The sequence below is a fragment of the Streptomyces sp. G-G2 genome (genome assembly GCF_030063135.1).
Lineage (GTDB): Bacteria > Actinomycetota > Actinomycetes > Streptomycetales > Streptomycetaceae > Streptomyces.
In genome coordinates this window covers 1-56,629 of record NZ_JASISO010000015.1, presented here as the reverse complement: position 1 = coordinate 56,629, position 56,629 = coordinate 1, and the positions used below count along the sequence as shown (strand labels likewise).

Here is a 56,629-nt window from a genome sequence, read left to right as displayed (position 1 = left end):
AGCCGTGGACGGCGGATCTGCCGTCCTGCGTGTACGAGCAGGGCGGGCTGCGGCTGCGGATCGGGGTGCTGGGGACCTACGACACGGACGAGCGGTCCTGGATGTGGGGCTGGGCCAACCCGGGGCTGCGCGGCACCGAGGTGGTGGCTCTCAGCGGGGCGGTCGCACGCTACGGCAGGATCCACGGGATCGCCGAGCTGAGCGAGGAAGTGGTCGACCTCTCCGGCTTCGCCGACCCCCACCGGGCGGCCGAGACCCTGGCCTTCGCCGGGATGGGTGTGGCTGAGGCCCCCGGATACCTCGGCCTCCCCGCGGGCCCGGGCACCCGGGTCTACTTCCTGCCGGACGACCCGCGGGTGCCCGGCGCCGCCTTCGATCCGATCGCCCTGCCGCGGACCCTGGTGACCGGCGCGAGCCTGATCGGACGGTCGGGCCGCCGCGTGGTCACGGGCTTCCTCGACCACCACGGCATGTCCTGGCGGGAGAGCGGCGACCGGATCACGGCGGACCTGCCGAGCGGGCGAGCGGCGGAGATCGACCTCGATCGGGCCGACCGCATCGCCGCCGTCCGCCTGACCGTTGGGTCCTGAGCACCGCAAGGAAGGGGGAGGAGCGAGGCATGAACTACGACGACGAACCGGTCTTCAAACGGAGCAAGTGGGGAACCAGCCACTACACCTACAACCTCAGCAACCCCATCGGGCTCGCCCTGACCGTGGTCACCGTGCTCGTCGTCGGGGTGGTGATGCTCCTCATGGCCAACCGGGCGGGCCCCTTCGCGCCGGACCCCGCCCCGACCGGCTCCACCTGGAACCCGCCCGTCTACGACGCCCCCGGCACGTCGCCCTCAAACTACCCCTCCAGCTACCCCTCCACCGGTCCGTAGGCGCGCCCGTGCGGGAAGAGGATCTCCGGGTAGCGCGGAGCAGGACCGTCGAGGAGGGGCGCGGCCCGGCCGTGGAGGTGCAGGCCGAAGAAGGCGAGCAGGACATCGCGCTGCACGGTGAGGGACCGCTGCCAGCCCAAGGGCCCGATGAAGTCGGCGAGTTGCTCCGGGGTCGCACCGAGCCGGGCGGCGGCCTGCGGGAGCAGCGGCTCGTAGTCGGTGAAGGAGAAGTGCCGGGAGCCGGTGAGCCGTAGGGAGCGGCGCCAGCCGCGCAGGTGCGGCCAGGCGGACTGCCAGGACGTGTCGTCCTCGGTGTCCGCCCCGAACAGCATGAACGGCTTGTCCAGGCCGCGGGTGACGACCTCGCCGAACAGGGTCCCGTCGAGGTCCGCCCCGGCCACGACCGGCAGCCCCGCGTACATCGCCGCCGCCGCGGTGGCCCCGCCCAGGGAGTGGCCGAACGCGGCCGTGCGCCGCAGGTCCAGGACGTGCGCCAGCCCGGCGGGCAGCCCGGGCGCGCCGCCCCGGCGGACCGCCTCGCCGAGCGTCGCGAGGGTGCACCGGACGTCGGCCACGCGTACGTCGACGGCCTTGCCGATGACGCGTTGCTCGTTGGCCGGCGTCAGCTCGGGCATGGCGTACGTCTTGACCCGGCCGTCGGGGAACTCCACCTGCCCGGCGTCATGCGTGTGGTCGAGGGTGACGACCACGTAGCCGTGCGAGGCCAGGTCCTCGACGAGGGTCAGGCTGGAGTTCCGGTGCTGGCCGTGGCCGTGCGAGTAGAGGATCACCGGCCTGCGCCCGTCGGCCGTCCGCGCGGGCGCGCCCTCCCGGGCGTGAGTGGCCGGGAGGAGGAAGCTTCCGGCGGGCAGCAGTCCCGAGCTCTGGAAGTGCCGGGCCGCCCCCGCTGTCATCCAGGGCGCCCGGGGCCCGGCCGCGGGCCGGTCGGCCGGATACCAGATCTGGACCATGAACTCCCGTACCGGTTCGGACGGTACCCACGGTTCGCGCCGCGACCGGTCGGCCAGCCGCAGGCTGACCGCGCCGAGCGGGTACCGGCCGGTCGGCACGGGCAGGACGAGCCGCTGGGGCGGGAGCGGCGGCGCCGGAGTGCGCGCGGCGGCGGTGGCGTAAGCGGACGTGGAGGTGTACGCGGACGTGGAGGCGGCGGCCGGGGCGGTGCCCGAGACGGTGAGGGCCACCGCGAGGGCGCCGCCCCCGGTCATCAGCCTCCGCCGCGAAAGCCCGCGGTCCTCCGGGCCGTCGGTGCCGTGGTCTCCGTACCGCTGTGTGGTCATGGAACCAGTCTCGAAGCCCAACCGGCCTCCGGTCAGTGCGGTATGTCACCGCGAACGCTGACAAATGTCACCGCCGACCGCCGACCGCCGACCGCCGACCGCCGACCGCCGGACGCCGAGGCGAGGAGTGCGGGGAGCGGGCCGGTGAACTCCGGGAGCAGCCGCAGCGCCGTCGCGCCCATGCCCCGGGATCGTCGCCGAGGTGTTCGCGGACCAGGGCCGACGCCGCGCGGAACGGCTGGCGCCAACGGGGCACGGCGGGGACGTGATTGCGGTCCGTCGCGGTGAGGAAGGTGGAAGAGGGCGACCGCGACCAGCTCAGGGAAGAAGGGCGTCCCGAGCGGGGGTTTCAGCACCGCCGGACGGCGGCGGGAGGCCGCGAGCACCTCGTTCACCAGGCCGCCCTCCGCGCGCCAGCCCGGATCATCCTGATCGGCGGCGGCCAGCACGGCGGCGCGCACCTCGTCCGCGCCGTCCCACGACCCCGCCTTGTACAGCACCCGCCCGATGTCCGGATCGCCGAGCCGCGCCAGCCGCACCTGGGCCGCGCGCAGGTGCGGCCCGTGGCCGTCGTTGCCCGCGAGTGCCTTGAGCGTGGTGTGGTCACCGCGGGCGATGACCGCGTCCGTCAGCCGGTTCGGCAGTCCGTGGCCGTGACGCGGCAGATCGGCCGTCTCCTCGGGCAACCGCTCCATCAGCACGCCGGTCAGCGGCGGTGCCGCCAGCCGGTACGCGGCCGCGAGCGCGATCCGCCCGGTCTCCCGCATGTGTCATCACCTTCAGCCGTCGCGTGCCCCCCGTGCCCCGTCGTTCATGATCGGCAGTGTGGCAGAGGGGTCCGACAGGCCCCGCCGCGCGGACCGGGTGTGCAGGGCCCGGTCCTGGTAGAGGCCGTGGTCGGCCAGGGTCCGTTCCTCGAACGTGGCGGTGATCAGACGGGCGAGCCGGTCCCGCCGGGCACGCGCCGTCGCCTCCTCGTCACGGACACTGGCCCGGTTGGCGTCGAGCCCCCGCTCGACCCGGCTCCAGGCGGCCAGCCAGTGCCGCTGAGCGGCCGGGCGCACCCCGTAGACGAAGAGCAGGGCCTTGAGCTGCTCCGGGGAACTGGGGATCCTGCGGCGGGTGATGAGCAGCTGGGCGGCCGTCTTGCTGACGCGCACGATGCCCTGGACCCGCGTGGTGCGGGCCTCGATGTCCCGGTACGTCGGCATGCCGGACTCCACGTGCAGCTTGTACAGGGCGGCGCCCAGCTCGGCCTCGTTCATGATGTGCCGCACCCCCGGGACACGCAGCGCCGTGCCCCGCTTGCCCGTCTCCCGCTCCACCCGCGCCTTCTCCCGCAGCGCCAGCAGCGGGGCGGGGTCGACCCCGCAGCCGCTCGCGTAGGCCTCCACCACCGATCGCGGCGGCGCCCCGATCCCGGAGGCGGCCCGTTGCAACGTCGAGCGGCTGTAGCCGGCCCGCGCGGCCAGCTCGACGTAGGTGAGCCCCGCCGCGGCGCGCGCGTCCCGCAGCCCGGCGGCGAGCAGCCCCGAGGGCAGCGTCGGCCGCGGCACCGGCTTCTGCGGCCGTCCCACCGGACGCCCCCCTCAGCCGGGGGAGTTGAGCAGGCGCCGGACCACCTCGCGCACCGCCCGCCCCGTGCTCAGCCGCGCCGACACGGCGCCGGTCGCCCCGGCCCCGGCGATCAGCAGCAGCGCCTCGGCCGTGGGCGTTCCAGTGGCGCAGAGCACCGCGGCCGAGAGGGTAGAGACGGAGACGATCACCGCGTTGCCGAGCGCCGCGTGGCCGCGCCCCTCGCAGACCAGTTCACACATGCCGTAGTCCTTCGTGTTCGTGTTCGTGTCGCGTCGGTGTTCTCGTGCGTGCGCGACGGGACGTGAAGTCCCGTCTGCGGCAGCCGGGTTGGTGTCGCGGCACCCGGCCGGCGTCCTGACCCGGGAGGAATCCTGGCACCGCGTCGCCCGGCCGGCGTACCGTCCGACGGGGTTGGTGCGTCCTTGTCCCGCCGCGTCGCGCCCCGGCGGGTCAGCGGCGCCCGGGCCGCCGCACCGCGCCACGGCCGGTCAGCTCGGGTGATGCTCGCCATGGGCCGCACCCCGGGCCAGAGATGTCACCGGCAGTCGTCACGTGGGGCGTGGTTGGCGCGACTTTGTCCCACCCGTACCTCCCGGCGGGATCCGCCACGGCTTGATACACCGGAGAGACCGCAGGCACGGGACCGCACCGTACGACGACACCGCACCGCACGGCGACACCGCACCGCACGGTGGCTCCACCACCACGCCGTTCTCCGGGGCCGGGCGACGCCGCCACCCACCGCGGGGCTCCGCGCGGGGACCGTACCCCTCCGTGTGACCATGGCCCCTTTGGCACACCCGTACCTCATGGGGGGACCATGCGTACCCGTACCACCCACGCCCCGACCACCCTCGCCATCGGCGCCGTACTCGCGGCGCTGTTCGTGCTGGCCGGGTGCACCGCGTCCGGTGGGAGCCCCCGCGAACGGGCGAGCGGCGCCGTGGCGTCCGCCCCGCCCGCACCCTCCACGCCCGCGCCGGGCGGCGCCCACGGGTACGACGGCCCCCGGCCCCAGGACCAGAACCTCCTGGCCTGGACCGGCGACCCCAACGACGCGGGTCACGTGACCGCACAGTCCGTCGCCGGGGTCGGCGGCCGGATCACCCTCGTACGCGTCGTACTGCGCGAACCCCTCACCTGGTCCCAGCTCTGGCTGGGCCTCGCGGGCGTGGACCCCAACGCCCAGCTCTCCCACTGCTACCTCGGGGTCTACGACGCCCACGGCACCCTGCGCGCCTCCACCGAGGACATCTCGCCCCAGCTGATGACCGACGCGACGGCCAAACCGCTGCCCCTGACCAAGCCGTTCACCGCCGCTCCCGGCACCTACTTCGTGGCCCTCCTCCTCAACGGCACCTGGGCCACCAACGTCCTCACCCTCAAGTCCACGGGCGCCGGGATCTCGGTGAACGCGGGCCTGACCCCGCCGAACCTCCGCTACAGCACACTCCTGACCGGCCAGAGCGCGCTGCCGCCCACCGTGAACCTCGCCGAGCAGTCGACCAGCACCATCAACACCGGCTGGGCCAGCCAGTGGTACGGAATCTCCTGACCGTGGCATGATCCCTGACATGACCCCATCCCGCGCACGGACGGGCGGCCACCGCCCCGCACCATGAGGTGGCTGGACGAGGCCGTCGTCACCGGTACCGCCACCACACCCGGCCACCCCGTCCGCATCGCGGTCCTGGACGCGGTGCGCGCCGACCGCGCGGGCCCCGCGGCTGCCCGGCTGCTCCGGCTGACCCGCTCCGCCGACCCCCACGTGCGCCACCGGGCCCTGGACCTCCTCCTGAGCCTCGCCCACGGCGCCGCCTGGCCCCGCGCGGCCGACGCCGCGCTCGCCCGCCTCACCGACCCGGACGAAGGCGTACGACGCCTGGCCGCAGGGCTCCTGGTCCAGGCCGGGCGCCGCGACCTCGCCCTCAGGGAGCTGACAGGGTCCACCGACCCCGTGGTCCGGACCGCCACCGCCGACGCCCTCGGCGGCGCCGTCGTCGCCGGGCTGGGCGACGATCCCCTCGGGGCCGTCCGCTTCCTCGCCCACCTCGAAGCGCTGCGCACCGCCCCTCCCGCGCAGTGGCCCGCCCTCGACGCCGCACTGCTCGCCGACGCCGAGCGGGCCGCGCTCCAACTGCCGGGACTCGGCGCGCGATGGGGGTGGGCGCTGTACACGCGAGAGCGGGAGCAGCACACGTACGACCTCGCCAAGGTCCTGCTCGCCGCGCCCGCCACCCGTGACCTCGGCGCCGCGCTCGCCCGCACGGCGTGCCACGCCTGGCGCTCGGCCCCGGTCGAGCTGGTGCCCGCGCTCCTCCGCCACGGTGCGGGGACCCTCGGCCCGGCCGTGGCCAAGGCCCTGCGGACCGCGTCGATCTCGGCGGAGGCCCTGCGCGTACACGGCGCCGCCTTCACGGCGCTGCCCGGCTTCACCCCGTACCCGATATCCGGGCGCCCTCCGGGCGGCCTACCGGGCCCCGCCTACGACGCCACGTCCGCCGCCGCGGTCCTGGACGCCCGGCCCGTGGGCGTCGACCGGCTCGCGCGGGCGCCCGAACTGTTCGGCCCCCTGCTCGACGAAGGCCCGCTGACCTTCCGGCAGGCGGCGCAGCTCTACAACCTCACCTTCAAGCGACCCTCCCGCATGCAGGCCGTGTGCGCCCCCCTGTGGCTGCGCCACGCGGGCCCGGCCGCCCTCCCGCGCCTGCTCGCCCTCATCACCCCGTACCTGACCGACTACGGGATCGGCGCGTACTACCTGGAGGGCCTGGCCCGGATGGGACCACGCGCGCTGCCCGCCCTCCCCGCGGTGACCGCGCTGATCGACCGGAGCACGCGCATCCCCGTCAACGACTCCACGCACGACGGCGAGATGGCGCTCGACGAAGCCCTGCTGAGAGCCGCCCTGCAGGCCCGGGACGCGATCGGCAACGAGCGGGACGGGCCACACGGTCAGCAAGGGGCAGCGAGCAACAGGCAGCGAGCAACAGGCGATAGGAGCGGGGAACAGGGATGAGACTGCGTGATGTGCGGCTCAGCGATGTCGACGCGTACGTACGGATGCGGTGCGACCCGGTCATGATGGCCGACCTCGGGGGCCCGCTGCTTCCCGAGGACATGCCGGAGAAGGTCCGCCGCGATGTGCGGAACGCGGCGTCGGGCACTCAGTGGATCAAGATGATCGTCCTCGACGAGGACGAGGGGGACGCGGCGGTGTCGGCGGGAACCGTCGCCCTCTGGTCCCACGAGGAGGACGGTGAGCGGATCACCGAGATCGGCTGGATGGTCCTGCCGGAGTTCCAGGGGCGCGGGCTGGGCAAAGGAGCGGTCCGCGCCGTGCTGGAACTCGCCCGGAGCGACGGCCGATGGGGGCCGGTGCACGCCTTCCCGGCGGCATCGAACGCCCCCTCGAACGGGATCTGCCGGTCGCTGGGCTTCCGGCTGCTCCACGAGCAGGACGTGACGTTCGCGGACCGGGTCCTGCACGCCAACCACTGGGTGCTCGAACCCCGTTCACTGCCGTCGTAGGGGGCCGCGGCGGCACGGGGCCCTGCCCTACGGGGCCTTGCCGTACGGGGCCTCGCCGTACGACGGCTTCCCGTACGGCGCCTTGCCAGAAGCGTCGTTGGCATACGGCCCGTTGTCGAACGGGCCGGGCGCGGGCGACCATCGAGCCCGGCCCGTTCACCAGGAGGCGGTGATGACCGCCTCGTGCGTCTTCCGGCTGGGGTTCCGCCTCCGGGCCGAGCACCCCGCCATCACCGCCCTGCACCGCGTGACAGGCGAATGGCTGCGGATCGCCCCCGGTCCGCGGAGCCCGGACGCGGTCCGGGCGGCCGTACTGGCCGACCTGGCACCCGGCGCCGTCCACACCACCGGGGACCTGCTCGCCCACGTGCGGCGGACGGACGTCGTGAGCGCCGTGGACCGGGACCTGCGGGCCGCCGGGATGGTCACCCGCAGCAGGTGCGAACTCCCGCTGAACGTGCACATCGCCGTCATGCGGATCACGGGCGTCCTGGGCGCCCTCGTTCTCGTCCCGACCCACTCGCCGCTCGCGGCCGGGGTCTTCGCCACCCTGCTGGCCCTCGGCGCCGCGGCCGCGCTCGCCACCCCGCCGCGCTTCGACCGGGCCTCCCGGCGCGTACGACGGCTCCTGTCCGCGGCGACCACCGAGGGCGCACGACGGCCCGCGCTGCCCCCGGGCCTGGTCCTGGACGACGCCTCCCACACGCGACTCGCCCTGCTGGCCCGCCACCGCGTGGCAGCGACCGGGATCAGCTTCCGGACCTTCTCGGGCACCGGCACCGGCACGGGCGCGGCTGCGGGCTCCGGCTCAGCCGCACCGACAGCGGCCCGCCCTCTACGAGGGCCCCGGCCCGGGCGGTCTCTGACAGCGGGCCCGGCTCGATGTGTCGCACCGGGGCCGCGGTGGGACCCTGGGAGGGTGCGCGGCCTCGTGGAACTCCGAACGGGCACCGGCCCCGGGCCGGCCGCCGCACGACGGGCCGTCCGGGTCACCCTCGCGGCCTGCACCGGCTTCTACCTGTTCCTGCACGGGTTCCACCAGCCCGCCGCCGCCACCTACGCGCTCTTCGCCGCCGTGGCCCTGGCCGGGCTGTCCCGGATCCCCGGCACCGGACGCCAGCGGGCCGCGGTCCTCGTCCGGGTCCTCCCCGCCGCCTGCCTGCTGGTGGTCGTGGGCAGCCTGCTCGCCGTACGGACCTTGACCGCCGTGCTCGGCATGCTGGTCATCGGCTTCTGCCTGGCCTTCGGTGCGGCGGCCGGACCCCGCCCAGCGGGAGCCGCCCCCGGGCTCCAGCTGCTCTACATCCTGCCCAGCTTCCCGCCGTACGCCCCGCACACCCTCGACCAGCGCCTGACCGGCACCGTCGCCGGGATCCTGCTGCTCGTCCTCGCCGAGACGTACGTGCTGCCCGACCCGCCCGTCGCGTCCTACCGCGACCGCGCCGCGGCCGCCGCCACCGAAGCGGCCCGCTGCGCCGCCGCCCGGGCGGAGCCGCCCCACCTCCTCACCGACGCCCGGGCGCGGAGCGCCTCGGCGGCCGTCCAGGCCCTGCGGTCCTCCCAGGTCCCGGAGGCGGAGCGGCCCGCCGGGCCCGGACTCCGGGAGCGCGCCCTGGCCCACACCGGGCTGGCGGCCCGCACCCTGCTGGCCCGGCTCCAGCACCTGCCCGCGCCCGCCCCCGGCCCGGGGGCCCGGCCGGCCGGGCTGGCGCTCGTACGGGCCGTAGGGGAATCGGCCGACGGGACCGCCGCCCTGCTGCGGGACGGGCAGCCGTCCGCGAGCGGCTCCGGCACCCTGCGAGGCCTGCGGAACTCCCTCGCCCGCGCTCCCGTCGTGGAGCCCGGGACGGGACTGCGGTACGCCGCGCTGGTCGAGGTCGCCGACGCCGCCCTGGTCCTGCGCGGCGCCGCCGAGATCGCCGTACGGGGACGCGCCGCGGCCCCTGGACGGCGATGCCCCCGACCGGTTCTGGTACGTCCACCAGAGCACGCCCCGGCTCTGGTGGCACCGGCTCGCCGGGCACACGGGACCCCGGTCCGTGCACTTCCAGAACGCCGTCCGGCTCGGCCTGGCCCTCGCCGCCGCCCGGGCCGTCGCCGGACTGCTCTCGCTCCCGCACGGATTCTGGGCGATGCTCGCGGTCCTCAGCCTGACCGGCACCACCGCCGTCCAGACCAGGGCGACCGTCCGCCTGGCGCTGACCGGCACCTGCCTCGGCGCGCTCGCCGCGGGCGTGGCCCTCGCGCTGGCGGGGGAGGCGAGCACCGTGTACGAGGTCGTGCTGCCGCCGCTGATGCTGATCGCCTTCACGGTCGGGCCGGTGCGTGGAGTGGGCTGGGCGCAGGCCCTGTTCACCCTGATCGTGTCGATGGTCTTCGCCCAACTGGCCTGGGTTACATGGCAGTTGGCAGAGGTTCGCCTGCTGGACGTGCTGATCGGCAGCCTGATCGGCATCGCCTGTGGACTGCTGGCCTGGCCGCGCGGGGCCCACGACGAACTGGGCCGCGCCGTCGCCGCGTTGCTGCGCGCCGCCGCTGACGAGGTCCGGGCGGCCACGTCCGCCGTGGGGACGGCCGTCCCCGGAGACGCTGACCGGCGGGTGCGGCACGCGCTGACCATGGCCGAGAGCGCGTACGCCCAGTACCAGGCCGAGCGGGAGCGCCCGGCCGCGCCGGCCCACGACTGGCAGGCCGCCCTGATGACCGGTCACCACGTGCTCTGGGGCAGCCGGCGCGTCCTCGGAGCCCGGGCCGGTCCCTGGCCCGGCGCGGCCGAGGAGGCGCTGGTCTGGGAGTACGGGGACCGGGTGGCCGACGGCCTGCGCCTCGCGGCGGACCGCGCCGCCGCCCCGTACGCCGCCGCGTCGGACGCCGGGCTCGGCGTCCCCGTCCTCGTCCCCGCCCCCGACCGGCCCGGACCCGCGCCCGCGCCGCCAGGGTTCTTCGCGGCGATGGCCTGGTTGGACTCCCTTGCGGCCGACCTGGCCCTGATGGCCCCGGCCGCGCGGCCCGACCCGGTCGGGCGACGGGCGTAGCGCCGACGTGTCAGCGCTCCTCCTGGCCGGAGCCGGAGCCGGGCCGCAGGGCGCGGACCCGCCCGCTCAGGCGGCGCAGCGGCCCGTAGCGTTCGCGCCGCGTCCGCCCGTGCCGGTCGAGTTCCTCCATGAGCCGCTGGGAGCGTTTGTCCACGCCGAGTTCGTCGAGCACCCGGTCCACCTCGGCGAGCAGCGCCCCGAGCAGGTGCCACTGCTCGGGATGCTCGCGTACGTACTCCACCAGCAACGCGGCCAGCCGGTCCCGGCTGAGCCGGGCGGTCGCCAGCTCCTCCGTCAGCACGCGCTCGGCCTCCTCGGCGTTGGCGCTGACCTGCGCGGTGATCAGCCGGGCGAAACTCACCACGGCGACGGCCGTGTGCGCGTACAGCTCCCGCAGGGCCTCGGTGATCGGGGGCGGCAGGAGCGTCCCGCGCGTCCCGGTCGAGGCGAGGTCGGCCAGGTCCGCCAGGGTGCGGCAGGTCACGCGCAGGACCACCGCGCAGATCTCCAGCGTGTCCAGCCCCGTGCGCAGCACCAGCCGGAAGAGGAGTCCCTCGCGCACCCTCGGGTTCAGCCGCAGGCTGTCCTCCGCCTGCCGCAGCGCGGCGTCGACCTCGGCGACGTCATTGTCGAGACGGCGCGCCTCGTGCAGCCGGGCAGTGGCTTCGGTCACCCGGGCCTGACCCGTCAGTTCACCGCCCAGGTGCGTCAGCAGGCCGTGCATGCGCCCGGCGAGGCCGGTGATCGCCTGGCTCGCGGGCTCGACCCACACCGGGGGCGCGAACAGGACGTTGCACAGCAGGCCGACCGCCGCGCCGATCAGTGTCTCCAGGACGCGGTCCCACGCGGTGTCCGTCACCTGGGTCACCCCGAGCACCAGCATCGCGCTGATCGCGACCTCGGGAACGAACTCGCCCGCCTTCACGATCCGGCCGACGACGAGCGAGGCCAGGATGACCAGGCCGAGGCTCCACCAGGTCAGCCCCACCACCACGCTGAAACCGATCGCGACCAGTACGCCCGCGACGACCGAGTTCACCCGGCGGATACCCGTGGTGAGCGTGGAGTAGAGCGTGACCTGTACGACCAGCAGTGCGGTCAGGGGCGCCGTCAGCGGAGCGGGCTCGCTGCTGAGTCTCAGCGCGACGACGTACGAGACGACGGCGGCGCCGGTGGACCGGACGGCCTGCACCACCACCGGTTCCCGGTGGCGAACGATGAAGTGACGTACTGGGGCAATTGCTAGGGGCATACCCGAACACCTGCCCCGTTGCGCCGGGAACCAACACGACACCCCGCCCGGACCGGGCCGGGGCCCCGGGCGGCGGACCGCCGCCGTCCGGGGGTTCGGAGGGGCGGTTACCAGGTGAAGACCGAGGACTGGTTGGTCGTGGCGATGCAGTACACCGTCGCGACGGTGGGCGAGGACGTCACGATCCTCAGGGACCAGTTGGTGGAACTGGGAGTACCGGTCAGCACCCACGAGTTCGTGGTGTTGCCGGCGGCCAGGGCGCCGCTGCTCAGCGGGACGGCGCCCAGGGTGATCGGGTTGCCGCCGGTCATGGCCGGGTTGACCTTGCCGGAGAAGTCGACCTCGGTGCCGTCGTTCTTCTTCGTCTTCAGGGTGGTGGTGATGCTGTTCGGGTCGGCGCTGGTCCCGGCGGGCATCGTGATGGCGGTGGAGGTGAGCTTGATCTTCTTCACCCCGCCCGAGTCGGTCGCGGTGACGGTGCCGAGCCCGGTGCCCCAGGTACCGCAGTTGTAGGTGGCGGTCGCCGTGGCCGGGGCCACGGCGAAGGCCGACGAGGACACGGCGAAGGTCGCCGTGAGCGCGCCGGAGGTGGCCAGGACGGCCAGCCCGAGGAGTCGTGAGCGTCTCATACCGGTGGTGCTCCTTCCGAGTGGTGATGCGCAGGACGTAGCCGCGTGCGGATCCGTGGCCGGGCGTGAGCGTGTCCCGCGAGCCACGAACCGGAAAATCGGGGGCCGTGGGCCCGCCGAGAAGTGCCGGGCGGTAAACACCCGTGCGCTGATGGGGTGTCCTCGTACCGGGGCGTGTGGCGCCCGGCACGGGACGTCGAGTTGTAGTGAAACCACGCTCGCGGAAACAGTCAACAGACGTGCACCGGAAACTCTCGCACCGGAAGAAAATCAAGCGACTCCCGACTGCCCCGGATATTGCCGCTATTGACTTCTTTACTGCCCGCCTTCTCAATGTTCTGAATCATTCCATAAATGGATCACCGGTCCGGTCCTCCGCGCCGCCGCGCACCTCGGTGCCGGTGGCACCGGAGCGGAGGCTTCCCCGCGGCCAGGACAAGGAGTCAGGTGTTTCGACAACGTAGACGCTTACCGCACCGCCCACTGGTGGGAGCGGGTGCGATGCTCCTGGTACTGGGCTGCGGCGCGGCGGCGCAGGCGCTCCCGGCGTCCGGGACTGGCCCGGCGGGCACGATCACGCCGACCGTGCACTGCGTCCTGCCGGCCGGTCAGGGCGAGGCGACCGGCGCCCAGCAGATGACCGTGGAACTCACCCCGGCCACCGTGGCGCCCGGCGGCAAGGTGCACGCCAAGGTCACCCTCGGCCCGAGCCCCGCGACCAGCGCCGTCTCCATCACCCAGGTGCCCACCACACCCAGCATCGACCTCGCGATGTCCGGCGGCGCCAGCGGTACCGCCACCGTCACCGGGCCGGAGATCCCGGTGGACATCATCGCGGGCGAACACATCGTGATCCCGCCCTACGAGGGGGACTTCCTGGTCCCCCTGACCGCGACGGGCCCCGTCGCGTTCACCCCCCTGCGCACCCTGACCCGTACCAAGGTCTTCGGCGGGGCGTACGAGACCCCGTGCGTGGTCACCGCCGGAGGCGCCTCCGTCGGCACGGTGGACGTCCAGGGCAGCGGCGGCCCGCCCGCCGTGCTCGGCGCGCCCTCCGACCCGGTTCGCCCGAACACCGCCGTCACGCTCACCGGCTCCGGCTGGACCGTCGGCGGTACGGCGCAGCCGTCCCTGTGCGACACCGGCGGCGCCGGCTGCGACACGGCCAAGTTCGCCGCCAGCGCCCTGGTCATCGACTCCTCCGGTGGCCTGTCGGGTACGGCGACCCTCGCCCCGGCGACCCAGGTACCCGACGGGGACTACCTGGTCAAGGTCAACGACGGCGCCAAGGAGGCCACGGCGCCGCTCACGGTCAGGGCGGTGGCGGCGGGGGAGCGCAAGCTCACCCTCTCCGCCTCCAGCGGGCCGGTCGGCACCGTCATCACCGTGTCCGGCGCGAACTACCGGCCGGACCAGTGGATCAACGTCGTCGGCCTGAACTCCGACGGAGTGACCCTCGACGACACCGCCGTCTACCCCAAGAGCGGCTCGGACGGGGCCTTCTCCACCGAGTTCACGGTCAGCGACCCCACGCTGGCCTCGGTCCAGGCGGACGAGGGCGGCGACCCGGCCACGGTCAGGACGCAGCCCTTCACCGTCACCACGGGCGGGGGCGGGGTCGGCGGCAGCCAGAAGATGAACCTGTCCGTCCTGCCCGGCCCGCTGACCATGTCCCAGGCCGGTGACTCCGTCGACTTCGGTTCGGTGAGCCTCGACGGCTCCCCGCACACGCTGAACGGCGCGCTCAACAAGGTCACCGTCCACGACGCCCGCGGGATCAACACGGGCTGGTCGCTCACCGGGACGATGAGCGACTTCACCACCGCCGCCGGGGCCTCCCTCCCGGCGGGCATGGTGAGCTGGGCGCCCGCCTGCGCGGCCCAGGCGGGCAGCTCCGCGACCCCGGTGGCGGGCTCGCCCGCACGCCTGGGCACCGCGCCCGCCGCGTTGTGCTCGGTGGCGACGGACGGGTCCCGTGCCTCCATCGGCGGGAACTTCGACGCCGACGCGGCCCTGACCCTGCAGCTCCCCGGAACGGCGCAGCCCGGAAGCTACACGGCGGTGCTCACCCTGTCGCTCTCGTAACGGAGCGATCACACCGATGTCCGGCCGGTTCCGCCTTCGGGTGGTGACCGGCCGGATGTTTATCAAGATTATTTTAGCTGACGGCACGTCAGATCGTTTTTCCCATGCTATTGACTTGTTTCCCTCCAGCCCTCTCAATGTCCCCTGCCATAAATCAAGAAAATACCATTCCGGATCTTCGGCAAGAATGGGAGTCAAGTGTTTTCGCGACGAGGACTGATGACACACCGATTGATGTCAGGGCCGGCCGTGCTCGCCCTCGCCCTCACCGGACTCGGGCTGGCCGGCGCCCCGGCCGCCCAGGCGGGCGCGGCGGGCGCGGCGGGGACGATCAATCCCACCGTGCACTGCACCTTGCCCGCGGGCCAGGGTGAGGCGACGGGCCCCCAGACCATGACCGTCGAGCTGAGCCCCTCCGTCGTGGACCCCGGCGGAAGCGTCCACGCCAAGGTCACCCTCGGCGGCTCACCCGCCACCAGCGGTATCTCGCTGTCGAACGTGCCGACCACCCCGGCCCTCGACCTCGCGATGTCGGGCGGGGCCACCGGAACGGTCACCGTGCGCGGCCCCGAGATCACCATGAACGTGCCCGCCAACACGCCCATACTGATCCCCCCGTACGAGGGGGACTTCCTCATCCCGGTCACCGCGAGCGGCCCGGTCTCCTTCACCCCGCTCCGCACCCTCACCCAGACCAAGGTGCTCGGATCCACCTACCAGACCCCCTGTGACGTCACGGCCAACGGCGCCAGCATCGGCACCGTCATCGCGCAGGGCACCGCGGGCGTCCCGGCGACCCTCACCGCCCCCACCGCGCCGGTCCGCCCCAGCACCCCGGTCGCGCTGAGCGGTGAGCTGTGGACCCCGGGCGGGACCCCGGTCCCCTCGCTGTGCGACAGCACCGGCGGCGGCTGCGACCCGACCAAGTTCGCCTCCAGCGCCCTGGCGGTCAACGCGGCCAAGCAGCTGACGGGTACGGCGACCCTCGCTCCCGCCGGAGCGGTCCCCGACGGTACCTACCTGGTGAAGGTCAACGACGGCACGAAGGAGGCCACGGCGCCCCTGACCGTCAAGGCCTTCGCGCCCACCGGACCCCGCGCGTTCGCCCTCTCCAACGCCCAGGGCCCCGTGGGCAGCGTCACCACGGTCTCCGGGACCAACTACCGTCAGGACCAGTGGATCAACATCGTCGGCCTCAACGCCGACGGGCTCACCCTGGACGACACCGCCGTCTACGTGAAGACCACCCCGGAAGGGACGTTCTCCGCCGAGTTCACCATTAGCGACCCGACCATCGCCGCGGTCCAGACCGACGAGGGCGGCGACCCCGCCACCACCCTCACCCGGCCCTTCACCGTCACCGAGGCCGCGGCCACCCTCTCCACCGGCACCGGCAAGGTGAAGCCCGGCGGCGCCCTCACCGTCTCCGGCACCGGCTGGCCCGCCGGAGCCACGGCCTCCGCCTCGCTCTGCGCGGCCGACGGCAGCGCCTGCGACCCCGGCCGGATCGCCTCGACCGCCCTGACGGTCACGGCCGCCGGCACCCTCACCGGAACCGTCACGCCCGCCTCCGCCACCCCGCAGGGCACCTACCTGCTCAAGGTCCAGGCGGGCGGGGTCTCCCAGACCGCCGCCGTCACCGTGGCCAAGTACTTCATCGTCCTCAGCACCTCCACCGGTCCGGCGGGCACCAAGGTGACCGTCGTCGGCCAGGGCTTCGCCCCGGTCGCCACCGTCGCCATCACCGGACTGAAGGCGAACGGCTCGGGCACCTCGGACACCACCAGGACCAAGGTGGTCGGCATCGACGGAGCCTTCTCCCAGACCTTTACGGTCCAGGACCCGGCCACCGCGGCCATCCAGGTCAAGGAGGTCCTGGTCAATCCCCGGATCGCGGTCGCCGCCTTCAGCGTCGGCGGTGCCACTCCGCCGCCCGCCGCCGCCTTCGCCCTCTCACCCGAGTCCGGCCGGGTCGGCACCGTCGTCCAGGTCTCCGGCCAGGGCTTCGCCCCGGTCGCCACCGTCTCGGTCACCGGCCGCCGCGCCGACGGCTCGCAGACCTCCGACTCGTACGTCACGCGCATCATCGGCCTCGACGGCACCTTCGCCCTGAACTTCACCGTGAAGGACCCCACCACCGTGGCCCTGAAGGCCTGCGAGGTCCTGGTCAACGGAAAGACCGTCCAGCACACCTACACCGTTCTCTGACCGTCCTGCGCCCCCGTCACCACGCGCGGGCCGTCGGCCACCCCACCCCGGGGCGGCCGACGGCCCGCGCCGCGTCGTAGCGTCCGGGCAACAGCCCACCGCACGCCCTGTCAGGTCGTCGCCGGGAGCGGACGTCCGCCGGGATCAGACGCGGTCGGCCGCGATCAGGAGGTACTGGAACGAGCCGTCCCGGTAGGAGTTGATGAACGCCTCCTCGATACCCGTGACCAGGGACGACGTGGCACGCAGCTCCCAGTAGGGCAGGGTGTCCGGGGTCAGGTCGATGACGGCCTGCGGGACCAGCCGGTTGTCGGCCATGGCGCGCATGTACTCCCGGCGGGAGTGGATGTTGCACTCGAAGTGTGCGTTGATCTGCGAGACCCACTTCGAGGGCTGGCCGTAACGGGGGTTCCAGCAGCCGGTGATGGTCACGTAGCGGCCACCGACGCGCAGGATGCGCGCGTGCTCCGCGAAGAGGTCGTGCAGGTCGACGTACATGCTGGACTCGTTGTTCCACGAGCCCGCCGCCTGCCCCGTCTCGAACGGCGTGTCCAGCATGTTGCAGACCCGGGCGCGGACGGAGTCCCCGATGCCGAGTTCATGGGCGCGCTGGTTCGCGAACTCGGCCTGCTTGGCGGACAGGGTGACGCCCTCGACCTTGCACCCGAACCGCTGGTGGGCCATGACCGACGAGCCGCCGCGGCCGCAGCCCGCGTCCACGAGCGTGTCGTCCCGGCCGATGGTTCCCAAGTGGTCGAGGAGGACCTCGGCCTGCGCCGACTCCAGGCGGTGCAGCTCGGAGATCAGCCTCTTCTCGTACGCGCTGTCGGCGGTGTTCCCGAGGGCTGTGTGGTCGACCTCACCGATCCCGTAGTGGTGGTGATAGAGACCGTCGACGTCGCCGAGACGCAAGTTCACCGGCCGGGCCTCGTGGTCCCAGTAACGCGCGATGTCACCTTGGTAGGGCGTCGCGGGGCCGGGGACGAACGCGGAGGCGGGGGCCATGGTGAGCTCGGTGTTGGTCACAGATGAGTCCGTTCTTACCAGAAATCGGGCAGGCTGTAGCGGTAGGTGTTGGTCATGTGCCAGTAGTGGTTGCCGTCGACCCACGCGGCCACGCCCCGCAGGAAGCGCAGCACGCTCGGCACGGGCAGGGTGGCGGCCAGTTCGGCGGCCGCGGCCTCGAAGGCGTGCATGAGGTCGTTGTGGACCTCGACCGCCTTCAGGTAGGCGTCCCGGACGGGGCGGTCCTCGCGATCGGCGATGACCACCGGCAGGTTCAAGTGCAGCCCGGGAGCCTTGAGTTCCTTGGTGTAGGAGTACAGGTCGTTGACGATGGTGGTGGCGTTCCCGGCGAGCGCGATGACCCGTTGCATGGCGGGCTGGGCGTGCAGGTCAGCGGGCAGTTCGTAGCCGCCCACGGTGTCCGTGATGGTGGGACAGGGGCGGAAGTTGTTGAACTGCCGCATCGCCAGGTACTCCCACACCTCCGGGACGTACTCGGTCTCGGTCCAGGCGGCCTCGGCGAGATAGCCAAGGTGCAGTCGGGCCATGTCGTGCCGGAACCGGTCGGTCTGGGACGGGCTGGCCTCCCGGACGAAGTACTCCATCGCCGAGCGATAGGCGCGCCGCGGTGCGTCGGACTGGAGCGAGCGCGCCCACTGGGGCTCGTACTCCGCTGTCGTGTGCAGCGGATCGAGAGCGGTGTGCGCCAGCATCAGGCGGCCGCCGAGACCGACGGGGGAGCCGCCGTGGTCCTCGCAGTAGTAGTCGTCGACGGCGTTCTCGGCCGCCATCAGCCGGGCGGCGACCATGAGGTGGTCGATGGTGGGAGCGTCCGGATGGCAGCCGACCATGTAGCGGCCCACGGAGAAGCCGTCGAACTGGTCCTCCAGGTCCGGGGGGTAGAGCTCGACCTCCTCCATCGCCCACAGCTTGATCCGGCGGCTGATCTCCGCCACCCGTACGGGGTCGGGCTCCGCCACCGGGTGGTAGTAGAGGCCCGGGACCGGATTGCCCGCCACCGCTGGTTCCGCGGGCCCGGTCGGCTCCGCGGCCGCGGGTGGCTCCGCGCGCCGGGCCGGGAAGAGCCCTGCCGTACCCAGGCCGCTGGGGCCGCGCAGGATCCGTCCCGGAGTCGGGTCCGGGGGCGGGTCGGCCAGGCTCGGTCGCGAGGGGGAGAGCCCGGGATCGGGCATCCGTAACTCCTAGGTGAGGTGGGTCGGGCGAAGGGTGGGCGGAGTTGGCCCTATCCGTGCCCGCGCGCGATCTGTACGTTCTCCAGCACCCCGAGCGCGTCGGGCACCAGGATCGCGGCGGAGTAGTTGGTGCTGACCAGATAGGAGGTGATCGACCGCTCGTCGACGCCCATGAGGCGCACGGACAGGCCCGGTTCGCACTCGTCCGCGAGACCGGTCTGGCGCAGCCCGACGACGCCCTGCTTGTCCTCGCCGGTCCGCATCACCAGGATCGAGCTGGTGTTCTCCTTGCTGATGGGGATCTTGGCGCACGGCAGGATCGGCACCCCGCGCCAGGCCGGCACCCGCTCTCCGTCGAGCTCGATGTGGTCCGGGTAGAGCCCGTGGGCGTTGAACTCGCGCCCGATCGCGGCGATCGTCCTCGGATGGGCGAGGAAGAACTTGGAACCCCGGCGTCGGCAGAGCAGGTTGTCGAGGTCGTCGGGGGTCGGTGGACCGGAGTGGGTCTGGATCCGCTGCTTGAAGTCCGCGTTGTGCAGCAGGCCGAACTCGGGATTGTTGACCAGCTCGTACTCCTGGCGCTCGCGCAGCGCCTCGACGGTGAGCCTGAGCTGCTCCCCGGTCTGGTCCATCGGGTTGTTGTAGAGGTCGGAGACCCTGGTATGGACGCGCAATACCGTCTGGGCGAGGGAGAGTTCGTACTCCCGCGGGTTGAGCTGGTAGTCGACGAAGGAGCCGGGCAGCGCGGGTTCGCCGCTGTGGCCCGCCGCCATCGCGATCTCGGCCTCGCCGTGCCGGTTCTGCCGCTGGAGCGGAAGCGAGGCGAAGCGCCGTAGGTGGGCCTGGAGCCGAGGCGATCCGGACACCACGGACGCGAAGTCGGCCCGGGACAGACTGAGTACGGTCCCGGCGGTCTCGGCGGTGGCGGTGTGGTCCCACGTCGCCGCGGCGTCCAGCAGGGCGCCCTCGCCGACGTGTTCACCGTCGGCGAGCACGTCGAGGGAGAGCTCGTCGCCGTACTGGCCGACGGAGGTCTGACCGACCCGGCCGTGGGCGATCAGGTGGATCCGGTCGGCGGGAGCGCCCGCCTCGGCGAGCACGTCACCCGCCCGGACGTCACGCTGGACGCACCGCCCGGCGAGCGCGCCGAGGACCTCGTCGTCCTCGAAGCCGCGCAGCACGGCGAGTTCGCCCAGCGTGCGCGGGATCACCCGGACCCGGGAGCCGTCCTGGACGAATTCGACGCGCCCGTCGCCGACGGTGTAGGACAGTCGCCGGTTCACACGGTAGGTACCGCCCTTGGTCTCCACCCAGGGGAGCATCCGCAGCAGCCAGCGGGAGGTGGTCTCCTGCGTCTGCGGAGCGGACTTGGTGGTGGTCGTGAGGTTGCGAGCGGCCGTCGTGCCCAGGCTCCGCTGCCGGATCGACTCCGGCTCCGCCTCGGATCGGGTGTCCAGGGTCATCGGGCAGTGCTCTCCTTCATCAGGGCAGCGGCGATCGGCGTCCGTGCGGAGCACGGGCGAAGCGAGAAAAGAGGAAGCGGAAACCCGGGCATTCCGCCTGGATTCAGGAGCACAGTAGGCGCCTGTGCACCCGATCGGCCCCGTAAACCGTCTGTATTACCCCGAAGCGGTGATCTTCCCCGAACAGTGTTTGCGGCTCGCAGGAGCGGTAGTTCAGCCAGTGCGCAGCCGGATCCCACCGCTCCGCGCGCCGGGGGCGGTGTTCACCACGCCACGGGAAGCGAATGGAGGCCCCGGATCACGGCGTTGTCGCGGACGCGGATGTCCTCCAGCGGGCAGGCGGCCCGGAGACCGGGGAACGCGTCGAGCAACTCGTTCAGGGCGATGTGGAGTTCGAGCCGGGCCAGCGTCTGCCCGATGCACTGGTGCATGCCGTAGCCGAACGCGAGGTGCCCGCGCACCTCGCGGTGAATGTCGACGTCGCCGGGAGTGGTACGGAAGCGGTTGTCCCAGTTGGCGCGCTTGAGGCCGAGCACCACGCCTTCGCCCGCCCGGATCGTCCGTCCGTCCGAGAGGCGTACGTCGTCGACGGCGACCCGGCCCACGGCGGTCCGTACGATGGAGTGGTAGCGCAGGAGTTCCTCGACCGCCGGCTTCACGAGCTGACGGTCCTCGCGCAGAGCGCGGAGCTGTTCGGGGTGTTCGAAGAGCGTCAGTACGCAGAGGCCGAGCATGTTGGCGGTCGTCTCGTGTCCGGCGATCAGCAGCAGCCGGGCCATCGCGACGACCTCCTCGTCCGTCATACCGGCCGCCTCCTGCTGCTGGACGGCGGTGCTGAGCAGGTCCTCGCCGGGATCGGTACGCCGTGTGAGAGCCAGCGTGCGCAGGTAGTCCCCGAGCGCCGTGATCGCCGCGGTGGCCTGCTCGGCGGTGCTGTCGATGCTGAGCATGGCCCGGCTGTGCTCCTGGAACACGCCGTGGTCCTCGTAGGGCACTCCGAGCAACTGGCAGATCACCAGGGACGGCAGGGGGAGCGCGAACCGGTCGATGAGGTCCGCGGGCGGTCCCGCGTCCCGCATGTCGCCGATCAGCCGACGGGTCGCCTCTTCTATGACCGGACGCATCTTCTCGATGCGGCGCATCGTGAAGGAAGGCGTCAGGACGCGCCGCACCGCGCCGTGCTGCGGCGCATCCATCCGCAGGAAGGACATGGCTCCCGGCTGCGGCGGCGCGGGGAGCATCCGGGGGTACCCGGGGACCTGGTCGTCGGCGGAGAACCGGGGGTCCGTCAGGACCATCCGGACCTCGTCGTAGTCGCTGACGAGCCACACGCGTGCGCCGCTGGGCAGGTCGACCTGGCGAGAGGTCACGTCGTCCAGGGACATCCGCTCCAGGAGCGGTATGAAAGCGGTGGAGGTACTGGTGTCGTCCACATGTCCCCCTGCTGGGAGGTACGGCGGTGCCCGCGCGTTCGGCGGCCCCGCGGACAGCAAAGCAGAGGAGGCATACGGCGTGAAGCCCGTGCGGGGGGGCGCACGCGGGACGCGTGCGCACACGTGCGCGCCCTGGGCGCCGGGTCGCGCGCATGCGGGGGGCGGGGTCGCGCGCATGCGGGGGCCGCACGCGCACCCCGCGTCCCACCGGCGACCTCGTCCACGCCCGGCTGGTCCTGGTGCACGTCGCCGACCGCGCCGAGGCACTGCGCCGGATGGTCCGGGCGCTGCGCCCCGGGGGCTGGCTGCTCCTGGAGGACGCCGACCCCATGCTGCAACCGCTGCTGTGCCCGGACGAGTCGGGCCCCGAACAGCGGCTCGCCAACCGGCTCCGCTCCGGCTTCCGCGGCCTGATGGCGGCGCGGGGCGCGGACCTCGCGTACGGGCGGACCCTGCCCCGCGTGCTGCGCGAAACCGGCCTGGCCGAGGTCGGGGCCGACGCGTACTTCCCGATCACCTCACGGGCGTGCGCCGTGCTGGAGGAGGCGACCGTGCGGCAGATCCGCCACCGCCTGACCGGGGAGGGCCTGGCCACCGACGAGGAGATCGACCGCCACCTGACGAACGTCGCCACCGGGAAGCTCGACCTGGCCACCGCCCCGATGATCTCCGCGTGGGGCCGCCGCCCGTAATTCCGGGACGTCGCGCCCCGCGCGTGCGGGCTTCACCCCTCCCGGGCGGCGCCCCATCCCCGGGGCCACGATTCGCTGTAGCAGCCGCTGTGGTGCTTCAGCATCACGTACGCCTCGTAGTCGGCCGCCGAGTCCCGGATGTACAGCTCGAACGTGTACTCCAGGTCGTCGGCGGTGCGCAGGTCCAGCACCCCGCCGGCGTATCCGCGTTGCAGGTGTGCCTCGACGATGTCGTCGAGGTCGAACACGACGCCCTGGACCGTGACCGTCCGCGTCACCCCACACCCCCGCTCCCGTCGTACGAACCCGCCCTGGGTGCCATCCTGCCGAACCCGCCGCCCCGGGGCCAGGGACCAGGGGACGGGCGGCCCCCGGCCCGGCCCGGCACCCCGGGCCCCTCGGCGTGACGGCGCGCGCTGGAGCGGCCAGTGGCACGTGAGGAGTGCGCGGATGCGTCGGCTCGATGCCCGCGCTCCCTGGCCGGGTCCCGTGCTGTCGGGGGAGGGTGTGCGGGAACCACGGGGCCTACGGGAGGGGTGGGGGATGTGGGGGGCGTGGGGGACGAGGTGGGCGACGCGCACGAGGTCCGTTTCGACGGTCGCGTGGCGGTGGTGACGGGCGGGGGCCGGGGGATCGTCCGGGTGTACGCCCTGTCTCTGGCGGTGCGGGGCGTCATCGGGCCCTCCCATCAGCGGTGTTGTCAGTGCTGACCGATAGCGTCAGGGGTGTTGGAAGGGCCGTTTCCCGACAGGAGTGGACGATGACCGAGAACCCCGCGCAGCAGCCGGTGCAGGCCGTGCAGCCCGTACTCAGAGTGGTGCTGACCGATGTCAACGAGCTGGTCGTGGAGGCGTGGCGGGCGGCGTTCGCCGACGACCCGGGGATCGAGATCCGCCGGGGTTCGATCCTCGCGGAGGACGTCGACGCCTGGGTCACCCCGACCAACTCCCAGGGCCGGATGGACGGCGGGGTCGACGCCGCCATCAAACGGCACCTCGGAGCGGGCATCCAACTGCGCGTGCAGCGGGCGATCCGCGACCGGTTCGCCGGTTCCCTCCCGGTGGGCAGCGCGGTCTGCGTCCCGTCCGGGGCGACCGTCCCGCGGTACCTGATATCGACGCCGACCATGGTGCGTTCCTCGCAGGACGTGAAGGAGACGCTGAACGTGGCCCTGGCCTGCGCGGCCGCGTTCCAGGCCGTCCACCGGCAGAACCGGCGGGTGCCGGGCAGCATCCGCTCGGTGGCGCTGGTCGGGATGGGCGCGCGGACCGGCCGGGTACCGGCCCGGGTCTGTGCCAACCTGATGTGGACCGGCTACACGCTCTTCCACGACCACTGGTTCGAGGACGACGACGAGCTGCGTGCCACGATCGCCGCGCAGCTCGACGGCATCGAGAACGCGCCGGTCGCGGAGCGGGTGCGCATCGTCGCGCCCAAAGGGCGTTCCTTTCGCCGCTGACCCGGTCCCCTCCGCCAGTCAGCCCGCGGTCCCCATCCATCCCGCGGTCCCCGTCCATCCCGCGGGCCACATCGATTCCGCAGGCCCTCTCCATCTCGCAGATACGACAACCGGGAGCCCTTCCCCCATGAGTGACGCCACCACCACGCCCTCGGACCAGGCCGACGCGAACGACCCGCTTGCCCTCGCCGAACTCTTCAAGGGCGGCGGTGAACCCTGGCTTCCGCTCCTCAAGCCCGTGATCGAGGCGCAGCCGGACGCGGCCCGGTTCATCGGCCAGGGCCGCAGCCCGGAGGTCGTACCGGTCCGCGAACTGACCTTCCAGGCGCTCAAGCCGAACGCCCCGCACAAGTGGAAGGTCGTCGTCTTCGGCCAGAACCCCTACCCGCGCTCGGAGAGCGCCACCGGCATCGCCATGTTCGACAACACCTTCAACGACTGGAAGGACAGCCAGTTCGGACGGGTCGTCAGCATCCGCTGCCTCATCAAGGCCGCGGCGATGTGGAAGTACGGCATCGCCAAGAAGACGCCCATCGCCGACGTCCGCGCCCTGTTGAAGGAGCGGGACACGGTCCAGCCGCCGGAATGGTTCCAGGCGATGCTCACTCAGGGCGTGCTGCTGCTGAACGCCTCGCTCACCGCCAGCGGCGACGGGGCGATGGGGGCCGACCGGCACACCGCGTTCTGGCGGCCCGTCGCCGAGCGGATCGTCGAGGAGATACTCAAGGCCAAGCAGGACGCCGACGAGGAGGACCGCGGCGTCGTCTTCGCCTGGTGGGGGGCGCACGCCCGCAGCCTGAAGAAGGTCGTCCTGCGGCTCCAGGAGAAGTACCCGGACGTCGAGGTCCGGCACATCGACCACGCGAACCCCGCGGCCCAGGGCGACATCTTCTGCGAGGGCGACCACTTCACCACCGTGAACGCGGCCCTGGCGGCGGTGGGTGCCGAGGAAGTCGACTGGCTGCCGAGCAAGGGATGGAACGAGGGAACGGCCGGGGTCGGTGGTGCGGACGGTGACGTCGCGGCACGCATGGGGGCCTTCATCGAGTCGACGATGGAACTGCACCAGCTGTACCTGGAGCGGCTCGCGGGAGTCAAGGACGAGGGTCTCGTCCTCCCGGCGATCACCGGGGTGTTCGACACTCCGCTGATGGACTTCCAGGACGCCGTAGCGCCTGTCGCCGAGGTGCTGTCCGGGCTCGGGAGACACGTCGACCGGTCCCGCGAGTTCGGCAAGCGACGGGCGGACGAGGCGACCGGCGGCGTGTCCGCCGACGCGATCGCCGCGCTCTACCTGTACACCTGCGAGTCCGCCTTCTACCGCGAGATCAACGCGGCCCTGCGCTCCCCGGACCGCACCAGGATCGTGCCCTATCTCGCGTACCTGCGGCTGCTGTTCTCCGCGGTCTCGGAACTGCCCCCCCGTACGCAGCCGTTGTGGCGCGGAGTGTCGCTGGACCTTCGGTCGCAGTACCCGGTCGGGCGGACGGTGGCCTGGTGGGGCGTGTCCTCGTGCACCTCCGAGCTGAGCGTGGCGCGGTCGTTCCTGGGCAGCCGCGGCAAGCGGACGCTCTTCGAGGTCACGCCCGCCCGGGCGGTGGGGATCCGCAGCTTCTCCGCCTTCACCGGTGAGGAGGAGTTCATCCTGGCGCCGGGGACCCAGCTCAAGGTGACGGACGTACAGGCCGAACGCGGCGGTCTGTGCACCGTCAAGCTGGCCGAAGTCGACGCTACCCCCCTCATCTCCTGACGAGGACGGGCCACCGTCCCCCGGCCGCCTCAGGCATCAGATGATGTGGATGCGTTCCAGGGCTCCGTGGGGTCCCGGATCCTCCGGTCGTTCCCCTTGGCGCGCTCCTGCTCGACGAAGCCGAGCAGCACATCGCACACCCGTGGTTGGTACGCACACCATTTTCGCGCGTCCTGATCGTTCGCTGGACCGCGCGCGAGGCCGGCGGGCCGAACCTCCACCGGCTGAGCGTGGTCCCGCCGCCGGGCGCCCGAACCGACCGACGCGTCGTGGGCGACGTACGCCGAAGGGGCGAAGTGCGCGTCGCACCACGCCCCTTCGGCATCCGCTCAGCGGACCGGTCAGATCTTGTTGTACGTGCCGGTCGCCCAGAGACCGCCGCCCTTGCCGGGGCCGCCGTCCTTCTTGTAGACGACGAAGTTGCCGTCGTCCTGGAGCAGCGCGTAGGCACCGTCGTTGTTGCCCGTGCCGGTCCGCCAGCGGACCGTGCCGCGGTCCTCCTCGACGAGGGTCAGGTCGCCCTTGTCCTTGGGGGCCATCTGCAGGGTCACCTTGTAGTTGCCGCCGTAGGTGCCGCTGCTCCAGATGGCCTTGCCGTCGCTCTTGCGGTACATGACGATGTTGTGGTCCTGCTGGAGAACCATCCAGACAGTGGCGGACTGGGCCCAGTTGCCGGTCCACCAACCCTCCGCGGCCGTCGCGTACTCCGAGCAGAACCAGGCCTGGCGCTCCGAGCTGTGGGTGGACCACCTCGGGTTGGTGGCGCTGCGGCTCTCGACGACGAACTCGCCCTCGAGGAGATAGGCCCGCACGGGCAGGGAGCCGGTCGCAGCGCCGTACGTCGCGGTGTGCCAGATGCCGCCGCCGGTCTGGGAGCTGCCGCCCTGGCGGTAGATGACGAAGTTGCCGTCGTCCTGCATGGTGGCGTACGCGCCCGGGTTGCCGTAGGTCCCGCTGTTCCACAGCGGGAGCTTGTAGCCGCCCGGGGTCCCGATGGCGTACAGCACCAGGTTGCCGTCGGGCTGCATGACCAGTTCCGTCGTGCTCGCCTTGTCCACCAGGCGGCCTCCCGACTCCAGGCGCTGACCGGGTGTGATCGGCTCGTAGACGCCACCCCGCGGCGGCCGGCAGTCGGTCGGCGCGGCGGCGGCAGGGGAGGCGGTCGCCGGAACCAGGACGGCCACGGCGCAAACGGCGAGTACGGGTACGACTGATCTGCGGAGCGCGCGGGTGCGCATGGTTGGTTCCCCCCAAGGAATCCGTGTGTCCCGACGACTGAGCGTGTCGTGCGAGATCCCTTTCTACACCGCCGGGTCAGGTCGAGATCAACTGGATACTTCGTGTGGTGCGAGGGAGGTGTCGAATCGAGCGCCTACAGATGGCGCCCCCCACCCAAGTCGCCGACAGCTGCGGTGCTTTGGCCATCAGGAGGGTGTCGCCGATCCGATCGTGCCATGCGGTCGGCTTCAGCCTCGGCCCTACCGTGCCGTGCGGACCGGGGCCGAGGCGGGGGCCGGGGCTGGTGTGGGGTCGGTCGACGGTCGGGCGGCGGGTGTTGCTCCTCAGGCCAGTACGGCGGGCTTGAGCACGTCCTGGCACCACTCGCGGAAGCTGGTGGGGGCGGGTGAGGTCAGGGCGCGTTGTTCGGCGTCGTAGATGCCGTCGTTCTGGGCCGCGGCCATGTCCGCCAGGCCCTGCGCCCACGCGCCGGCCGTTCCGTACCGCGTCATCGTCGCCCTGTACGCCTCGGGGCTCGTCTCCTGGCAGCGGACCGGTCGGCCCAGTACGTCGGACACGACCGCGGCCATGGCGTCGGGGGACAGCTCGTCGGGGCCGATGACCGGCACGGTGTCCTGGCCGCGCCAGGAGTCGTCGAGGAGCAGTTCGGCGGCCGCGGCGGCGATGTCGCGGGTGGCGACGGTCGCGAGCGGGCGGCTCGCGGAGTTCGGAGTGAACAGCATCCCCTGCGTTCTGATCGCTCCGACCTGATGGAGGAGGTTTTCCATGAAGTAGGGCATGGCCAGGGCCCGGTAGTTCACGCCGGTGCTCTCGATCAGCGCGTCCATCGCGAACGCGGGTGACAACAGTCCCGCGTGCTTGCCGTACGCCCGGCCGAGACTGGTGACGCCGACCACGCGCCGGACGCCCCGGGTCTCGTTGGCCTCGCACGCCGAGCGGGTGAAGCTCATGTAGTGGTCGTCGATGTCGTGGGCGCCGGGGTCCGGCGGTACCAGCCACAGCAGGCTCTCGGCTCCCTCGCACGCCCGGGTGACGACATCGCGGTCCTGGTGCGATCCCCGCACGACCTCGACGCTGCCGCGCACCCGCGCGGAAAGGCGGGAGGGATCGCGGGCGATCACGCGCACGGGTCGGCCGGTGTCGACGAGGCGGTCGAGGACCTGTTGGCCGATCTGGCCGATCTGGCCGGTAGGGGCGGTAATGACGATCATGAAAGCCTCCCTGAGAATGATGTTTCCACTGATAACGAAATCACGTGAGGGTGAAATCGAAACCACCGGTAACGCTTGTTTGTTATCGTTGGAAACATGCAGCAGGAGCGCCCCGACCCCACCGGCAGCAATCGAGACCGGATCATCGCCGCCGCGACGCGGCTCCTCGTCGACGGCGGTCGCGAGGCCCTCTCCACCCGGGCGGTTAGCGCCGCGGCGGGTCTCCAGGCACCCACCATCTACCGGGTCTTCGGTGACAAGCAGGGACTCCTCGACGCGGTGGCGGCCCACGGCTTCGCCGCACACCTGGCGGCCAAGACCGACGTGCGGCCGACCAGCGACCCCGTCGAGGACCTGCGTACCGGTTGGACCCTGAACATCGGATTCGCCCTGGCCAATCCGGCCCTGTACTGCCTCATGTACGGCGATCCCCGCCCCGGCGGGCCCTCGGCGGCGGCCGTCGCCGCCTTCGAGCACCTCACCGCGTACGTACACCGCATCGCCGAGGCCGGTCGACTGCGCGTGACCGAGGAACGCGCCGCACGGCTGGTCCACGCCGCCGGAAGCGGCACCGCCCTGGCCCTGATCGCGCTGCCCGAGCCGGAGCGCGACCTCACCGTGTCCGACATGGCCCGTGAAGCCGTCATCTCCGCCGTCACCACCGAGAGCGCGGCCCCCACCGACCCCGGACCGGCCAGCGCCGCGGTCGCCCTGCGCGCCGTCCTCCCGCGGACCCCGCTGAGCGTCGGCGAACGCGGCCTCCTGAAGGAATGGCTCGACCGCATCGCCGACTGACCGAACCGGCCCGCCGTCCCACGCGCTCGCTCGCCCGCCGACAGGCGGCGGGGGCCGCTGTCGTCCCCATGCGGGGCGGGCAGGTACGAGCGCGGGGCCGTGGCCGGCCAACTGGCGGGCGGCTGCCCCGCCGACGTCACCCGTGGCTCCCACGACGAGCACCCGCGGGCCTGCTCCGTCGCTCAGCGCGCTCCTCGCCTCGGTTCGCCTGACTTCAACGAATCTTCGGATTCCGAGGCGCGCCCGCGGATGCCCGGGAAGGAGGGGGGTCGCGGCGGGAGGCCGGAGCGAGCGGGCCGGCTATCCGTGATCCGCGCGTGGTTCGGCGGGGCTGTCCGGGCTGGTCCCGGGCTTCACGTGGAGGATGTCGCGGGCCTGTTCCGCGGCGCGAGTGATGTTTTCGGAGACGAAGTCGAGGAAGCGGGCGATGTTCTCGAGGCGGGCACCCGCCGGGGTGCCGGGGCCGAGCACGCCGACGCCCTGCCGCGCGGTGTCGACGAGGTGGGCGGTGGAGCGGGCGCTGGCCATCATCGACTGGTACCAGACGTCGTTGTCGACGACGTAGCGCTCGCGGCGTCCTTCGTCGCGTTCCCGGCGGACGAGGTCCTGGCTTTCCAGGAAGGCGATGGCTTTGGAGATGGACGCGGGGCTGACCTGGAGCCGCCCGGCGAGTTCGGACGCGGTGAGGCTGCCCGCGTCGGTGGTGATGAGGCAGCCCAGGACCCGGGCCGTCATCGAGGGCATGCCCGACTGCATGAGGACGGTGGTGAACACCTCCGCGTACGCGCGCACCGCCTCGGCGTCGCGTCCGTATGCCTGCGGGGGCGCCTGCGGACCGCGGGGCGCGGCCCGCGTACTGCGGTGGGCGCGCCGTTCGGTGGCGCGTTGGGCCAGCTCGGCGCGGTAGGCGGTGGGGCCGCCGTTGCGCATCACCTCGCGAGTGATCGTCGAGGTCGGGCGGTCCAAGCGCCTGGCGATCTCCGCGTAGGCGAGGCTGTCGGCCAGACCCCGCGCGATCTCCTGGCGCTCCTGCTGGGTGAGCCTGCCTCCCGGCATCGCGTTCTCCTTCGTGGCCGTGGTCCTCGGTACTCCAGCATAGCGTTCACGTTCATTTCATTGCAATGAATGGGAAGAGGCGTGTTGCGTTGCATTCAAGACCATTGCAACACTTTCACTACGCTCACCTGCATATATAGCCTCTGAGTGCAACGAATGCATTGTCGGATCCCCGAATGCAACGTAGCGTTTCACTCATCGGAAACAGCGGGCCGACCGAGTGCACGCTGCGGAAATACAGAAACAGGGAGAGCATGATGCAGAAGTTCGACACCGTCGCCCCCGTCTTCGCCGTTCTCGACATCCCCGCAGGACGCATCCGGATCATTGCCGCCGACCGGACCGACACCACGGTCGAGGTCCTGCCCGCGGACGCCTCGAAGGGCCGCGACGTACAGGCCGCCGAGCAGACCGCGGTCGAGTACCGCGACGGCGTCCTGCGGATCGCGGCCGCACCCGTCAAGAACCGCATCCTCGGCCACACCGGGTCCGTCGAGGTGACCGTGCGACTGCCCGCCGGATCCCGCGTCGAGGCGAAGACGGCCGCGGCCGACCTCCGCGGCGTCGGGCGGCTCGGGGACGTCGCCTACGAGGGCGCGCAGGGCACGGTCAAGCTTGACGAGACCGCCGGCGCCCGACTCGCCCTCCTCGCCGGGGACATCACGGTCGGCCGCCTGGGCGGCCCCGCCGACATCGGCACCCAGAAGGGCGACATCACCGTCGACGAAGCCGTCAGCGGCACGGTCACCCTGCGCACCGAGGCCGGCGACCTGACGGTCGGCGCCCGCCGCGGAGTCTCGGCCTCCCTCGACGCCGACACGGTCTACGGCCGGATCCACAACTCGCTCAGGAACACGGACGGCGCCCCCGGCCTGACCATCCACGCGAACACCTCCTACGGGAACATCACCGCCCGCAGTCTCTAGTGCCGGAAGGTGTGCCGGGCCGCGGTGTGCGGTGCGGTGCCTCGCACGGCGGAGGGCGGCTCGTACGGGACGCACCGGCGCGGTCCGACGACGCCGCGTGGCGCCGTACGGGGCACCGCGACCCGGTGCGCCTTCCAGGTCACGGCACTAGGCCGGCCCGATCGCTGGTCGAGCGCGCCATCGGACGCCCTTCACCCGCAAGGGCGGCCCAAGGACGGTTCCCTCGGGCGTCGAAGACCGTGTGGACCGCGAGGGTGGAGCCTGTGAAAGCCTGCCGGGGAGTTCCTGACCGCCCTCATGGGGCGCGGCGCCCACCCTCGCCGCCCGCGCGACATACGCGCGGGTGGCAGGTCATGGCTGTCGCTCTCTGGTGGCGGGCGGTTTCGACGTGTAACTTCAGCTCAAGCTGTCGTGGTTCGCAGTTTCTGCCCGCGCCTTGGTGCGGGCGTTTTGCTGTGCGGTGCCGGACCAGGGCGATCACCTCCGGGCCGCGTGGTGCGGACCCGACATCGACTGAGAGGCATGACCATGGCCAGCGGAACCGTGAAGTGGTTCAACGCCGAAAAGGGCTTCGGCTTCATCGCGCAGGACGGCGGCGGACCGGACGTTTTCGCCCACTACTCCAACATCAACTCCACCGGGTACCGCGAGCTCCAGGAAGGCCAGGCCGTGACCTTCGACATCACGCAGGGCCAGAAGGGCCCGCAGGCGGAGAACATCACCGCTGCCTGACGTGAGAAGGCCCGCCCCGGAGCATCCGCTCCGGGGCGGTGCCGTTTTTCGGGGTCCCCCTGTGTCGTCTCTGGGACGGCAGGTTGGTGACGTCGACGCGGGAGCGTGGAAGCGTCATCTCGCTTTGCTCCGAGCTGACTTGGCGAGGGCCGATGAGTGGTCTGCCGTTCGTGCTCGGCTTCGCGGTGCTGCCTCGGCGGATGTGGATCCCGGTCACGAGGGGCCGTCTCCCCTGGTGCTGGCGACGATCATGGCGCTCGTCGTCGTGGCCCCGGGCGCGATCGTGGCTCTCTTGCGGAGCGGGAGGAGTTGAGACGACTGGCCGCGCCGAAGTGGGTCGTCCCCGGACCCGGCGGCGGGCCCAACTCGCCCGCGACGCAGCTCCGTACGCCTCACTCGCGGCTCTGACGCGGCCTGCCGAGAGGCGTCTCGGGCGGGTCGGCCCCGGGTGGTGCGTGGGGCATGATGAGGCGGTGAACTTCGAACCGTACCGTGGTGAGCTGGTGGCGTTCTGCTATCGGATGCTGGGCTCCTTCCACGAGGCCGAGGACATGGTTCAGGAGACGCTGCTGCGGGCCTGGAAGGCCCGTGACCGGTACGACCCGGCGCGTGCGTCGGTGCGGACCTGGCTGTACCGGATCGCCACCAACGTGTGCTTGACGGCGCTCGAAGGCCGTGGGCGGCGGCCGTTGCCGTCCGGGCTGGGGGCGCCGAGCGACGATCCCGGAGCGCCGCTGACGCCGGTGCTCGATGTGCCGTGGCTGGAGCCGTTCCCCGACGCGCGGTTCGATGTGGAGGTACGCGCCGACCTGAGGCTCGCGTGGGTGGCGGCGGTGCAGGTCCTGCCCGCGCGGCAGCGGGCGGTGCTGGTGCTGCGTGACGTGCTGGCTTTCTCCGCGTCCGAGGTCGCCGAGCAGCTGGGGAGCTCGGTCGCAGCGGTCAACAGCGCGCTTCAGCGAGCCCGTTCCGCCCTGACCGGGGTGGGCGACGCCGGGACGGTCGGCGAGCCGGACGATCCCGAGGTGCGCGCCGTGATCCAGCGGTACGTGCGGGCCTTCGAGGCGGCGGACGTGCCCGAGCTGGTCCGGCTGCTGGCCGCCGACGCGGTGCTGGAGATGCCGCCGGTGCCGCTCTGGTACCGGGGCAGCCGGGACTACGGGCGCTTCCTGGAGCGGGTGTTCCAGATGTGGGGGACGGGCTGGACCATGCGGGAGCTCACCGCCAACGGGCAGCCCGCGCTCGCCGCGTACGCCCCGCAGCCCGGCGGCGGACACCGTCTGCACACCCTGCAGGTGTTCACCGTCATGGCGGGCCGGGTCACGCACAACATCGTGTTCACCGACCCGCGGGTCCTGGACGCGTTCGGTCTGCCCGGCGAGTGAGGGATGCGGTCGCTGCTCACGGGTACCTACCGGTGAGAGGCCGGGCCGGATCGAGCCGCCTGGCTTGCCGCGTTCCTGGAGGGATGACGCGTTCCCTACGGGGTTCCCACCGGGTGCGGGCCGTTCCAGAAGGCGCACTGGTGGTCCGCCGCGAAGGAGGTGGTCGGGCGGGTCGACGTGGGGCTGAGGGGCATGACCGTGCCCGGGGCGGCTCGCGGCCACAGGGGCCGGCCCGGGGCCAGCGGGGCGCCGTAGCGGGCGAAGGCGCCCCGGTACCGCTGTATCCGGGTCGCCAGGGACTGCTGGACCGGGGTCAGCGGGCGCTCGCCCATCGTGAACGCGAACAGGTGGGCAAGCTCGGCGCTGTGCGCGTTGGACTCGTCCAGGCCCGGCACCTGTGCACCGGCCAGCGTGGGCGAGTCCGGTCATCGAACTCATAGGCGTAGACGGGTACGTGCTCCGCGAGGAGCCGGGCTGTCCGTGCGGTCTCGCAGGCGGACGTGGAGTCCGTCCGCACGGCCGACATGGCCAGGTACGGAGGCCGTACGCCGACAGCGGGTAGCGCGCGAGCGCCTCCGGGCCCGTATCCCCGTATGCCGCCAGGACCTGGGCGGTGTACTCCCCGGCGTCAGGCGCGGCTGGGTCAGTGCGACGAACAGCCGGGCCTCCGAGCGGGCGTTGCCGATCAGGACGGGCGCCTTGTTCCAGGAGCCGCTCGCTACGGCAGCCGCAGGGTCGAGCGGTAGCGGCCCGTCGCCCGAGGCGGGTCCCGGGATGGGCAGGGTCCGGGCCGCCTCGACCAGGGCGGTTCCCGGGGCGGCGCGCAGGCAGGCCGCCGCTGCCGCCGGATCGGCGCAACCCGGGTGGTTGACGGTCAGGCCGACGCCCTTCGGGAGCAGGGGGCCGGTGCGGGTGCGCGTACGCAGCTGATCGATCAACTTGACCGCGAAGTCCACCGTCCGGCCCATGGCGTTGACGGTCGCGACCGGATCGGGGGCGGCGAGCCCGCCGGTGCTCAGGGCGATCGCGGGGATCCCGTACTCGAGCGCGGCGACGGCGCCGCCGACGGTGCCGGAGTGGGGGGCCAGGGAGGCCACGTTCGGCCCGAAGTTGGTGCCGGAGACCACCAGGTCGGGGGCCCGGCCCTCGAAGACCTCGGAGAGGCCGAAGGCCACCGAGTCGCCGGGGGTGCCGTCCACGGCCCACCCCCGGCTCGGGGTGGCGCACCGTGATCGTGGGGTGCTCGTCATCTTCGTACCGGCGCCGCTCTGGTTGGTCAGCGGAGCCACGATGGTCACGGGGATCAGGTGACCGCCCGTATCGCGGAGACCTTCGGGGCGGCGGCCGCCCCCGGCGTGTACGCCGCGTACGAACGCGCCCGGCCCGGCGGCCGCCCCGTCGACGTCCTGATGGACCTCATAACGGACGAGCTCCTCCGCGTCCCCGCCCTGCGCCTCGCCGAGGCCCGGGCGGCCGTGGGGAATCCGGTGCGGGCCTACCAGTTCGACCTGCCGCAGTCGCCCACGGGGGACGGCTCGGCGCCGCCCACTGCCTCGAACTGCCCTTCGTGTGCGACAACGTCGGGGCACTGGTCGCACGCTCCCCTGGTGGCGGGCCTCGGCCCGGCGGGCCGCGACGGCCTCGCGGCGGCCGTGCACCGGGCGTGGATCGCCTTCGTCCGTACGGGTGACCCCGGCCACCCGGCCCTGCCGCGCTGGGATCCGTACGGGAGCGACCCGCGCACCACCATGCGCTTCGACTCCGTCGTCATTGCGCTCGGCGACCTCGCCGGGGACTCCCGTCGGCTCTTCGCGGAGGTTCCTGGACCGGGACCGATGATCTAACTCGTGTAACCTTGGGGTGAGGACCGAGAGGTGTCGGTCGGCCCGAGGATCGACGAGGACCACATGCCCAGGGAGCCCCGTACCCCCGCCACGATCACCAGCGCCGATGTGGCCCGCCTGGCGGGGGTGTCCCGTGCCACCGTGTCCTTCGTGCTCAACGACACCCAGGGCCACCGCGTCAGCGACAGCACCCGGGCCCGGGTGCTCGACGCCGCGCGCAGCCTCGGCTACGTGCCGCACGCCGCCGCCCGCTCCCTGCGCGCGGGCCGCAGCAACCTCGTCCTGATGCCCGCGTCGGTCTCCGCTTTCGGCCGCCTCGCCAGCGACTGGGTGGACGAGTTCAACACCGAGCTCGAACGCCTCGGCTACACGGTGGTCCTGCACGCGGGCCGGTTCGCCGACCCCGTCGACGCCGCCCGCGCCTGGGCCGAACTGCGACCGGCGGCCGTCTTCGCCCTGGACGGCGGCCAGTTCACCCCGCAGGCCACCGAACTGCTGCGCCGGGCCGGTGCGCGCGCCCTGCTCGCCTTCTCGTCGCACCCCGTCCCGGACGTTCACACCATCGGATTCGACCACGCCCGCATCGGCGCGACCGCGGCCGGACACCTCATCGCCCGGGGCCGCACGCGCATCGGAGTGGTGATGCCGCTGGAGCGCGGGCTCGACACGATCGCCGCACCGCGCCTGGCGGGTGCCGAGTCGGTCGTCGCGCGCCGCATGGCCACCGTCACGCCGGTCGAGATGGCCTACACCCGCGAGTCCGCGACCGCCCTGGCCCGCCGTTGGCGGGAACGGGAGCTGGACGGGGTCTTCGCCTACAACGACGAGTACGCCGCGCTGCTCCAGCACGCGCTCCTGGCCGAGGGGATCTCCGTCCCCGCGGAGGTGGCCCTGGTCGGCTGCGACGACCTCGTCCTGTCCGCGCTGCAGCAGCCCCCGCTCACCACGGTCCGCCTCGATCTGCCGTCGGCGCGGCGGATCGCCGAGGCCCTCCACCAGCTCGTCGACGCCGGGGAGACCGGGCCGATCGGACCGGTGGAGGCCGTCCTCGTCCAGCGCGGATCCTCCTGAGCGTCCCTCGCCGAGCGCCCGGAGCCCGCTGTCGCTGGGCGATTCCGAGCCTCCCGGGCCGGACGCCGCTTCGACGACCGCCCCGCGAGCGCTGAGCCTGCGACCCGTGCCCCGACCCCCTCGCCCCGACGGTTGCGTACCTCGGCGCGGCGCCGGGAAAGCCAATGCGGCGCCTACCGGACCGCGGCCGCCCCCCGGCGGTCGCGGGCGCGCATCCGGTCCCGTTCCAGGGCGGGACCGCAGAGCCACCACGCGAGCAGACCCGCCCCGGCCCCGGCGGCCGCACCGGCCGCGGTGTCGCTGAGCCAGTGCGCGTGCAGCCACGTACGGCTCCACATCATCGCCAGCGTGAACACCGCGCCCCCGGCCCACCACGCCCGTCGCCGGGCGAGGGGAACCAGGAGGACGCCGACGAGCACCACGAGCAGCGCCGCCCCGGCCGCGTGGCCCGACGGGAAGGAGCCGTGGTCGACGCGGACCAGCGGATGCGCCGGGCGCGGCCGGTCCACCAGGTACTTCAGGCCCTGGACCACGAGCAGGCTGCCGAACAGGTACGCGCCGAACAGGAACCCCGCCGAAACCCAGCGCCGCCGGACGAGCAACAGGCCCAGCAACCCGAGCGGTACGACGACCCCGGCCGGGCCGCCGAACCAGTTCAGCACCGCCGCGCACACCGAGGTCAAGCCCTCGTGCGGGCCGCCCATCCACCGCAGCCAGTGTTCGTCCACCCCCTGGAAGGGCGGCCGGGCGGTGTCCCGCCGGACGACGAACCCCACAGCGGCGGCCAGGCCGAGCAGCGCCAGACCGAGTGCGAGCACGCCGGGCCGCCGGGCGCCCCCGGTTGTGCCCGGTGCGGTCCGCGTGCCCGGCGCGCCGGGTCTGCCCGCGGGTGCGGCGGGCGGCGTGGATGTGGTCGTGGACATGGCGTGCTGCCTCTCGGGGGACGCAGGGGGGCTCGGGAGGGTCGGGGAAGGAGCACCGTCCGCCCGCAGGGCGGGGCTGGTGGGGCCTGGTGCGTGGGATCACGCCGCGGAGGAGGGCGTCGATGCGGCGACCGGCGACTGGCGACAACGCGGCGAGCCGGCGTGCCGGACCCCACCAGCCGGACGGGACGTCGACGACACGGCCCGGGGCCCCGGGCTCGTGGTGTGCGTCGTACATGCGGCGCCGGGGGTCCGTGGCGGGGGTACGGCCCGGACGCTGCGCCGGGTCGCACCCCCGCCACAGACTGCGGGTTCAGGCCCGCGCGACCAGGTGCCGGGCGAGGAACGCGACGCTCTCCCCGACGATCTCCGCGATGTCCGGGGAGCCGAGGAAGATGTGGTCGGCGCCGTCCACGGGCCGCAGTACGGCCTCGCCACCGCCGCTCTCCAGCGCCGCGGCGAGCCGCTCGCTCTGGCTGTACGGCACCAGGCCGTCCTGCGTGCCGTGGATCAGCAGGAACGGCGGTACGCCCGGGCTCCCCGCGTACGTGACCGGGCTCGCGGCCCGCGCCAGTTCCGGACGCTGTGCTTCGGTGCCGCCGAGCAGGGCCTCGTACGGATCGGGGAACTCGGCCCCGGCCGGCATCGGGGGCATCGGGTGGCCGGCGAGGACGACCAGGTCGGAGACCCCGTACCAGTCCACGACGGCGAGCACCCCGGTGTCGCCGGAGCCCACGCCCTGCGTACCCTCCAGCGCCTCGGCGTCCGGGCTGCCGGGGCCGACGACTCCGGCGAGCGCGGCCAGGTGGCCGCCCGCCGACTCGCCCCAGACGCCGATGCGGGCCGGGTCGATCCCGAGGGTCTCGGCGTACGCGCGGACGTAGCGGATCGCGGCCTTGACGTCGTGGAGCTGGGCCGGGAAGGGGGCTTCGAGGCTGTGCCGGTAGTCGATGGAGACCAGGGCGAGCCCGGCCGCCAGTACGGAGCCGTGCAGCAGCTCGACGGGCACGGTCGGCGGCGGGTAGCGCCGGTCGCCGTCCAGCCAGCCGCCGCCGTGGATCCAGACGACGGCCGGGAAGGGGCCCTCGCCGGCGGGGAGCTGCGCGTCGAGCAGCCGGGGCCGGTAGCCGGGGGTGGTCGCGTAGGTGATCCCGTCGAACCGGCGCACCCCGTGTCCGTCGGTGACGGGAGCCACGGGGGGCAGGTACGGCGGGGGCGGCCAGGTCATGTCGGCAGCGGGGGCGACGGGGGGAGATTGCGTCATTGCGGCCCTTCCGATTCGGCGCGGCCCCAAGGGCCGGCAGGGCCCGGCGAAGGCCGGGCTTCGTAACGTTTGTCCGGAATGCTTGTACAGGTCACCGCGGCGGGTTAGCGTGTTACACGTGTAATCAGGACTCTAGCGACGCGTTTCCGCTGACCACAAGCCCAGCGGCGAGGAGAGTTCCGGCCGACGCCGCGGGCTGGAGGGCGGATCGTCGCCCTCCGGGAGCACGCCATGCGCACCGCCCCTGCACCCCAGCCGATTCCCGCCCCCGCCGCCGTTCCCGGCTTCCGTGAGGCCCCCGCCTCCGTACCCGCCCCAACGGCCACGCCCGGCTCATCGTCGACATCAGCTCCGGCATGACCCTGGAACCCGGCGACGTCATCGCCACCGGATCCCCCTCCAGGGTCGGCGCAGCCATGGTCCCGCCGGAGTTCCTCGTACCCGGCGACACCGTCGAGGCCATCGTCGAGCGCATCGGCACCCTCACCAACCCCGTCGGCGGCGCCCGCTAAGGAGTCACCGTGCCATCCCGTACCTACCGCACCGGCCAGATCGTGCCGAGCTCCAACGTCATCATGGAGACCGAGGTCCCCGCCGTCCTGCGGGCCCGCGAGACCCTCCTGCCCGAGGAGCGCTTCACCTTCCACTCCAGCCGGATGCGCATGACCCGGGTGACCCCGGAGCAGCTGAAGGCCATGGACGCGGACTCCGACCGCTGCGCCCTGGAACTCTCCGACGCCCGGGTCGACGTACTCGGCTACGGCTGCCTCGTCGCCATCATGAGCACCGGCCTCGGCTACCACCGCGCCGCCGAGGAGCGGCTGCGCACCCGTTCGACGTCGCCGCCCACGACCCGGCCCGGCTGCCCGGCCTCGCCCGGGCCCCGGACCACGCGGACGCCGACGCCGTGGTGCTCTCCGCCTGCGTGCAGATGCCCTCCCTCGGCGCCATCGAGGAGGCCGAACAGCGCCTGGGCAAGCCGGTGGTCTCCGCCGCCGGGTGCACCGCACACCAACTGCTGCGGGCCCTGGGCCTGGACGCCGTGGCGCCGGGCACCTGCTCTCGGGCGCGTACGCACGGGCGCCGCTGCCCGGGTAGGCCCGTCGGCCCGGCAGGGGGCCTCGATAAGATCTCCACCGCGTGCCTCGCCGTCGCCGCGCACAGAAGGTGATCATGTCGGACGGTCCCCTCAGGCCCAGCTCCTTGATCAACACGGTCTACGGGGCGTTCCTGCGCAGCATCGGCGGCTGGATCTCCATCGCCGACCTGATCACGCTGATGGGCGAGCTGGACGTGGGCGGCCCGGCGGTCCGTTCGGCGATCTCGCGGCTCAAGAAGCGCGGGGTGCTCGAATCCGAACGCCGGGGCGCCACCGGCTACCGCCTCAGCCCCGCCGCGCACCCCGTCTTCGACGAGGGCGACCGCCGGATCTTCGCCAGCCTGGAGCCGGCCGATCTGTCGGACGGCTGGGCCATGGCGGTGTTCTCCGTACCCGAATCGGAGCGCAACCACCGCTGCCAGCTGCGCACACACTTGACCCGGCTCGGCTTCGGCACCATCGCCCCCGGTGTGTGGCTGGCGCCGGGCCGGCTGCTGGAGGACGCGCGCGGCATGCTGGTACGGCTCGGACTGAGCGATTACGTCCACCTGTTCGCCGCCGACTACGCCGCCTTCAGCGACCTCTCCGCCACGGTGAGCCAGTGGTGGGACTTCCCGGCGATCCAGAGCCAGTACGCGGCCTTCACCGACAGCTGCGCCCCCGTCGCCGCCCGCCTGACGGCGGGGGAGCGGCCCGAACCGGCGGACGCCTTCCGCCACTACGTGCCGCTGCTCACCCAGTGGCGCCGCCTGCCCTACCTCGACCCGGCTGCCCACCGAGCTGCTCCCCGCCGACTGGAACGCCGTGACGGCCCGCCAGGTGTTCCAGCAACTCCACGCGGCCCTGCTGGAACCAAGCCTGCGCCACGTGGAGCAGGTCACGGGCCTGCGCCCCTGAGCGGGCGGGCACCCTTGAGGGGGAGGGTGCCCCTGCCGCACCTCAGAGCAGCGGCCGGACGATCGTGACCCCGCGGCCCGGGGCCGTTCCCATCGCGGCCAGCGCCGCCGGGGCCGCGGCCAGCGGGATCGTCGCGGTGACCAGCAGGTCCGGGCGCAGCGCCCCGGAGCGGACCAGCTCCATCATCGGCGGGTAGGCGTGCGCCGCCATCCCGTGGCTGCCCAGCACCTCCAGCTCCCAGCCGATCACCCGCTCCATCGGCAGCGGAGTGCCCCCGTCCACCGACGGCAGCAGTCCGACCTGTACGTGCCGTCCGCGCCGCCGCAGCCCCGCCACCGAGGCCGCGGCCGTCCCGGCCGAGCCCAGCGCGTCGAGCGACAGGTGGGCCCCGCCTCCCGTCAGCTCCCGCACCGCGTCGGCCGCGCTGCCCCGCGCCGGGTCCACGCAGTGCTCGGCGCCGAACCGGCGGGCCAGTTCCAGCGCCCCGGGCGCCGTGTCGACGGCGACCACCCGGGCTCCGGCCGCCGCCGCGATCATCACGGCGGACAGGCCCACCCCGCCGCAGCCGTGCACCGACACCCACTCGCCCGGCGCCACCCGGCCCTGCGCGATCACCGCCCGGAACGCCGTCGCGAACCGGCACCCCAGCCCCGCCGCCGTCGCGAACGACAGCTCCTCCGGCACCGCCACCAGGTTCACGTCGGCGTTCTCCAGCGCCACGTACTCGGCGAAGGAGCCCCAATGCGTGAAACCGGGCTGGGTCTGCCGCCGGCACACCTGCTGCTGACCCGCCGCACACTCGGGACAGCTCCCGCAGGCGCACACGAACGGCACGGTGACCCGGTCCCCGGCCCTCCAGCGGGCCACGTCGGAGCCCACCGCCTCGACCACCCCGGCCAGTTCGTGCCCCGGCACGTGCGGCAGCGCGATGTCCGGATCGTGCCCCATCCAGCCGTGCCAGTCACTGCGGCACAGCCCGGTCGCCTCCACCCGTACGACCACCCCGCCGGGAGCCGGAACGGGCTCCGGCACGTCCCTGACCCTGGCCCGCTCCCCGAACCGCTCGAAGACCACAGCGCGCACGTCAACCGCCCCTCGCTCGACTGCCCCGCAGGCTACCCGGCCCGCCCCCGTCCGACCCGTGCCCGGGTGCGAAGCTTCCCGGACCGCCGTCATCGCGTAGCGGGCGGCGTCGGCGCGGAGAGCCGGGCCAGCGCCAGGACTCCCGCGCACACCAGGGCCGCGCCCAGGAGCTGGGGGAACAGCCACCAGCCCGAGCGCAGCCGCTCCCCGTACAACAGGACTCCCAGCGCCACCCCGACGGTGGCGTCGCCCAGGGTCAGGGCGGGCTGGGAGGCGACCAGCGGGCCGCCCTGCATGGCGTGTTCGAGGAGCAGCAGCGCCCCGATGCCCGTCGCCCCGAACGTGTAGGTCTGCCAGGTGGTCAGGAACGCCACCAGGCCCCGGTCGGTGAGGACGAGGACGGCGGACTTCATCAGGGCGGCGGTCAGCGCGTAGCAGATCGCGGTGGCCCCGCCGAGGTACCCGGCGCGGGCGCGGCCCGGTGGCCGCCGCAGCCCGGCCCCGGCCAGAGCCACCGCCGCGCCCGCGCACACGACCAGCGCGGGGAGCCACCGGTCGAGCGGTACGTGCGTCCGGTTCCCGGCGGGCGAGGCCGCGGCCAGCGCCAGCCCCAGCCCGGCCACGACCGCGGCCACCGCCAGCCACAGGGCCCCGGGCAGCGGCTGACGGGTCACCAGCGAGGCGATCAGCAGCGCGAGCGGCAGCTCCATGACGAACAACGGCTGTACGAGGGCCAGCGGCCCGGTCGCCAGCGCCACGGCCTGCCCCGCTCCCGCGGCGATCACGGCGGCGATCCCGGCGATCCATACGGGCCGCCGCAGCAGGTCGGCGATCAGCCCGAGGCGGAATCCGGCGCTCTGCGGCACGGTGAGCGCGGCCCGCCGCTGCAGCACGGTGGCCAGGGCGTTGCTGAGCGCCGCGTTCAGTGCGAAGAGGACCGGCGGGAGAAGACCCATCCGGCGATCCTCCCGCCGCCCCGGCCCCAGGACACCCGGCGACACCGCCGGACACCCCCATTGGCCCGTTCGGTCCCTACTCCCTCATCGCTGCTTCGTCGGCCGGCTGTCCCGCGCGGCGGCCGGTCACCACCAGATCACCCGCCGCGGTGCGCCGCGCGAGGAGGCCGGTGCGGAAGTAGCCGTCGGCGGTGAAGCAGTACGCGTTCCGGTCGGGCGCCCGGTAGTAGCCGCGCGGGATGGAGGGGCCCCGGGCGAGGAGTTCGCCGGGCTGCCCGTCGGGTACGTCCTCGCCGTCGACGCCGACGATGCGGATCTCGTCGTCGGGCGAGAGCGGGCGGCCCTGCGTGGCGAGCACGCTCTCGCCCGGATCGGTGGGCCGGGTGAGGGTGAGCAGCCCCTCGGCGGTGCCGAAGACCTGCTGCGGGCGGCAGCCCAGTTCGGTACCCACGCGTGCGGCGGTCGGCCGGTGCGAGGGGGCGCCGCCGACCTGCACGAGCCGCAGACTGCTGACGTCGGCCCGCACCGTGGGCAGTGCGTCGAGCCAGAGCCGGGCGGCGTCGGCGGTCACCGAGGTGATGGTGACCCGCTCCCGTTCGATGACCCGCAGGCATGCGGCGGCCTCCTGGTCCTCGACCAGGACGACGGCGCCGCCGACGGAGAGGGTGCCGACGATGCCGGGGCAGCCGAAGGCGAAGGGGGACTCGGCGGGCAGCGCGGCGAGGTACACGTCGCTCTCGGAGAGCGACACCAGCTCGGCGGCGGCCCGCGCCTGGTAGGCGTAGTCGTTGTGCGTGCGCGCAACGAGTGCGAGTGGCGCCCGGGTGCTCCCGCCGGAGGGGAGCAAGAAGGCCACCTGGTCGGCGCCCCGCGCGAGCGGCGGGCCGGGCGGGGAGTCGAGGGAGCCCAGCGGGAAGTAGTGACAGCTTGAGGTGTCGGTCGTGAAACCACCGTACGGGGAGGAGGTGCCGGGCGCCTCGTAGGTGAACACCCGCCGCAGGAAAGGACCTTGGGACGCGATGTCCGCGGCCATCGCCGTGTGGTCGAAGCCCTGGTACGTCGAGGGGCCGACGTATCCGACGGCCTCGGTGACCCGCACGAGGCGCGACACCTCGGCCGTGCGGTACGAGAGCGGGCAGAACACGGGGACCGCGCCGACGCGCATCAGCGCGAACACGGCGAGGACGAACTCGGGAACGTTCGGCAGCTGGACGACGACCCGCTGCCCGGACCGCAGGCCGCGCAACTGGAATCCGGCGGCCATACGGTCCACCCGGCGGTTCAGCTGCGCGTACGTGAGGCGGGTGGCGCCGTGCACGAGCGCGGTCCGGGGCCCGCACTCCTGGGCCCGGTCGCGCAGCAGGTTGTCCAGCGTCAGGCCACGCCAGTACCCGGCCAGCCAGTAGCGGTCGGCGAATTCCTCGGGCCAGGGAGTGCAGCCGTGGAGCATGGATCCCCTTCGCCTCTTCCCGTACCGCACTGCCCGCGCGGCCGGGGGCGGGGCGCGGTGCCCTCGCCGCCGTACCGGCCCGCCCATCCAATCCTGCGGACGCCCTACACTCAATGCGCGTTTCCCACCATGGGTGTTGAGCCCCCTCAGTAGATGACCCAAAGAGCCGCGCCGACCAGAAGGACGAAGCGTCATGCCCACCAGAACACTGACGATCCCCACCGCGGACGGTCATGCCGACGCCTTCGCCGCCTATCCCGACGGCAACGGCCGGCACCCGGGGGTGCTGTTGTACATGGACCTCTTCGGCGTGCGGCCCGCGCTGCGGGAGATGGCCCGCGAACTGGCCGGGCACGGCTACTACGTGCTCGTCCCCAACCTGTTCTACCGGCACGGCCCCGCGCCCGTGGCCGAACTTCCCGAGCACCTCGGACGGGACGCCCGGCCCGCGGTCTTCGCCCGGCTGCTGCCCCTGCTGGAGGCGCACACCACCGAACGCGCCCTGCGCGACGCCGACGCCTACCTCGGGTTCCTCGGTGCCCAGCCAGAGGTCAGCGCCGGACCGGTCGCCGTGACCGGCTACTGCATGGGCGCCGCCCTCGCGCTGCGTACGGCGGCGGGCCGCCCCGACCGGGTGGCCGCCGTCGCGGGCTTCCACCCCGGCCCCCTGGTCACCGACACGCCTGACAGCCCGCACCTCCTGGCCCCCGGGATCACCGCCCCGGTCCACCTCGGCCTCGCCGAGAGCGACTTCACCCCCGAGGCCGTCGGCGAACTGACCCGGGCCCTGGACTCGGGAGGCGTCGACCACACCTGCGAGATCTATCCCGGCACCGTCCACGGCTTCACCATGTCCGACACGGATGCCTTCGACCCCGCCGCACTACAGCGCCACTGGGACCGCCTGGTCCCGCTGCTCGACCGCACCCTGACCAACGGCTGAGGTCATTGCGGCAGGGCGTCCCCTTGCACCGCCTGGATGTCCAGTTCCACCTTCAGGGTGGTTCCGATGGCGGCGATGCCCGCCTGGATGACCTGGTTGTAGTTCATCGCGAAGTCCTCGCGGCGCAGCTCCGCGGTGGCGCGGAAGGCGGCGCGCGTACCGCCCCAGGGATCGGCCCCGGTGCCGAGGTAGGCGAGGTCGAGGTCGACGGGTCGGACGACCCCGTGCAGGGTCAGTTCGCCGTGCACGGTCCACCGGTCGGAGCCGACGGGGGTCAGCGCGGACGAACGGTAGCGGATCTCCGGATACGTCTCCACGTCCAGGAAGTCCGCCGATTTCAGGTGGCCGTCACGCGTCGCGTTGCCGGTGTCTATGGAGGCGGCGGTGATCACCGCCGCCACGCGGGAGGCGGACACCTCCTGCGGGGCGATCTCGATCCGCCCGGTGAACGCGGTGAAGCGCCCGTGCACGCTGGAGATGCCCAGGTGCTGCGCGACGGCGCCCACGGAGGAGTGCGCCGGGTCGATCGCCCACGATCCGGGCGGCGGCAGTTCGGTGCCCCCCTGGCGGGCGAGGACCACGGTGCCCACCTCGGCGCGTCCGCTCGCCGTCACCAGCGCGCTGGACGCGCGGGGCGCGTAACCGACCGCCGTGACGATCACGGTGTACGCCCCCGGAGCGAGCGCGGTCGCGTCGCGCACGGCGCCCTCTCCGTCGGCCTCGGCGCGCACCACCTGTGCGCCGGTCATGTCGGTCACCGTGACGACCGCGTGCGATACGGCCCATCCGTCCCGCGTGCGGATCCGTGCGGTCAGTCCCATCCCGTTGTCTCCCTGTGAAGCTTCTCGATGATCGTGTCGACCGGTCCGGACGGCCGGAGCCGGAACCGCACCGGCCCGTGGGGCGCGCCGTTGTTCGGGGCGCGCCCCACGGGCCGTGGGCGGCTACTCGCCGGGGTGCGCGAGTTCGATGTCGTGCCCCTCGACGCCCGGACCGCCCACGGTCAGGGACGTGGCCACCGGCGGGTACCCCGTCGCGATGACGGTGTAGTCGCCGCCGCTGAGGTCGGCGAAGGCGTACGCGCCGTCCGATCCGGTCCTGGCCGTGCCGACGACGTTCCCCGCTGCGTCCACCAGGGTGACCCGCGCGTCGCCGAGCGGTCCGTCCGGCGCCCGTACGACGCCCTGGACCCGTGCGCCCGCGCTGAGTTCGACCGCGACGCGGGTGACACCGGCGCCGCCGACCTCGACGGGCAGCGCCACCGGGCGGTGGGCGGGGGCGTTCACCGCGACGGTCACGGAGCCCGGGACCAGGTCGGTGAAGGTGAACTCGCCGTCGGGGCCGGTGGTCCCGGTGGCCAGGACGTCACCGCGTACGTCGGTCACGATGACCATGGCCTCGGCGACGGGGGCCGCGGTCCCGGCGGCCCGGACGAGCACGCTCAGACCGCTCGTCCCGCTCAGCAGGATGTCGTAGGCGAGGGGCTCGCCGTTCACGACGATCGTGGAGGCCTGCGGCTGGAAGCCGTCGGCCGAGGCGATCAGGACGTACGAGCCGGTACCGGGCGCCTCCACGGCGTACCCGCCGTCGGCCCGCGCGACCGAGCGGCCGAGCTGTCGCCCCGCGAGCGAGATCAGCGTCACCGCGGCCTGCGGCACGGGCGCGTTCTCGGCGCCGCGCACGTGGCCGCGCACCGGAGTGCCACCGTTCCCGGGGCCGGACCCCTCGTGCGGGGACGCGGACGGGGACGCGTCCGTGGATGTGGACGGGGTGACCGGGGCGGCCTGCGGGAGGACGCCCTGTGCGCCCTGCTCCGACTGCTCGCTCTGCTCCGACCGCGCGGTCGCGGGGTTCGCGGCGGTCGCGGCCGGGGCGTCGGACCGTTCGGTCTGGGCCAGACCGCCCGAGGTCCGCAGCGGGACCTCCTTGATGAAGATCGTCACGAGGAAGGCGATCAGCGCCAGCGGCGCGGCGATCAGGAAGACGTCCGCGATGCCGTGGCCGTACGCGCTCTCCATCACGGTACGCAGCGGCGCGGGCAGGCTGTTCATGTCGGGGATGGTGCCGCCGGTGTTCGAAGCGGCCGCGGCGGCCTGGTACTTCGGGTCGAGGGTGGCGAGTCCGTCCTTGGCGTAGTGGGTGATCCGGTTGGCCATGACGGCGCCGAGCGCGGAGACGCCGATCGCACCGCCGAGGGACCGGAAGAACGTCACGGTGGAGCTGGCCGAGCCGAGGTCGGCGGGTGCCACCTGGTTCTGCGTGCACAGGACCAGGTTCTGCATCATCATGCCGATGCCGAGGCCCAGGAGCGCCATGAAGATCGCGATGTGCCAGTACACGGTGTCGTAGCGGATCGTGCCCAGCAGGCCCAGGCCCGCGGTCACCAGCACACCGCCGCTGAGCAGCCACGCCTTCCAGCGGCCGGTCTTGGTGATGACCTGGCCGGAGACTGTGGAGGAGATGAACAGACCACCGATCATCGGGATGGTCATCACGCCCGACATGGTCGGGGACTTGTCGCGGGCCAGCTGGAAGTACTGGCTGAAGAACACCGTGCCGGTGAACATCGCGACGCCGACGAAGAGCGAGGCGATGGACGACAGGGCGATGGTGCGGTTGCGGAACAGGCGCAGCGGGATGATCGGCTCGCTCGCCCGGCTCTCGACGAGCAGGAACAGCAGCCCGAGCACGATCGATCCGCCGACCATGGCGCCGGTCTGCCACGACAGCCAGTCGTACTTGTCGCCGGCGAAGGTGACCCAGATCAGCAGCAGGGAGACGGCGGCGGAGATGAGGAAGGCGCCGCCCCAGTCGACCTTGACCTCACGCTTGACGACGGGCAGGTGGAGGGTCTTCTGGAGGACGATCAGCGCGATGATCGCGAAGGGGACGCCGACGTAGAAGCACCAGCGCCAGCCGAGCCACTCGGTGTCGGTGATGACACCACCCAGCAGGGGACCGCCGACGGTGGCGACGGCGAAGACGGCGCCGAGGTAGCCGGAGTACCGTCCGCGCTCGCGCGGGGAGATCATCGCGGCCATCACGATCTGCGCGAGGGCCGAGAGACCGCCGACGCCGACGCCCTGCACGACGCGGCAGGCGATGAGCATCCCGGCGTTGTGCGAGAGGCCCGCGGCGGCCGATCCCAGTACGTAGATGACGAGGGCTATCTGTACGAGCGCCTTCTTGCTGTACAGGTCGGAGAGCTTGCCCCACAAGGGCGTGGTGGCGGTCATGGAGAGCAGCGCCGCCGTGACGACCCAGGTGTAGGCGGACTGGCCGCCGCCCAGGTCGCCGATGATCTGGGGCAGGGCGTTGGAGACGATCGTCGACGACAGGATCGCGACGAACATGCCGAGCAGCAGCCCGGAGAGGGCCTCCATGATCTGCCGGTGGGTCATCGGCGCCGCGGCGTCGCCGCCTCCGTGCTTGGCGTGTGAGCCCCGCACACCGGTCGGTGTGGTGGTTGCCATGGGCTTCCTAACGTTCTTCATGCGGGCGTTCGGGTGATCGGTTCTGTCGTGTCCCGGGGACCGCCGCGGTCAGCGGCCGTCGCCGAAGCTCGTGCGCAGTCGGCTCATGAGCTGGGCGAGCCGGCTCACCTCGTCGTCGGTCCAGTCGCTCAGCCGGTCGGCGAGGAGCCGTGTCGTACGACGGGAGAGCTCGTCCAGCTGCTCCTGCCCGGTGGTGGTGAGGCGCAGGATGCGCGAGCGCCTGTCGGCTGGGTCGGGGGAGCGTTCGACCCAGCCCCGGTCCGCGAGATGCGCGACATGGCGGCTGGTCACCGACATGTCCACGGAGAGCAGCTCGGCCAGCCCGCTCATCCGCATGGCGCCGTGTCTGCCGAGGAGCGTCATCACGGCGGCGGAGGCCACCGGGCAGCCCTGGGGCAGGATCCGCCCCATGTCCCTCTTCACGGCGCCGATGGCGCTGAGCTCGCGAGCCAGTTCCTCGTACCGCGTCTGTCCGGCCATCACACCTCCCAGGTGGTTGCTCTAGGCAACCGTAAAAAGGTTGGTTGCTCCAGGCAAATCAAATCGGGTACGTGAGGATAAAAAGTTGACCAAGGCGGGTATTGCCTCCTTAAATTCGCAGGTCAGGTGGGTGTGGTCGGGCGTCGGGAGAGGGTCCTAGCCCCTCGGGCGGGCCCGGCGGGCGGCGCGGGCGGGGCGGGCGACGCCGGATCCCGGTCCGACTGGCCCAGCAGGCGCACGCTCCGCGTGCGACTCGTCGCGGGCGGTGACGCGCCGGACGGGTGGTCGGCGTCACGGCGCACGGCGGCGGGAAGGCCATCCGACGCGATGGGTCCGTGCGCCGTCCAGGTCCTCCGCGCGACGCGGGCTCCGCCGCCCGCGACCGTCGGCCGAAACGACCTCGCCGAAGCGTCCTCCTCCCCGCGGACGGGCCGGGCATGCGCTCCGAGCCCCGACCCCCGAGCCCCGACTCCTGAGTCCCGGACCCCGGACCACGAGAGGCGCGCACGGCAGCGTCCTGCGAGCCGCGACGCTCTGCGCCCGCCGGGCGCGCTCTGGCCACCGCGAGCCGGCGCCGCGCCGGGGCGGATGCCAGCGACGCCGCGCCGCTCTCCGCAGCCCTCACCGGCTCCGCACACCTGGCGGCCGGCGCCTTCGCGGCCGCGTGGAGGCTCCCCGGCGAGGCCGCCACCCGGGCGAACCCTCCCGCGCCCCTGCCCCGTCCTGATGCGCCCCATCGGGTGGATCGGCTGCCCCGTGTGGTGACGGCCGTCGCGGCGGGGGACGGATGGCTGTGGCTCAAGGGAACCCGACCGAGCGCATCCGTCCGCCCCGCGAGGGCGGAACAGGGGGCAAGCGCCCCTTCACGATCCGGAGGACCAGATGCACGCGAGGTCGGTTGCCCGACATCCCCTGCCAACCTCTCAACGGACACACCTGGCCGCGTTTCCCGTCGCGGGCGCCGCGCGGGCGGACGCCGTCGACGCGGACGTGGCGGGCGCCGTGGCCCGCGAGCTGAGGCTCCTGTGCGCCGAACTCGTGGAAGACAGCCGCGCCCTCGACGAGGTCTTCGCCACCGACATCACGGAGCGGCTGTCCTCCTTCACCCTGAGCGGCGGCTCGCGCATCCGGCCCCAGTTCCTCTGGTGGGCCCTGCGCGCCTGCGGCGGCGGTGACACGCACACCGCAGCGGCCCTGCGCGTCGCGGCCGCGCTCGAACTCATCCAGACCTGTGCGCTGATCCACGACGACGTCATGGACCAGTCGGCCGTACGCCGCGGCCGCCCGTCCTTCCACCGCCAGCTCGCGTGCCAGTACCCGACCGCGGCGTCCCCGCGGGGCTCGGGCCCGTCGTCGTTCGCCACGTCGGCCGCCGTGCTCGCCGGGGACCTCGCGCTCGCCCGGGCCGACGACCTGGTGGCCGGGGCCGACCTCGATCCCGCGGTACGTACGGACGTCCTGCGGATCTGGCGGGCCATGCGGACCGAGATGGTCGCGGGCCAGTACCTCGACCTCCGCGGCCAGGCGACCACCTCCCGCTCCGCCGCGCAAGCCATCCGTACCGTCTGCCTGAAGACCGCCCGCTACACCGTCGAACAGCCGCTGGCCCTCGGCGCGGCGCTGGCGGGCGCCGACGAGGCCACGTCAACGGCCCTGACGGCCGCCGGCCGGTGCGCGGGCATCGCCTTCCAGCTGCGCGACGACCTCCTCGGCGTGTTCGGCGACCCGGCCGTGACCGGAAAGCCCTCGGGAGACGACATCCGCTCCGGCAAGGCGACGTACCTCGTCGCCCTGGCCCACACCCGGGCCCGCGCCACCGGCGCCACCGAGGTCATCGACCTCCTGCGCGCCTGCCGGGAGGAAGCCGACCTGTCCGGCTCCCTGCTGGCCGCGGTCCGCGACGCCCTGCGCTCCACGGGGGCCCCGGCCCTGGTCGAACGGCGGATCGCGCGCCTGGTGCGGGCCTGCGAACGCGCCTTCGCCGCGGCGGGTCTGCACGGCCTCGCGGCCCGGCGCCTCGCCGAGCTGCTGGAACGCGTCGCCTCGCCCTCCGCGCTCACGGCGAGCCCCGCACCCACGGGCCGCGAGGGAGGGGTCCGGTGAAGGCGGTCACGGGACGTACCGACCACGTGGTGGTCGTCGGCGCCGGACTCGCCGGTCTCTCCGCCGCCCTGCACCTCCTCTGCGCGGGGCGGCGCGTCACCATCGTCGAACGCGACCCCCTGCCCGGCGGCCGGGCGGGCCGCATCGAGCGCGATGGTTACCGCTTCGACAGCGGCCCCACCGTCCTCACCATGCCGCACCTGCTGGAGGAGGCTTTCGCTGCGGTCGGCCAGGAGATGTCGCGGCGGCTCACCCTGCGGCCGCTCCACCCGGCCTACCACGCCCGCTTCGCGGACGGCAGCAGCCTCGACGTCCATACGGGCGCCCAAGCGATGGAAGCCGAGATCGAACGCTTCGCCGGAGGCCGGGAAGCCGCCGGTTACCGGTGCCTGCGCCAGTGGCTGCACGAGCTCTACCGAGCCCAGATGGGCCGGTTCATCGACACCAACTTCGACTCGCCCTTCTCGCTCCTGAACCCGGACCTCGTCAAGCTCGCCGCACTGGGCGGATTCGGGCGCCTCCAGCCGAAGATCGGGCAGTTCCTCTCGGACGAGCGGCTCCAGCGCGTCTTCTCCTTCCAGGCCCTCTACGCGGGCGTACCCCCGGCCCGCGCGCTCGCCGCCTACGCCGTCATCGCCTACATGGACACCATCGCCGGCGTCTACTTCCCCGAAGGCGGGATGCACGCCGTACCCACCGCGATGTCCCAGGCCGCGGCGGACGCGGGTGCCACGCTCCTGTACGGGCAGACGGCCACGCGTCTGGAGCGCGTGGGCGACCGGATCACCGCCGTCGTCACCGACCGAGGGCGCGTCCCCTGCGACGCCGTCGTCCTCACCCCCGACCTGCCCGTCGCCTACCACCTCCTCGGCGGCCGGCCGCGCCGCCCGGTCGCCCTGCGCCACTCCCCGTCGGCCGTCGTCCTGCACGTCGGAACCGACCGGACCTGGCCCGAACTCGCCCACCACACCATCCTGTTCGGCGCCGCCTGGAAGCAGACCTTCAAGGAGCTCACCCGCACGGGCGCCCTGATGAGCGACCCCTCGCTCCTCGTCACCCGGCCCACCGCCACCGACCCGGCCCTCGCGCCGCCCGGGAAGCACACCCACTACGTGCTGGCCCCCTGCCCCAACACCACCGTCGGACCCTCGGCCGTCCGCTGGACGTACCTCGGGCCCCGCTACCGGGACACCCTGCTCCGGGAGTTGGAGCGCCGCGGGCTCACCGGCTTCGAGGACGCCATCGACACGGAGGTCCTCGTCACCCCCGCCGACTGGGCCGCGCGGGGCCACGCCGCGGGCACCCCCTTCTCCGTCGCCCACACCTTCCCCCAGACGGGCCCCTTCCGGCCCCGCAACCTCGTGCGGGGCACGGCCAACGCCGTACTCGCCGGGTGCGGCACCACCCCGGGCGTAGGCGTCCCCACCGTCCTGATCTCCGGCCGCCTCGCCGCCGCGCGGATCACCGGGCTGCCCGGAGCCACCCGCCGGAGCGCGGCCCGGCCACTTCCCGAGGAGAAGAAGGGCAACCCCGCATGACACGGCGCGAACTCGACGCGGCCGCGATCACCGACCCCGCACTGCGTGCGGCCTTCACCCGGTGCCGCCGCCTCAACGCCCAGCACGGCAGGACGTACTTCCTCGCCACCCGGCTGCTGCCCGCCCGCCGCCGCCCGGCCGTGCACGCCCTCTACGGCTTCGCCCGGCTCGCCGACGACATCGTCGACGACCCGGCGGTCTCCGGCGACCGCGCGCAACGTCTGCACGCCCTCTCCGTCGATCTCCGTACGGCGATGAACGGCGCCCCCGGCCACCACCCCGTGGTCACCGCCGTCGCCCACACCGCACACCGCTACCGCATTCCCCACCACCACTTCGACGACTTCCTGGGGTCCATGCGCAGCGACCTCACCGTCACCGACTACGCCACCCTGGACGCCCTGCGGGGTTACATGCACGGCTCCGCCGCCGTCATCGGGCTCCAGATGCTTCCCGTACTCGGCCACACCACCTCGCGGGAGGAGGCCGCTCCGCACGCCGCGGCGCTCGGGGAGGCCTTCCAGCTCACCAACTTCCTGCGGGACGTGGGCGAGGACCTCGACCGCGACCGGGTCTACCTGCCCGCCGACCTGCTGGGCGCCGACGGCGTGGACCGGGAGCTGCTCCAGTGGAGCAGGCGCACCGGCCGGCGCGACCCCCGCATCGTCCGCGCCCTGCGCTCCGCCGCCGCCCTCACCCGTCGGTTCTACGCCGCCGCGGAACCGGGGCTGGACATGCTCGAACCCGTCTCGCGGCCCTGCGTCCGTACCGCCTTCATCCTCTACGGGGGCATCCTCGACGCCGTCGCCCGGGACGGGTACGCCAGCGTCCACCAGCGCTCCGCCGTCCCCCTGACCCGGCGAGCGGCGGTCGCCGCCGTCGGACTGGCCAGGATCGCCGCGGCCCGCCTGGCGGCCCCCGCGGCCCCCGCGGCCCGCGCCGCCCGTACCGCGCCCGCCGCACCCGTCGTCGAGGAGTCGTCCTCATGAGCCCGCGTCCCGCCCGCCGCCACCGCTTCCCGGTCAGCCTGCGCAGCGACCCGGTGGCCTGGCACCGGCAGCGGCCCACCTGGCGGGAGGCCTCACCCGCGCTCATCGCCGCGGCGCTCAAACAGGCCCAGGGCCGCCCCACCGGCAACTGGTACGTACTCGGCCCGAGTTCGGCCGTACGAGCGGACTCCGCCTTCGGCGCCACGGTCGGCGGTCGCGAGATCGTGGCCTGGCGCGGCGGCGACGGCGCCCTCGTCGCGGGCCCGGGCGCCTGCCCGCACCTCGGCGCCGCCCTGGCCCAGGCCCCCGTCCATCGCGGCACCCTGATCTGCCCCTGGCACGGACTCGCGCTGAGCGGCGCCCCCTTCGCGGGCTGGAGCCCCCACCCCGCCCACGACGACGGCGTGCTCGCCTGGGTGCGGCTGGACGACTACGGCGGCGAACCGCCCCTCGACACCCCCGCGGTGCCGCTCCGCCCGCCCGCCGCCACCTCCCTGGCCACGGTGTACACCGGTACGGGCACGTGCGAGCCCGAGGACATCGTCGCCAACCGCCTCGACCCGTGGCACGGAGCGTGGTTCCACCCGTACTCCTTCGTCGACCTGAGCGTGCTCGACGTCGGCGCCGACTCCGGCGTCCTCACCGTCCGGGTCTCCTTCAAGGTGGCCCCGCGCGTCGTGGTGCCCGTCACCGCGGAGTTCACCGCCCCCGGCCCCCGCACCGTCGTGATGCGCATCGTCGAGGGCGAGGGGGCGGGTTCCGTCGTCGAGACCCACGCCACGCCCCTGGGAACCGACCGCGATGGCCGCCCCCGCACCCGCGTCGTCGAAGCCGTCGTCGCGAGCTCCGGCCGCCCCGGCTTCGCCGTCGCCCGCGCCGCGGCCCCCCTGCTGCGGCCCCTCGTACGGCGCGCGGCGGGCCGGCTGTGGCGGGACGACCTCGCCTACGCGGAGCGCCGCTGGGAACTGCGCGGCACCGGCCGCTTCCCCGGCTGAACCCGGCCGCGCCCCGGCGGGACGGGCGCCGCCGCCCAGCCGTCACCCGCGGCCTCCCCGCCCGTCACCGTCCCCCGCCGCCAGGTCGTCACCGCCCGCCGCCCGGCCGCTCGCCCAGGCCCGCCAAGGCCCTCGCCACGGCGGAGCGGCCCCGCCGCGGTACGGTCCACAGCGGCTCGCCCCGCACGCCCCACCGCTCCAACTGGGCGTTCGCCGCCAGGAACCCGCTCGTGGCGGCCCGTTCCATCAGCGCGACGGGCAGCCCCGTGCGCACCAGGTCCCCGGCCATCGTCACGCGGGCGTCACCCGTGCGCACGCCCGGCCGCTCCCGGTACCCCCCGACGGCGAACAGCGGACAGTCCTCGCGCCACTCGTGCCGCGCGTCCACGATCTTCGCGTCCGCCGTCTCCGGGTACACCTCCCGCAGCCGGCGCGCCATCCGGTCCTCCACCTCCGCGCGCCGCTCGGCCGGGTCCACCGCGTAGGCGTGCAGTTCCACCACCGACCCGCCCGACCGCAGCGCCCACCGGTGCGCCTCACCCTCCCACCGGTCCAGGACGCTCACGTTGTCGAGCCCGTCGAAGCCGCTGGTCCCGAGGAAGCCGTGCCGGTCCGCCGCCACCGGCCGCGACAGCCACAGCCGCGACACGAGGAACGGCGGCGTCGTCCGCAGGGCGCCGACCCGGGCCCGCCAGGCCGGACCCACCAGCTCCGGTGAACCGCCCACCACCGACCGCAGACCGCCCGTGTCCAGGGCCAGTACCACCCCGTCGAACCGCTCGGCCGTCTCCGCCGCCACGACCTCCATCCGCTCCGCGCCCAGGGGGCGCACCTCGCGCACCGGGGTACCCGTGCGGAGCTCCGCACCAAGACCCTCCAGGTACCGGGCCAGCGGATCCCACAGCGCCTGCGGGAACGGTTCGCGCGGCACGTCGAACAGCAGCCCCTCGCTGGAGCCCAGGAAGTAGATGTGGAACATGAGCACCAGCTCCGCCGCCGACAGGGTCGCCGGATCCGCGAAGAAGCTCCGCGAGAACACCTCGAAAGCCAGGTGGTGCGCCGCCTCCGGGAAGCGGATCCGGGCCAGGAACGCGCTGGCGCTCACCTCGTCCAGCGCCTCGTACACCCCCGGCACCCCGACGTCCAGCAGGGGCAGGGCGGCCCGCGCGTTCATCCGCCCGAGATCCCGCCAGCCGAAGGACGGGCTCCGTGCCACGAATCCGAGCGCGCTGAGCGGCGGCGTGCGCGGGACCCGCGCGAAACCGTCCTGTCCACCGTCGCGGTGGCGCAGCGGATAGTCCGGCAGCCCCGTCAGACCGTGCAGCCCGGGGTCGGTGCGGCGCAGCAGCGCCCGCAGGTTGTAGTACTGCCGGAAGAAGGCGTGGAAACCCCGGCTCATCGTCGCCCGGGACCCGTCCGCCAGCACCGTCCGCCACCCGGCCAGCCGTCCGCCGAACTGCGCGTCCCGCTCGTACAGGGTGACGCGCACGCCCCGCTCCGCGAGCGCGGTCGCCGCCGCGAGCCCCGCGATGCCGCCGCCCACCACCGCCACCCGAGGTCCGTCGGGCCCGACCCGCTCCCTTCCCCCGCCGACGTCTACCCGCCGGGCCCGACGGTCCCGGCCCGGGTACCCGCTCACGCGGCGGCCCGGCCCACGAAGGTGTGGGTGATCCCCGTCTGCCAGCCCGGCAGCGGCAGCACCCGTACGTCCGTGAAGCCCGCGGCGCGCATCCGCTGGGCGAACACCCCCGCCGTGTCGAAGCCGAGCACGCTGCGCCACAGGTGCTCGTACAGCTCCGTGTCCCCGCCGGCCCTGCCCAGGGGCAGGATCACCGCCCGGCAGACCGCCGTCCACAGCGCGCGGTGCACCGGCTTCCCGCTGAGCGCGTACTCGTGGACGGCGATCCGCGCGCCCGGCGCCATCGCCGCGCGCACGCCCGCGAGCGTCCGGTCCGGGTCGGGCACGTTGCGCAAGAGGTAGGCGGCGAAGACGGCGTCGAAGGGCTCCGCGCCGCTCACCTCGCCGAGCCGGTCGGCCGAGGCGTGGACGAAACGTACGGTCCCGGGCCACTGTTTGGCCTCGGCCCGGTCCAGCATGCCCCGTGAGGCGTCCACCCCGGTGATCCGCGCCCGGCCCGCGGCCGACAGCAGCGCGGCCGTGGAGGCTCCGGTCCCGCAGCCCAGGTCCAGGACGCGGGACCCGGCGCCCTCGTCCCGGAGGCCCAGACGCCGGGCCGAGCGGCGCAGGTGGCGGTGGTAGCCGGGATTGGCGGCGACCAGCAGGTCGTAGCGGGGAGCGGCGTGGTCGAAGGCAACCGACAGGGCGTCGTCGCGCAGCAGTGACATGACAGCCTTTCAGCGGCGCCCCGGCCCTGCGGCCGGGACGGATCGGGGGAGCAACGGCAGTTCCACCAGCGAGCGCAGCATGGGCAGCAGGGGGGTGCGCAGACCGATGCCGATGTCCTCCCAGGGCGCGGTCGCACCGTCCAGGAACCGCAGGACGCGCTCGGCGGGCACGGCCGCGAAGAGGTGGGCGAAGAAGGACGCGCCGTCCACCCGCCCGGTGTCCAGCGCCCGCAGCAGTACGGCGTCCATCGCGAGCGCCCTGCGCCCGTGCACGGCGGCGGTGCGGGCGGGGGCGCGCAGGAGTACGCCGCTGAGC

The 56,629-nt window shown here is 73.3% G+C and carries 52 protein-coding genes and 2 pseudogenes (1 of these 54 cut by a window edge); 26 read left to right on the top strand and 28 right to left on the bottom strand.

The features are described 5' to 3' along the window. Together QMF80_RS14520 and QMF80_RS14515 are read left to right on the top strand one after the other, a co-directional pair. On the top strand, positions 1-590 hold the 3' portion of the coding sequence (locus tag QMF80_RS14520; protein ID WP_283453196.1) for a DUF6882 domain-containing protein. The gene continues 106 nt to the left of window position 1, outside the view; only the last 590 of its 696 coding nucleotides appear in the window; its start codon lies beyond the left edge, outside the window; its stop codon occupies positions 588-590. Between the two features lie 29 nt (positions 591-619). Next, positions 620-886, top strand: coding sequence for a hypothetical protein (locus tag QMF80_RS14515; RefSeq protein WP_283453195.1), 267 nt, complete (start codon positions 620-622; stop codon positions 884-886). Here QMF80_RS14515 and QMF80_RS14510 read toward each other — a convergent pair. From QMF80_RS14510 to QMF80_RS14495, 4 genes are read right to left on the bottom strand one after another with little or no spacing between them, the layout of a single operon-like run. Then, positions 865-2,184, bottom strand: a complete 1,320-nt coding sequence (locus QMF80_RS14510) for an alpha/beta hydrolase (protein WP_283453194.1) — start codon at positions 2,182-2,184, stop codon at positions 865-867. The genes QMF80_RS14515 and QMF80_RS14510 overlap by 22 nt on opposite strands. 32 nt (positions 2,185-2,216) lie before the next feature. Further along, entirely contained in the window at positions 2,217-2,951 is a 735-nt protein-coding gene (locus tag QMF80_RS14505) for a hypothetical protein (protein WP_283453193.1), read from the bottom strand. A gap of 12 nt (positions 2,952-2,963) precedes the next feature. Then, on the bottom strand, positions 2,964-3,761 hold the full coding sequence (locus QMF80_RS14500) for a helix-turn-helix domain-containing protein (RefSeq protein ID WP_283453191.1): 798 nt from the start codon (positions 3,759-3,761) through the stop codon (positions 2,964-2,966). Between the two features lie 12 nt (positions 3,762-3,773). Further along, positions 3,774-4,001, bottom strand: coding sequence for a hypothetical protein (locus tag QMF80_RS14495; RefSeq protein WP_283453190.1), 228 nt, complete (start codon positions 3,999-4,001; stop codon positions 3,774-3,776). A 581-nt stretch (positions 4,002-4,582) separates the two neighbouring features. On the opposite strand from QMF80_RS14495, the gene QMF80_RS14490 reads away from it, so the two are divergent. The 3 genes from QMF80_RS14490 to QMF80_RS14480 all read left to right on the top strand — a co-directional run bounded on the left by QMF80_RS14490 (position 4,583) and on the right by QMF80_RS14480 (position 7,293). Further along, entirely contained in the window at positions 4,583-5,317 is a 735-nt protein-coding gene (locus tag QMF80_RS14490; protein WP_283453188.1) for a hypothetical protein, read from the top strand. A 63-nt stretch (positions 5,318-5,380) separates the two neighbouring features. Further along, positions 5,381-6,781, top strand: a complete 1,401-nt coding sequence (locus QMF80_RS14485; protein ID WP_283453186.1) for an amino acid adenylation domain-containing protein — start codon at positions 5,381-5,383, stop codon at positions 6,779-6,781. Then, complete coding sequence (locus QMF80_RS14480; RefSeq protein WP_283453184.1) at positions 6,778-7,293, top strand: GNAT family N-acetyltransferase; 516 nt, start codon at positions 6,778-6,780, stop codon at positions 7,291-7,293. Before QMF80_RS14485 ends, QMF80_RS14480 begins: the two co-directional genes overlap by 4 nt. Positions 7,294-8,128: 835 nt before the next feature. Here the strand turns inward: QMF80_RS14480 and QMF80_RS14475 are convergent. Continuing rightward, positions 8,129-9,283 carry a hypothetical protein gene (locus QMF80_RS14475; protein WP_283453183.1) on the bottom strand — a complete coding sequence of 385 codons (1,155 nt, stop codon included), beginning with the start codon at positions 9,281-9,283 and terminating at the stop codon, positions 8,129-8,131. A gap of 49 nt (positions 9,284-9,332) precedes the next feature. Here QMF80_RS14475 and QMF80_RS14470 point away from each other — a divergent pair, with 49 nt between their 5' ends. Further along, the gene (locus QMF80_RS14470; protein WP_283453180.1) at positions 9,333-10,328 is read left to right on the top strand and encodes an FUSC family protein; all 996 of its coding nucleotides are present in this window, start codon (positions 9,333-9,335) and stop codon (positions 10,326-10,328) included. 10 nt (positions 10,329-10,338) lie between these two features. Here the strand turns inward: QMF80_RS14470 and QMF80_RS14465 are convergent, their stop codons facing one another. Together QMF80_RS14465 and QMF80_RS14460 are read right to left on the bottom strand one after the other, a co-directional pair. After that, a complete protein-coding gene (locus tag QMF80_RS14465; RefSeq protein ID WP_283453178.1) occupies positions 10,339-11,580 on the bottom strand; it encodes an FUSC family protein in 1,242 nt (413 codons plus the stop codon). A 107-nt stretch (positions 11,581-11,687) separates the two neighbouring features. After that, positions 11,688-12,209, bottom strand: a complete 522-nt coding sequence (locus QMF80_RS14460) for a hypothetical protein (protein ID WP_283453177.1) — start codon at positions 12,207-12,209, stop codon at positions 11,688-11,690. 501 nt (positions 12,210-12,710) lie between these two features. Between QMF80_RS14460 and QMF80_RS14455 the strand changes: the two genes are divergently transcribed. Further along, positions 12,711-14,294 carry a WxL domain-containing protein gene (locus tag QMF80_RS14455; protein ID WP_283453175.1) on the top strand — a complete coding sequence of 528 codons (1,584 nt, stop codon included), beginning with the start codon at positions 12,711-12,713 and terminating at the stop codon, positions 14,292-14,294. A 234-nt stretch (positions 14,295-14,528) separates the two neighbouring features. Further along, positions 14,529-16,502, top strand: coding sequence for a hypothetical protein (locus tag QMF80_RS14450; RefSeq protein ID WP_283453173.1), 1,974 nt, complete (start codon positions 14,529-14,531; stop codon positions 16,500-16,502). A 144-nt stretch (positions 16,503-16,646) separates the two neighbouring features. On the opposite strand, the gene QMF80_RS14445 is transcribed toward QMF80_RS14450, so the two are convergent. The 4 genes from QMF80_RS14445 to QMF80_RS14430 all read right to left on the bottom strand — a co-directional run bounded on the left by QMF80_RS14445 (position 16,647) and on the right by QMF80_RS14430 (position 21,596). Then, positions 16,647-17,528 carry a geranyl diphosphate 2-C-methyltransferase gene (locus tag QMF80_RS14445; protein ID WP_283453171.1) on the bottom strand — a complete coding sequence of 294 codons (882 nt, stop codon included), beginning with the start codon at positions 17,526-17,528 and terminating at the stop codon, positions 16,647-16,649. A 14-nt stretch (positions 17,529-17,542) separates the two neighbouring features. After that, positions 17,543-18,700 carry a family 2 encapsulin nanocompartment cargo protein terpene cyclase gene (locus QMF80_RS14440; RefSeq protein WP_502962846.1) on the bottom strand — a complete coding sequence of 386 codons (1,158 nt, stop codon included), beginning with the start codon at positions 18,698-18,700 and terminating at the stop codon, positions 17,543-17,545. A 50-nt stretch (positions 18,701-18,750) separates the two neighbouring features. After that, positions 18,751-20,163 (bottom strand): family 2B encapsulin nanocompartment shell protein, encoded by a 1,413-nt coding sequence (locus QMF80_RS14435; RefSeq protein WP_283453170.1) that lies wholly within the window; start codon positions 20,161-20,163, stop codon positions 18,751-18,753. A gap of 263 nt (positions 20,164-20,426) precedes the next feature. Continuing rightward, positions 20,427-21,596 (bottom strand): cytochrome P450, encoded by a 1,170-nt coding sequence (locus tag QMF80_RS14430; protein ID WP_283453169.1) that lies wholly within the window; start codon positions 21,594-21,596, stop codon positions 20,427-20,429. Between the two features lie 197 nt (positions 21,597-21,793). Here QMF80_RS14430 and QMF80_RS14425 point away from each other — a divergent pair. After that, a pseudogene (locus QMF80_RS14425) lies at positions 21,794-22,288 on the top strand (methyltransferase domain-containing protein); the annotation flags it as partial. A gap of 32 nt (positions 22,289-22,320) precedes the next feature. Here the strand turns inward: QMF80_RS14425 and QMF80_RS14420 are convergent. Next, complete coding sequence (locus QMF80_RS14420; RefSeq protein ID WP_283453168.1) at positions 22,321-22,566, bottom strand: hypothetical protein; 246 nt, start codon at positions 22,564-22,566, stop codon at positions 22,321-22,323. A gap of 482 nt (positions 22,567-23,048) precedes the next feature. On the opposite strand from QMF80_RS14420, the gene QMF80_RS14415 reads away from it, so the two are divergent. Both QMF80_RS14415 and QMF80_RS14410 read left to right on the top strand, forming a co-directional pair. Then, positions 23,049-23,747, top strand: coding sequence for a macro domain-containing protein (locus QMF80_RS14415; RefSeq protein ID WP_283453167.1), 699 nt, complete (start codon positions 23,049-23,051; stop codon positions 23,745-23,747). A gap of 127 nt (positions 23,748-23,874) precedes the next feature. Continuing rightward, positions 23,875-25,497 carry an ADP-ribosyltransferase domain-containing protein gene (locus QMF80_RS14410; protein ID WP_283453165.1) on the top strand — a complete coding sequence of 541 codons (1,623 nt, stop codon included), beginning with the start codon at positions 23,875-23,877 and terminating at the stop codon, positions 25,495-25,497. Between the two features lie 341 nt (positions 25,498-25,838). Here QMF80_RS14410 and QMF80_RS14405 read toward each other — a convergent pair whose 3' ends face one another. Beyond that, positions 25,839-26,735 (bottom strand): hypothetical protein, encoded by an 897-nt coding sequence (locus QMF80_RS14405; RefSeq protein WP_283453163.1) that lies wholly within the window; start codon positions 26,733-26,735, stop codon positions 25,839-25,841. 324 nt (positions 26,736-27,059) lie between these two features. Beyond that, positions 27,060-27,947: an NAD(P)H-binding protein gene (locus QMF80_RS14400; RefSeq protein ID WP_283453161.1), complete on the bottom strand. Its 888-nt coding sequence runs from the start codon at positions 27,945-27,947 to the stop codon at positions 27,060-27,062. Between the two features lie 96 nt (positions 27,948-28,043). Between QMF80_RS14400 and QMF80_RS14395 the strand changes: the two genes are divergently transcribed. Then, a complete protein-coding gene (locus QMF80_RS14395) occupies positions 28,044-28,742 on the top strand; it encodes a TetR/AcrR family transcriptional regulator (RefSeq protein ID WP_283453159.1) in 699 nt (232 codons plus the stop codon). A 300-nt stretch (positions 28,743-29,042) separates the two neighbouring features. Here QMF80_RS14395 and QMF80_RS14390 read toward each other — a convergent pair whose 3' ends face one another. Continuing rightward, positions 29,043-29,798, bottom strand: coding sequence for a helix-turn-helix domain-containing protein (locus QMF80_RS14390; RefSeq protein WP_283453157.1), 756 nt, complete (start codon positions 29,796-29,798; stop codon positions 29,043-29,045). Between the two features lie 257 nt (positions 29,799-30,055). On the opposite strand from QMF80_RS14390, the gene QMF80_RS14385 reads away from it, so the two are divergent. From QMF80_RS14385 to QMF80_RS14375, 3 genes are all read left to right on the top strand, one after another. Beyond that, positions 30,056-30,724, top strand: coding sequence for a DUF4097 family beta strand repeat-containing protein (locus tag QMF80_RS14385; RefSeq protein WP_283453328.1), 669 nt, complete (start codon positions 30,056-30,058; stop codon positions 30,722-30,724). A 528-nt stretch (positions 30,725-31,252) separates the two neighbouring features. Further along, positions 31,253-31,456 (top strand): cold-shock protein, encoded by a 204-nt coding sequence (locus QMF80_RS14380; RefSeq protein ID WP_053683670.1) that lies wholly within the window; start codon positions 31,253-31,255, stop codon positions 31,454-31,456. A 473-nt stretch (positions 31,457-31,929) separates the two neighbouring features. After that, positions 31,930-32,838 (top strand): sigma-70 family RNA polymerase sigma factor, encoded by a 909-nt coding sequence (locus QMF80_RS14375; protein ID WP_283453155.1) that lies wholly within the window; start codon positions 31,930-31,932, stop codon positions 32,836-32,838. Positions 32,839-32,933: 95 nt separating this feature from the next. On the opposite strand, the gene QMF80_RS14370 is transcribed toward QMF80_RS14375, so the two are convergent. Next, the gene (locus QMF80_RS14370) at positions 32,934-33,233 is read right to left on the bottom strand and encodes a hypothetical protein (RefSeq protein ID WP_283453154.1); all 300 of its coding nucleotides are present in this window, start codon (positions 33,231-33,233) and stop codon (positions 32,934-32,936) included. Positions 33,234-33,272: 39 nt separating this feature from the next. Next, positions 33,273-34,136: a 5'/3'-nucleotidase SurE gene (locus QMF80_RS14365; RefSeq protein WP_283453152.1), complete on the bottom strand. Its 864-nt coding sequence runs from the start codon at positions 34,134-34,136 to the stop codon at positions 33,273-33,275. 9 nt (positions 34,137-34,145) lie between these two features. On the opposite strand from QMF80_RS14365, the gene QMF80_RS14360 reads away from it, so the two are divergent. Both QMF80_RS14360 and QMF80_RS14355 read left to right on the top strand, forming a co-directional pair. Continuing rightward, on the top strand, positions 34,146-34,682 hold the full coding sequence (locus tag QMF80_RS14360; RefSeq protein WP_283453150.1) for a carboxylesterase family protein: 537 nt from the start codon (positions 34,146-34,148) through the stop codon (positions 34,680-34,682). A gap of 30 nt (positions 34,683-34,712) precedes the next feature. Continuing rightward, a complete protein-coding gene (locus tag QMF80_RS14355; RefSeq protein WP_283453148.1) occupies positions 34,713-35,753 on the top strand; it encodes a LacI family DNA-binding transcriptional regulator in 1,041 nt (346 codons plus the stop codon). Positions 35,754-35,926: 173 nt separating this feature from the next. On the opposite strand, the gene QMF80_RS14350 is transcribed toward QMF80_RS14355, so the two are convergent. Continuing rightward, positions 35,927-36,676: a phosphatase PAP2 family protein gene (locus tag QMF80_RS14350; RefSeq protein WP_283453146.1), complete on the bottom strand. Its 750-nt coding sequence runs from the start codon at positions 36,674-36,676 to the stop codon at positions 35,927-35,929. Positions 36,677-36,989: 313 nt separating this feature from the next. After that, complete coding sequence (locus tag QMF80_RS14345) at positions 36,990-37,940, bottom strand: alpha/beta hydrolase (RefSeq protein WP_283453144.1); 951 nt, start codon at positions 37,938-37,940, stop codon at positions 36,990-36,992. A gap of 335 nt (positions 37,941-38,275) precedes the next feature. On the opposite strand from QMF80_RS14345, the gene QMF80_RS14340 reads away from it, so the two are divergent. The 4 genes and pseudogenes from QMF80_RS14340 to QMF80_RS14325 all read left to right on the top strand — a co-directional run bounded on the left by QMF80_RS14340 (position 38,276) and on the right by QMF80_RS14325 (position 40,004). Continuing rightward, complete coding sequence (locus QMF80_RS14340) at positions 38,276-38,452, top strand: fumarylacetoacetate hydrolase family protein (protein ID WP_283453324.1); 177 nt, start codon at positions 38,276-38,278, stop codon at positions 38,450-38,452. A gap of 63 nt (positions 38,453-38,515) precedes the next feature. Next, positions 38,516-38,769, top strand: a pseudogene (locus tag QMF80_RS38310) (Asp/Glu racemase); the annotation flags it as partial. Between the two features lie 78 nt (positions 38,770-38,847). Beyond that, a complete protein-coding gene (locus QMF80_RS14330; protein ID WP_283453139.1) occupies positions 38,848-39,111 on the top strand; it encodes a hypothetical protein in 264 nt (87 codons plus the stop codon). Positions 39,112-39,113: 2 nt separating this feature from the next. Next, positions 39,114-40,004 (top strand): PaaX family transcriptional regulator, encoded by an 891-nt coding sequence (locus tag QMF80_RS14325; RefSeq protein WP_502962845.1) that lies wholly within the window; start codon positions 39,114-39,116, stop codon positions 40,002-40,004. Here the strand turns inward: QMF80_RS14325 and QMF80_RS14315 are convergent. From QMF80_RS14315 to QMF80_RS14305, 3 genes are all read right to left on the bottom strand, one after another. Next, positions 39,979-41,019: a zinc-dependent alcohol dehydrogenase family protein gene (locus QMF80_RS14315; RefSeq protein ID WP_283453137.1), complete on the bottom strand. Its 1,041-nt coding sequence runs from the start codon at positions 41,017-41,019 to the stop codon at positions 39,979-39,981. The genes QMF80_RS14325 and QMF80_RS14315 overlap by 26 nt on opposite strands. An 89-nt stretch (positions 41,020-41,108) precedes the next feature. Beyond that, positions 41,109-41,975 carry a DMT family transporter gene (locus tag QMF80_RS14310; RefSeq protein ID WP_283453136.1) on the bottom strand — a complete coding sequence of 289 codons (867 nt, stop codon included), beginning with the start codon at positions 41,973-41,975 and terminating at the stop codon, positions 41,109-41,111. 76 nt (positions 41,976-42,051) lie between these two features. Beyond that, a complete protein-coding gene (locus QMF80_RS14305; protein WP_283453134.1) occupies positions 42,052-43,425 on the bottom strand; it encodes an AMP-binding protein in 1,374 nt (457 codons plus the stop codon). Between the two features lie 193 nt (positions 43,426-43,618). Between QMF80_RS14305 and QMF80_RS14300 the strand changes: the two genes are divergently transcribed. Then, entirely contained in the window at positions 43,619-44,368 is a 750-nt protein-coding gene (locus QMF80_RS14300) for a dienelactone hydrolase family protein (RefSeq protein ID WP_283453132.1), read from the top strand. A 2-nt stretch (positions 44,369-44,370) separates the two neighbouring features. Here QMF80_RS14300 and QMF80_RS14295 read toward each other — a convergent pair whose 3' ends face one another. The 3 genes from QMF80_RS14295 to QMF80_RS14285 all read right to left on the bottom strand — a co-directional run bounded on the left by QMF80_RS14295 (position 44,371) and on the right by QMF80_RS14285 (position 48,342). Next, the gene (locus tag QMF80_RS14295; RefSeq protein WP_283453130.1) at positions 44,371-45,189 is read right to left on the bottom strand and encodes a YceI family protein; all 819 of its coding nucleotides are present in this window, start codon (positions 45,187-45,189) and stop codon (positions 44,371-44,373) included. Positions 45,190-45,312: 123 nt separating this feature from the next. After that, positions 45,313-47,769, bottom strand: coding sequence for an MFS transporter (locus tag QMF80_RS14290; RefSeq protein WP_502962849.1), 2,457 nt, complete (start codon positions 47,767-47,769; stop codon positions 45,313-45,315). Between the two features lie 141 nt (positions 47,770-47,910). Further along, positions 47,911-48,342 (bottom strand): MarR family winged helix-turn-helix transcriptional regulator, encoded by a 432-nt coding sequence (locus tag QMF80_RS14285; protein ID WP_502962844.1) that lies wholly within the window; start codon positions 48,340-48,342, stop codon positions 47,911-47,913. A 1,002-nt stretch (positions 48,343-49,344) separates the two neighbouring features. On the opposite strand from QMF80_RS14285, the gene QMF80_RS14280 reads away from it, so the two are divergent. The 4 genes from QMF80_RS14280 to QMF80_RS14265 are packed head-to-tail and all read left to right on the top strand — an operon-like array spanning position 49,345 to position 53,967. Beyond that, positions 49,345-50,445, top strand: coding sequence for a polyprenyl synthetase family protein (locus tag QMF80_RS14280; protein ID WP_283453126.1), 1,101 nt, complete (start codon positions 49,345-49,347; stop codon positions 50,443-50,445). Next, positions 50,442-51,983, top strand: coding sequence for a phytoene desaturase (locus tag QMF80_RS14275; protein WP_283453124.1), 1,542 nt, complete (start codon positions 50,442-50,444; stop codon positions 51,981-51,983). Before QMF80_RS14280 ends, QMF80_RS14275 begins: the two co-directional genes overlap by 4 nt. Beyond that, on the top strand, positions 51,980-52,972 hold the full coding sequence (locus tag QMF80_RS14270; protein ID WP_283453122.1) for a phytoene/squalene synthase family protein: 993 nt from the start codon (positions 51,980-51,982) through the stop codon (positions 52,970-52,972). The genes QMF80_RS14275 and QMF80_RS14270 overlap by 4 nt, the downstream gene beginning before the upstream one ends. After that, positions 52,969-53,967 (top strand): DUF5914 domain-containing protein, encoded by a 999-nt coding sequence (locus QMF80_RS14265; protein ID WP_283453120.1) that lies wholly within the window; start codon positions 52,969-52,971, stop codon positions 53,965-53,967. The genes QMF80_RS14270 and QMF80_RS14265 overlap by 4 nt, the downstream gene beginning before the upstream one ends. Positions 53,968-54,055: 88 nt before the next feature. Here QMF80_RS14265 and QMF80_RS14260 read toward each other — a convergent pair whose 3' ends face one another. The 3 genes from QMF80_RS14260 to QMF80_RS14250 all read right to left on the bottom strand — a co-directional run. Further along, a complete protein-coding gene (locus QMF80_RS14260) occupies positions 54,056-55,606 on the bottom strand; it encodes an FAD-dependent oxidoreductase (RefSeq protein ID WP_283453118.1) in 1,551 nt (516 codons plus the stop codon). Further along, positions 55,603-56,313 carry a class I SAM-dependent methyltransferase gene (locus QMF80_RS14255; protein WP_283453116.1) on the bottom strand — a complete coding sequence of 237 codons (711 nt, stop codon included), beginning with the start codon at positions 56,311-56,313 and terminating at the stop codon, positions 55,603-55,605. Before QMF80_RS14255 ends, QMF80_RS14260 begins: the two co-directional genes overlap by 4 nt. A 9-nt stretch (positions 56,314-56,322) precedes the next feature. Beyond that, positions 56,323-56,629, bottom strand: a 307-nt coding sequence (locus QMF80_RS14250) for a lycopene cyclase family protein (RefSeq protein WP_283453114.1), incomplete at its 5' end; no start/stop codon positions are given.

Coding starts and splice junctions, on each gene's coding strand:
- QMF80_RS14270 (WP_283453122.1), top strand. CDS start 51,980: ATGACACGGCGCGAACTCGACGCGGCCGCGATCACCGACCCCGCACTG.
- QMF80_RS14440 (WP_502962846.1), bottom strand. CDS start 18,700: ATGCCCGATCCCGGGCTCTCCCCCTCGCGACCGAGCCTGGCCGACCCG.
- QMF80_RS14460 (WP_283453177.1), bottom strand. CDS start 12,209: ATGAGACGCTCACGACTCCTCGGGCTGGCCGTCCTGGCCACCTCCGGC.
- QMF80_RS14390 (WP_283453157.1), bottom strand. CDS start 29,798: ATGCCGGGAGGCAGGCTCACCCAGCAGGAGCGCCAGGAGATCGCGCGG.
- QMF80_RS14295 (WP_283453130.1), bottom strand. CDS start 45,189: ATGGGACTGACCGCACGGATCCGCACGCGGGACGGATGGGCCGTATCG.
- QMF80_RS14310 (WP_283453136.1), bottom strand. CDS start 41,975: ATGGGTCTTCTCCCGCCGGTCCTCTTCGCACTGAACGCGGCGCTCAGC.
- QMF80_RS14490 (WP_283453188.1), top strand. CDS start 4,583: ATGCGTACCCGTACCACCCACGCCCCGACCACCCTCGCCATCGGCGCC.
- QMF80_RS14305 (WP_283453134.1), bottom strand. CDS start 43,425: ATGCTCCACGGCTGCACTCCCTGGCCCGAGGAATTCGCCGACCGCTAC.
- QMF80_RS14385 (WP_283453328.1), top strand. CDS start 30,056: ATGCAGAAGTTCGACACCGTCGCCCCCGTCTTCGCCGTTCTCGACATC.
- QMF80_RS14300 (WP_283453132.1), top strand. CDS start 43,619: ATGCCCACCAGAACACTGACGATCCCCACCGCGGACGGTCATGCCGAC.
- QMF80_RS14455 (WP_283453175.1), top strand. CDS start 12,711: ATGCTCCTGGTACTGGGCTGCGGCGCGGCGGCGCAGGCGCTCCCGGCG.
- QMF80_RS14290 (WP_502962849.1), bottom strand. CDS start 47,769: ATGACCCACCGGCAGATCATGGAGGCCCTCTCCGGGCTGCTGCTCGGC.
- QMF80_RS14400 (WP_283453161.1), bottom strand. CDS start 27,947: ATGATCGTCATTACCGCCCCTACCGGCCAGATCGGCCAGATCGGCCAA.
- QMF80_RS14265 (WP_283453120.1), top strand. CDS start 52,969: ATGAGCCCGCGTCCCGCCCGCCGCCACCGCTTCCCGGTCAGCCTGCGC.
- QMF80_RS14410 (WP_283453165.1), top strand. CDS start 23,875: ATGAGTGACGCCACCACCACGCCCTCGGACCAGGCCGACGCGAACGAC.
- QMF80_RS14510 (WP_283453194.1), bottom strand. CDS start 2,184: ATGACCACACAGCGGTACGGAGACCACGGCACCGACGGCCCGGAGGAC.
- QMF80_RS14345 (WP_283453144.1), bottom strand. CDS start 37,940: ATGACGCAATCTCCCCCCGTCGCCCCCGCTGCCGACATGACCTGGCCG.
- QMF80_RS14380 (WP_053683670.1), top strand. CDS start 31,253: ATGGCCAGCGGAACCGTGAAGTGGTTCAACGCCGAAAAGGGCTTCGGC.
- QMF80_RS14395 (WP_283453159.1), top strand. CDS start 28,044: ATGCAGCAGGAGCGCCCCGACCCCACCGGCAGCAATCGAGACCGGATC.
- QMF80_RS14495 (WP_283453190.1), bottom strand. CDS start 4,001: ATGTGTGAACTGGTCTGCGAGGGGCGCGGCCACGCGGCGCTCGGCAAC.
- QMF80_RS14480 (WP_283453184.1), top strand. CDS start 6,778: ATGAGACTGCGTGATGTGCGGCTCAGCGATGTCGACGCGTACGTACGG.
- QMF80_RS14405 (WP_283453163.1), bottom strand. CDS start 26,735: ATGCGCACCCGCGCGCTCCGCAGATCAGTCGTACCCGTACTCGCCGTT.
- QMF80_RS14415 (WP_283453167.1), top strand. CDS start 23,049: ATGACCGAGAACCCCGCGCAGCAGCCGGTGCAGGCCGTGCAGCCCGTA.
- QMF80_RS14255 (WP_283453116.1), bottom strand. CDS start 56,313: ATGTCACTGCTGCGCGACGACGCCCTGTCGGTTGCCTTCGACCACGCC.
- QMF80_RS14350 (WP_283453146.1), bottom strand. CDS start 36,676: ATGTCCACGACCACATCCACGCCGCCCGCCGCACCCGCGGGCAGACCC.
- QMF80_RS14285 (WP_502962844.1), bottom strand. CDS start 48,342: ATGGCCGGACAGACGCGGTACGAGGAACTGGCTCGCGAGCTCAGCGCC.
- QMF80_RS14485 (WP_283453186.1), top strand. CDS start 5,381: ATGAGGTGGCTGGACGAGGCCGTCGTCACCGGTACCGCCACCACACCC.
- QMF80_RS14505 (WP_283453193.1), bottom strand. CDS start 2,951: ATGCGGGAGACCGGGCGGATCGCGCTCGCGGCCGCGTACCGGCTGGCG.
- QMF80_RS14465 (WP_283453178.1), bottom strand. CDS start 11,580: ATGCCCCTAGCAATTGCCCCAGTACGTCACTTCATCGTTCGCCACCGG.
- QMF80_RS14435 (WP_283453170.1), bottom strand. CDS start 20,163: ATGACCCTGGACACCCGATCCGAGGCGGAGCCGGAGTCGATCCGGCAG.
- QMF80_RS14450 (WP_283453173.1), top strand. CDS start 14,529: ATGTCAGGGCCGGCCGTGCTCGCCCTCGCCCTCACCGGACTCGGGCTG.
- QMF80_RS14325 (WP_502962845.1), top strand. CDS start 39,114: ATGTCGGACGGTCCCCTCAGGCCCAGCTCCTTGATCAACACGGTCTAC.
- QMF80_RS14515 (WP_283453195.1), top strand. CDS start 620: ATGAACTACGACGACGAACCGGTCTTCAAACGGAGCAAGTGGGGAACC.